The following is a 57,671-nucleotide window of genomic DNA, read 5'->3' on the forward strand; positions in this document are numbered from 1 at the left end:
ACAGGGGAAGAATACGAACCAACTGAACATGACAAACTATTAGTTGTGAAAAATGCAAGTCGAATTATTCCAGACAATTTGACAATTACTGTTGAAAAATTGTGTAAAGCAGCAGCTATAAACGATACGACTTTGATTTTTTTTCTACTTGAGCAATTAGTACCTGGATACAAACCCAAATATTTAGAGACAAGTACAGCTGCATCTACTAGCAAAAATAATTTCGTCGTCACAGTAGCTAATAATATTTAGTGTGCTGCAAAATACGCAGATTAATATAATGAGTCTTGGAAAAGTCAGACTCATAAAAAATTTGGAGCCAATTTAAATGAAAGTTTTTTCAGTACAACATCTTTTGAAACATTGGAGAAATTTATCAGGTGGCTCTACCAATCGCCGAATTTTAGGAGCAGCTATGACGGTTGGCGTAGGGACAGCATTAATCAAAATAGTAGCCGTATTTAAGGAATTAGTTGTTGCTTGGAAATTTGGAATCGGAGATACTTTAGACGCATTTTTTATTGCTATGCTGGTTCCTGATTTCATCATTATTGTCATAGCTGGTTCTTTTCATGCCGCTCTCATTCCTACATATATTCAAGTACGAGAGCAGGAAGGCATAAACGCAGCTCAAAAACTTTTTTCTGGAGTTATGCTCTGGAGTCTAGGGCTGCTTTCAATTACAACCGTACTAATGTTGGCTACTGCACCCCTGTACTTACCACAAATTGCAGCAGGTTTTAGTTCTGAAAAATTAGATCTCACTTTTAAGCTGCTATGGATAATTGCACCTGTGGTAATACTGAATGGAATCCTTCTAATCTGGGGTGCAGTTTTGAATGCCGGCGAGCGTTTTGCGTTAGCAGCTATATGTCCAATCATGACACCAGCTATAACAATAATATTTCTATTGCTAAATCAGTCTTGGGGTGTCTTTGCCTTAGCAGCAGGATTAGTCAGTGGTGCTGTATTGGAAATGATTATTTTGGGAGCAGCAATTCATCGGCAAGGCGTTTTATTACAGCTGAAATGGTATGGATTGAATGATCACTTACATCAGGTAGTTAATCAATTTTTTCCAGTCATGGCAGGATCATTTTTAATTGGTAGTGCTGCTTTTGTCGATCAATCAATGGCAGCAATGTTGTCGCCTGGGAGTGTAGCAGCACTCAACTACGGTCAAAGAGCAATCGCCTTCCCCATAAGCTTAGTTACCACAGCATTGGGTACTGCCGTAATTCCTTATTCATCAAAAATGATTGCTTGCAGAGATTGGAAAGGTGTGCAACATACACTCAAGCATTACTTACAGCTAATATTTTTAGCTACTATACCACTAACGGGAATTTTGATTGTATTCTCTGAGCTTATAGTTCAGATACTTTTTCAAAGAGGTTCTTTTACCGCTTACGACACTAATTTAGTCGCTCAAATTCAAAGTTGTTTTGCCTTACAGATACCCTTTTATATTGGCAATATCTTAGTTGTAAAATTTATTACAGCTATGCAAATGAACCATATACTAATGTGGGCGGCTGGATTCGATTTAATAATTAATATCACTTTAAATTATTTATTTATGCAATGGATAGGCATTAAAGGTATTGCCTTATCTACAAGTTGTGTGTATTTATTCACATTTTTATTTGTCTTCTTGTTCATCACAAAAAAGTTAAGAGAACTTAGTAAATAATTCTAGTTAGCTAAGAAAGTGATTTTTAATAATTTGTAGTTTGGTATCCAAAAATGAGACTAACATTGGTTATTTCTTCCCTTACTTCTGGAGGTGCAGAGCGGGTAATGTCAATTATGGCTAATTACTGGGCTGCAAAGGGATGGACAATTACATTATTGACTTTGCCAGAGAGTTCAGTATCTCCCTTCTACAATTTAGATTCCCGTATTCAATATGTTCCTTTAGGTATAGCTGGAAATTCTTCTAATCTGTTGGCAGCAATCTCAAATAATCTCAAGCGAATTCAGATACTTAGGTCTGTCATTGTTGAGAGTAAACCTGATATTGTGATTAGCTTTTTAGACATCACTAATGTCTTAACTTTACTAGCAACACAGAAATTACGAATTCCTCTAGTCGTAGATGAACAAGTTCATCCAGCTATGTACCCAATTGGTAAAATTTGGGAACTTCTACGGCAATGGACTTACTTGAAGGCAGATCGAGTGGTTGCAGTTACTGCAAGGGCGCTAAACTATTTTTCACCACAAATACAATCCCATGGTTGTGTTATTCCTAATCCAGCTTTATCAGTAAGTAATAGTGACAGTTCATCAACACAATTACTGGTGAAGCCATCCTTAATTGCGATCGGACGTCTTGTTCCGCAAAAAGGATTTGATCTGCTCCTACAAGCCTTTGCCAAACTAAAGGATTATTATCCTGAATGGACATTGACAATTTTGGGAGAAGGAGAGTTACGTCCAGAACTCGAATCTTTGCGCGATCGCTTGGGATTAGTAAATCGCGTTCATCTTTTAGGAACAGTGAAAAATCCCCATGACTATCTCAAACAAGCAGATATTTTCGTCATGTCTTCTCGCTTTGAAGGTTTTCCCAATGCTTTGTGCGAAGCAATGGCTTGTGGACTACCAGTCATTTCTACAGATTGTCCTAGCGGGCCAAAAGAAATCATTCGTGATGGAATAGATGGTATTTTGGTGCCTAATCTAGATGAATCAGCCTTAGCCACAGCAATGGCTCGATTAATGTCTAACGAACAAGAACGCAAACTTTTAGCTATGCGTGCGCCAGAAGTAACTGAACGATTTAGCTTAGAAAAAGTTATGGGAATGTGGGAAGCATTAATTGAAGAAGTCATTAAGGAAAAACGCAAATGATTATTCAAGATCAACAAGCATTAGAAAGTAATAAAAACTATCAATACATTTTTACAGTCTTCACAGCAACCTATAATCGTGCTTATACTCTTCCTAGAGTTTATGAGAGTCTTAAAGCACAAACATATCGTGATTTTGAGTGGCTAATTGTTGATGATGGTTCAACTGACAATACTAAAGAATTGGTAGAGCAGTGGCAAGGAGAAAATCAATTTCTAATTCGTTATATTTATCAACAAAATGGTGGGTTACATATTGCTCTGAATCGAGGCGCAAGGGAAGCTAGAGGAGAGCTATTTCTTCAACTTGATTCTGACGATTCATGTGTACCAGAAGCACTAGAGCGTCTCAAATATTATTGGGATGTAATTCCTCTAGACAAAAGAGAAAATTTTACTGGAGTAACAGGTCTATGTAATGACCAACATGGAAAGCTTGTTGGTAGTTTATTTCCTTGTCATCCTATTGATGCAGATGTTTTAGAAATTCGTTATCGCTTCAAAGTGACAGGTGAAAAATGGGGATTTAATCGTACTGATATACTTAGAAAATTTCCCTACGGTGAAGAAATTAGAGGAGGATATATTTCACAAAACGTGATCTGGAACAAAATTGCCAGACAATATCAAACTAGATTTGTCAATGAAGTTCTCAGAATCTATTGGACAGACCAACCCTCAATTATGCGCAAAGCCTCAAACCCAGGTAAAAATGCTTTAGGCGAGCGATTATCACTTTTAACTATTCTCAATGAAGAAATAGATTGGCTGAAATTTGCTCCTATACACTTTTTGCGCACGGCAATTCACTATAGCCGATTTTCTTTTCATTTAAATATTGCCATTACTGAACAAGTTTCAAATATAAATACAGTAATTGGTAAATTTTTATGGCTTTTAGCTTTGCCATTAGGATATATTTTGTACTTAAAAGATAAGAATTTTACTAAGTAGAAAATGTTAAAAAAGATTGTATTTCTCATTCGAGATCTTAACTATGGCGGTGCTCAAAGACAATTAGTGACACTCGCAAAAATTCTCAATCAACAAAACTTTGATGTAACTATTTTATGCTTTTATCCTCACGGCCCCCTAGAGAAAGATTTGATAAATAGTAATATCAAACTTATCTCTTTGAAGAAGCAGGGACGTTGGGATTTAATTAGTTTCTTTTGGCGTTTGGTTCAATATCTTAAACAAATTCAACCGGATGTGTTGCATGGGTATCTAACTGAACCTAATCTATTCACTATCTGTTTAAAGCCCTTTTTTCCCTCAACTCGGATGATTTGGGGAATACGTGGTTCTAATTATGAGTGCGATCGCCATGATTGGCGGGTGCAATTGTACCAACAGTTAGAAAACTTACTATCACATTTCGCTGACCTGATTATAGTTAATTCTCATGCAGGGCGAGATGATTATCTAACTCGCGGATTTCCAGCTAGCAAGATGATAGTAATTCCCAATGGCATTGATACTGAACGTTTTCAACCTAATCCAGAAGCTGGAGCAAAAGTACGACAAGAGTGGGGAATTTCAGAAAACGCAATTTTAATCGGTTTGGTAGGAAGACTAGATCCAATGAAAGATCACCCAACTTTTCTTAAGTCTGCTGCACTACTATGTGCAGAAAGAAAGGATGTGCATTTTGTTTGTGTAGGAACTGGATCGGAAAATTATGCACGGGAATTACATCAACTTACTGCTAATTTAGGGATTTCTGAAAAGGTAATTTGGGCGGGAGCGCGCTCAGATATGCCTGCCGTACACAATGCCCTGGATGTAGCTATTTCCACTTCTGCTTATGGGGAAGGATTTTCTAATACCCTGGGAGAAGCGATGGCTTGTGGTGTGAGGTGTATAGCAACGGATGTAGCTGATTCAGCCTGGATTATTGGTGACGCAGGTTTAGTTATACCACCCAAAAGCCCAGAAGCATTGACTGCTGCGATTAAGCAATTCATAGATAATGCCCAATTCAATGGCAAGAGTCGAGAAGATATTCGACAGCAAGTGGTGACTCGGTTTTCAGTCCGTCAATTACTACTAAAAACAGAAGCTGCTTTTCTGCAATGATGTCATGAATATAAAGTTACTTAAAACATCAAATTTCCTTTTGTACTATCAATGTGCTTTAGCTGTAGGAGCAGTTTTAATTTTTTTTACAAATTTGGATACATATCTAGAAACTGCCGTGGCAGCGCCCTCTCCTAAGCTTTGGATTATTGTCTTTGCTGTTGCCTCTATTCCCTTATTTTCAACCTTTATTTCTAGAAAAAAATATTTCTCAGTCAGTCTGTTAGCTTGGTTGACTGGATATCTTGTCATATCAGTTATTTATTTGGGTTTAAGCTCTCAGTATGAATCCTCATTTGATGAGTTTAAATCTCGAATTTTAACAATATTTTTTATCTTGTTAATGAGTTTAATTTTTTCTCAGTATTCTGTTGTTCAAACTTGGGCTAGGCGTAGCATCCTGGCTGTTACTTTCATAAATATAATTACCTATTTTTATGGATTAATGAATCCTTCAGCATTTGTTACTATAATTGAACATCAAAGTGCAGAGCTAACAGGTCGTCCGTCGGGATTCTATGTAGATGCAAACAGAGCTGGCTGTGCATTAGTTAGTGGTTTAATTTTAACTATAGGTCTACTACCTAAAAGATATCGTGTACCCTTTGTTGTAATTATTTTTATTGGTATTTTTATAACTTTTTCTCGCAGTGCTCCAATTACATTTTTGATTGTACTAATATTATTAATTAGCAAAAAGGAAATTCCACGTAAATATGTATTTTTAGGAATCACTTTATTAGGAATAATCTTAATAGTTATAAATTTGCTCGGATTAAATTTATTAGATACTCACAACCTTGAATATAGTGGGTTGCTGAAAGATACGACAATCCATCGGATTAACCAGTTTGAATCTCCTTTATCTCGTGATGCTATTTTTGATGCTTCTGGGCAAACACGTTTATTTATAGTAGAGCTATCTTGGCAAAAATTTCTAGAATCACCATTTTTTGGTTGGGGAGTTGGCTACACTTTAGAGCTTGAAAAAATATACAACATCAGACCACACAATATGTATTTATTATTCATGCTTGAACATGGATTTATAGGAGCTTTACTTTTACCGATTTTAGTGATTGCAGTGACACAAAATGCAAGTAAAAAAAATAAAAATATCAATTTGGCTTTTACTGCTCTGATTCTGACATGGGCAGTATTTAGCCATAACATTTTAGAACAGCGTGAATTTCTGCTCATGTTTTCGTTAATGGCTGCAATGAATGTAACCAGCCAATTGGAACAAAATTATCAAAAAATGCAAAAATCATGAAAATTATTTATGTAACTACAGAACTCTCTACAGGTACAGGTGGTGGTGAAAAAATGCTTTACAACCTCCTGTCTAAAATTAACCGTTCTCGGTTTAGTCCTGTTGTGGTTTCTTTAATGGATCGAGGGATATGGGGAGATTCTATTGAAGCATTAGGTATTCCAGTTCATACGCTGGGAATGAAACCGGGAAAGCCTACACCGGAAGCTACATGGCAATTAATTCGTACAGTGCGGCAACATAATCCCAATCTAATTCAAGGCTGGATGTATCACGGTAATTTTGCCGCGCAATTAGCTAGTGCTTTTTTATTCAAGAAAATAGCGATTTTATGGAACATTCAATGTTCACTTGATTCTTTGGCTGATCTTGACAATAAAATGACTGCAACTCTTGTTAAAGGCTGTGCTTATCTTTCTAAGTTGACTACTAAAATTGTGTTTGTTTCTCAAACTAGTAAAGTACAACATGAAGCCTTGGGATATTGTCAACAAAAGAGCTATGTAATTCCAAATTCTTGTGATACTTCACTGTTTAAGCCATCCTTTGAGGCTAAATCAAGCGTTAGGTCAGAACTAGGTTTATCAGAAAATACTTTGCTAATTGGATTGATGGGTCGCTATCATCCAATGAAAGACCATGCAAATTTTCTTCAAGCTGCTGCTATTCTTTTAAAAGAATATTCTCATACCCACTTTCTTTTAGCTGGTTCTGGAGTTAATCCAGAGAATAATACTTTGCAAAATTTAATTCAAGATTTAAGAATTGGCGATCGCATTCACTTATTAGGGCATCGTAGCGATATGCCTCGTCTTAATGCTGCTGTTGATATTGCTACTTCTTCTTCCGCATTTGGAGAAGGATGGTCTTTAGTAATAGGGGAGGCTATGTCTTGCGGTGTGCCTTGTGTTGTTACAAATGTGAGTGATGCAGCGTGGATTGTGGGTAATACAGGACGGGTAGTACCTCCAAAAAACTCAGAGGCATTGGCTCAAGCTTGGAAAGAATTAATTGATATTGGTTCAAAGGGCAGAGAAGCTTTGGGAAAAGCAGCACGAACCAGAATAATCGAACACTTTTCTTTAGACTCAGTTGTTGCTCAGTATGAAGCATTGTATGAAAGTGTGTTGTCACACAATAAATTGTTTGAAAATTTTGTAGTTAATTAAGCGAGATAATATGAAATCTAACCTTGATATGAAAGTAGTCGAAGGATTTGGTGACGAATGGAGCAGATTCGACCAATCTACTCTTTCTCAAGCAGAACATATGGAAATACTCGTAGAACATTTCCATATCTTTCCTTGGCATACCTTACCAAAAGGTGCGGTTGGTTTTGATGTTGGATGTGGCAGTGGTAGATGGGCAAAGTTAGTAGCTCCGAGAGTGGGTAAGTTACATTGTATAGATCCTAGTCGTGCTGCTTTAGATATAGCAAAAAACAATCTCAGTAAAATAGCAAATTGTGAATTCCATTTAGCAGGAGTTGATAATCTACCTTTAGAAAATAATTCTGCCGATTTTGGTTACGCATTAGGCGTGCTACATCATATTCCTGATACTGCTGACGGCATAAAAATTTGTGTTTCAAAACTTAAACAATCAGCTCCATTTTTGCTCTATTTATACTATAAATTTGATAATAGGCCTTTGTGGTTTTACTTAATTTGGTACGTAACTGAGCCTGTTCGATTTTTGATATCTCGTTTACCTTATTCACTCAGGTACTTACTTAGTCAAATCATTGCAATTTTTGTTTACTTTCCCTTTGCGCAGTGTTCATTGCTACTAGAAAAGCTCGGATTTAATGTAGATTCTTTTCCTCTTTCCGCATATAGAAATAGAAGTTTTTATGTCATGCGGACTGATGCTTTGGATCGGTTTGGTACAAAATTAGAAAAGCGATTTACAAAAAAAGAAATTCAAAACATGATGGAAGACGCAGGTTTGGAAAGAATCAGTTTTAGCGATTCTGCTCCTTACTGGTGTGCAATAGGTTACAAAAAATAGGTGGAATAAATGGATGTGTGGCATAACTGGTTTTTTCAATCCTTCTGCACAAACTAGTTCTGAGCAAATGCAGGTAATAGTTCAGGCTATGTCCTCTACATTAGTTCATCGTGGCCCTAATGATGGAGGTTGCTGGATTGATGCAGAGATGGGAATTGCCTTAGGACATAGGCGACTAGCTATTGTAGATCTTTCACCAGAAGGACATCAACCGATGGTGTCTGCTGACGATCGCTATGTGATTGTATTTAATGGTGAGATTTATAACTTTTTAGAATTACGACATGAACTAAAACAACTAGGACACCGTTTTCGCAGTCATTCTGATACTGAGGTAATGCTGGCTAGTTTTAGCCAATGGGGTTTAAAGGCGGCAATTAAACGCTTTAACGGGATGTTTGCCTTTGCTTTATGGGATCGGCAAGCACGAGTTTTGCATTTAGGGCGCGATCGCTTGGGTGAAAAGCCCCTTTATTACGGTTGGATCAATCAGACGCTGCTATTCGCTTCGGAATTAAAAGCTCTGAAAGCTTATCCCCATTTCCAGGCTCAAATCAACCGAGATGCTTTGACTTTGTTTCTCCGGTTTAGCTACGTTCCTGCACCTTATTCAATCTACGAAGACATCTATAAATTGCCACCTGGTTGTGTCCTCACCTGGAATGGTATAGAACCTTATTCTCAACCAATATCTTACTGGTCTGTCAAGGAAACTGCCCACAAGGGCATTGCTGAACCCTTCATAGGTTCAGAACAGGAAGCAGTGGCACAGTTAGAAGCTTTGCTACAAGATGCTGTCAAACTGCGAATGGTTGCAGATGTACCCTTGGGAGCTTTTCTCTCAGGAGGTATTGATTCTTCCACAGTCGTAGCCCTGATGCAGGCTCAAAGTAGCCAACCCGTTAAAACATTTAGCATCGGTTTTAATGAAGATATCTATAACGAAGCCCAGTATGCCAAGGAGGTAGCACGGCATCTAGGCACAGATCACACAGAACTTTACGTAACTCCACAAGAGGCACTTGCTGTTATCCCCAAGCTACCAATGCTTTATGATGAACCATTCTCAGATTCCTCTGGCATACCTACCTTTCTGGTATCTGAGCTGGCTAAACAATATGTAACAGTTAGTCTTTCAGGAGATGGTGGCGATGAACTGTTTGCAGGATACAATCGCTATTTCTGGGGTCGCAGTATTTGGCAGAAAATAGGGTGGATGCCACCAAAATTACGCAAGGATGCAGTTGGTGTTTTAACTCACATCTCACCCCTAGTGAAGAATACTGCTTTTGCTGGCTTTAGCAACTTAGTACCAGCTAAATTCAAACCACTTTTGCTTGGGGATACATTGCACAAGCTGAGTGAAATTTTGGCAGTTGCTAATCCTGAGATGATGTACACTCATCTGGTTTCCCATTGGAAACAACCAGAAGCCTTAGTAATAGGTGGCTCAGAACTATCTACAGCTTTAAGCGATCGCCAACGCTGGGCTAATTTACCCGACTTCACTCAACGGATGATGTATCTCGATACAGTGACTTATTTACCCGATGACATCCTAGTCAAGGTAGATCGAGCCAGTATGGGTGTAAGTTTAGAAGGGCGGATACCACTGTTAGATCACCGTGTGGTGGAATTTGCCTGGCGCGTGCCACTATCTATGAAAATTCGCAACGGGCAGGGTAAGTGGCTACTGCGCCAAGTTTTGTACAAGTATATTCCTCAAAATCTGATTGAGCGTCCAAAGATGGGATTCAACATTCCCATTGATAGCTGGCTACGTGGTACTTTGCGAGACTGGGCAGAAACTCTGCTAGATGAAACTCGGTTGCGGCAAGAAGGATTTTTAAACCCACAGCCGATTCGGCAGAAATGGAAAGAACATCTTTTGGGTGATCGCGACTGGCAATACTATCTATGGGATGTGCTGATGTTTCAAGCGTGGCTAGAAAACAACTAAAGTATTCCTTTTTCATTCCTCTCAAATCATTTTGAGACTAAATTATGGCTCTGTGATTAGATTCATTAACTTAGCTTAGAAGCTATTAATCTTATCACTAATTAAATAACACAACTTTAATTCAGATATGAATACAACAAAGCCAAAAATTAGTGTCATTACTCCCGTTTATAACGGTGAACAATACTTCGACCGAGCCGTTCCCAGTATTCTTAGACAGACTTATACTAACTTTGAGTACATTATTGTAGACGACGGCTCTACAGATAAAACTCCAGATTTCTTAAAAGAACTCGCTCACAGAGACTCACGCGTGCGTGTACTGTCTCCTGGAAGATTAGGTTTTACCAGAGCGCTTAATCACGCTATTGAAACAGCACAAGGTGATTATATTGCCCGCCAAGACTTTGACGATCTTAGTTACCCCCAACGCTTGCGATCGCAGTTAGAGTTTCTAGAAGCAAATCCAAAAATTGGCATGGTAGGTAGCTATTATATTCTCGTCAATGATGGTCGCCAAGAGCGTCATGTAGGTATGCCTCCCACTGAACACCATAAGCTTGTGCGTACAATGGCAACTTGCATTCCTTTTGTTCATTCTCTAGTTACCTTTCGCAAAGAAGCCTGGAGACAAGCTGGAGGATATCCTCATATAAACGATGGTGTGGAAGATTTGCGTCTGTGGCTTACTTTTGTCAAACTCGGTTGGCAGGTTGCTAATATTCCAGAAGTTTTGGGTGAACATTGGGTGCATTCTGACAGTTTCTTTTATCAAAATGTACAGTATCGCCAGCGGCAAAAGATATTAAGTGAATTGCAGTGGCAAGTAGTATGTGAATTAGGCTTACCTCTGTGGATGGGGGTATATCCTCTTGGTCGATATATTTATCCTTACTTACCTACAAGTTTGAAGCGATTTGTGCGACGGCAAGTAGTTGGATATAAAGAACAATACCTTGCATTTAATAGTGAAATTTAGACAATTAGAAAGAGTAAAACGCTAAGGTCGATAGCGTAGAGAATAATTTTCTCAACATAGCTTAATTAGGCACAAATGAATAAAAAATATTCCAAAAAACAAATACAACTTTCTTATTTACTATGGATACTGGGAGCGCTATTCATTTTGCTTGCTTGTGCAAACATCAGCATTTTATTAGCAAAGAATCCATCCTCACTAACTCCCATCGTGTGGGTAGCTTCTGGTATGGAAAGAATTGGACGAGAAGATAAACCAGGAAATACAAATTCCATTGAACTTTACGCGGCTCGTGGAGAGTATGAACCTTTTCAAATCGTCATTCAGGCACCACCAGACGGTCTTAAAAATGTGAATGTTTCGGTTTCAAATTTGTACGGTAAAAATCAACAAATAATTCCCCAGCAAAATATTACACTTTACCGAGAACATTATGTTCATGTTCGTTATTCTAGTCCTAAATGGGGAGGTACTAAAAATCCACCCTTAAGTCCTGGTTGGTATGCTGATGGACTCATTCCTTTTGTAGATCCTGTGACTAGAAAACCTCCTATAAAAGCTGATTTAAAAGCAGTTCCATTTCAAATTGATGCTAAAAAAAACCAACCGATTTGGGGCGATGTTTTTGTACCTCGCAACACTCAACCTGGCCAATATACAGGCAAGTTTACAGTTACCAGTAATCAAGGAAAAGTCGAGGGTAAAATACTCCTAAAAGTTTGGAACTTTGAGCTACCTCTCAAACCATCGCTTAATTCTTCTTTTTCATTCTGGGAAGCTGGTACTAAAAGTGCTAATGAGGAACTCCTCAAACACAAGCTTATGCCTAAGGATGTGAATGTGGAGGATAAACGCGAATTAGTTAATAAGTGGGGGCTTGTTTCTACGAACCTTGGTTTTTGGAGCAAAGCGAATATTAAGAACTGTCAGATGATTCCAGCCCCTTCTGTGAAACAATTGCAGACAACTGCTTCGGGGTATCAGTCTGGCTTGTTGCTATATAACTACACGGCTGATGAAATTGATAATTGTCCCAATCTTTACGCCACGATTAAGCAGTGGGCGCGAAATCTGCACTCTGCTAGGGTTGCTAACCTCATCACTATGAAACCAGTACCTGAGCTTTATGACGACGGTTCAGGAAGCAGGCGCTCTGCTGTAGATATATGGGTTTTGCTGCCGAGAATGTATGATGAGGCACGAGAAAGAGTATTGTATGTACTTAATAAAGGAAATCAAGTTTGGTCTTACAACGCTTTAGTGCAAGATGATTACTCCCCAAAATGGGAGATAGACTTTGAGCCGATAAATTTTCAAATTCAACCAGGTTTTATTAGTCAGAGTCTAAGCCTAACAGGACTATTATACTGGCGGGTTGACCTATGGACTAAAGATCCTTGGAATGACGTTCAAACCTATTCTTCTGATAACCACCATTATCCTGGTGAAGGAATGCTGGTTTATCCTGGCAAACAAGTAGGTATAGAGGGAGTTGTTCCTTCTATGAGACTCAAGTGGCTGAGGGAAGGAGTAGAGGATTACGAATACATCGAGATACTCAAAAAACTCGATCGCAGAGATTGGGCGCTGGCAGTTAGTCGAAGTGCAGCTCGTGACTGGAAAAACTGGACACGCGATCCAAAGGTACTTGAAGCTGCTAGACGCCGATTAGGAGAGGAAATCGAGAGGCTTTCACCTACTAGCAAATAATATGAAGAATCCTAGATCAAAAACTGTTTGGCACGTTGGAGGAGAAGATATACGGCTTCGGATTCCTCTATTGCTGGCGCTCAGGGAGAGAGGTTTCAATGTGGGAGCGGTTGGATCTGAAGATGGAATTGACTTTGCAACCCATGATATACCATATTTTCGATATACCCTGAAACGGGAAATAAACCCAGTTGCAGATTTACATACTCGTTCCCAACTTTTCCATTTATTTACTAAATACAAACCAGATATTGTGCATGGTTTTGATACGAAGCCAGCCATAATCGCACCAGTTGTAGCAATGAAGTCTAAAGTTCCAGGAATAGTACGTACTGTTACTGGGATGGGCTATATCTTTTCTTCTAATTCTCCCTTGGCACTTGCACTCAGACCTATATATTGTTATCTACAAGGAAAAGCTTCTGCTACAGGAATTACAGTATTTCAGAATCCTGATGATCGCCAATATTTTCACGAGCATGGGATGGTGCAAAATGGAGGCGATGATTTAGTTTTGGGTTCGGGCATAGATGTAGAACAGTTCACCAAAAACCGCCCCAAACCCGAAGTGTTGGCAAATCTTCGTCAAGAATTAGGGCTTGAAGGACAGTTGGTAGTTACTATGATTGCGCGTCTAGTTGTTGCTAAAGGGGTGAGGGAATATCTAGATGCTGCTAGCATAGTGCGCGGTTTAGTGAAAAATGTCAAATTTTTGTTGATTGGTTCTTTGTCTTCAGAAGGGCAGCAAGCAGTTCCAATCCAAGAAATTCAGCAAAAAGCTGATGATGTTTGTTATCTTGGTTCTCGCAATGACATTCCGGCGCTACTGTCTTTAAGCGATATCTTTGTACTGCCAAGTTATTACCGTGAAGGTGTACCACGGGTTTTGTTAGAGGCTGGTGCAATGAAGCTCCCTTTGATTACAACGGATATGCCCGGTTGCAAGGAGGTTGTGCGAGATGGTTGGAATGGTTTATTGATTCCTCCTGGGAATGCAAAAGTTTTAGCTACGGCAATTGTGGAGCTTCTCAAGTCGAAGGAGCAAAGAATTTTAATGGGTAATCGCAGTGGTTTGCATATTAAAGAAAACTTCTGTCTAAAAAAGGTAGCAGATTCTTATACAAACATTTACTACCGTGCTTTAGGAGCGAAGTATTTAGAACAAACTTGTTGAAAAAATCCAAAAGCTAAATCAATGATTTTTAGAATTAGAAAGTTCTATGAACACTGAAATTGAGGCTATTCGTCAGCGTTATGCTAGACGTGAGCAACTTCCCAAATTATCTTTATCTGATCCGTTAAATCCATTTAACTACATGAGTTATGAAGAAAAACGACGAGCTTTCATTCACTGGATTAACGAGTCTGGTTTAGCACCTGTTCAAGATAAACGAGTTTTAGAGATTGGCTGTGGTTTTGGAGATAATTTACTTCAGTTTATATCTTTGGGTTTTCAACCAGAAAACTTAGTAGGAAATGAACTTTTGGAAGAACGCGTTCTTAAAGCCCGATGCCTACTGCCCACGGCAATTCAACTTTTGCTTGGGGATGCTTCAGCTTTTGATTTGGAGAAAAGTTCGTTTGATGTTGTTTTACAAGCAACTGTATTTACTTCGATTTTAGATACAAATTTTCAGGAAAAGTTAGCAAATCATATGTGGTCATTGGTTAAGTCAGGAGGTGGAGTACTTTAGTACGATTTCATTTTTAATAATCCTAATAATCCAGATGTTAAAGGTATTTCAATTAAGCAAATTTATAAATTATTTCCTCAAGCTGAAATTAGGATATGGCGATTAATATTAGCACCTCCTCTTAGTCGGTTAGTTGTGAGAATACATCCAAATTTTTACACTTTGCTAAATTTGATGCCATGCTTACGTACTCATGTTTTGTGCTGGATTAAAAAGATTTGATTCAAAAAATATCAAGGAAGTATAGAAAATTTTATAGAATATTATGGAAAACTTTTTACCTTTTGCATTACCAGAGATTGGAGAAGAGGAAATTGCTGAGGTCGTTGATTCCTTAAAATCTAATTGGTTAACGACAGGGCCAAAAACCAAACGTTTTGAACAAGATTTTGCGGAATTTATTGGATATGGAGTTGAAGCGATCGCTGTTAATTCTGCCACTTCAGGATTACATTTAGCTCTAGAAGCATTAGGCATTGGTGATGGTGATGAAGTCATTACTACTATCCATACATTTACCGCGACTGCGGAAGTAATTCGCTATTTAGGGGCAAATCCAGTCTTCGTCGATATTGATATCAATACTCTCAATATCGATCCCACAAAAATTGAAGCAGCCATCACTCCCCGTACCAAAGCTATTGTACCCGTTCATTTGGGGGGACTTGCGTGTGAGATGAAGCCAATTCTCGCGATCGCTAAAAAGTATGGCTTGAAGGTAGTTGAAGATGCTGCCCACGCTATTCCAACAACCTATCAAGGTAAATTGATTGGCAGTCTAGATAGTGATGCTACTGTCTATAGTTTTTATGCCACCAAAACAATTACCACTGGCGAAGGTGGAATGCTCGTTACCCGCAATTTTGAAGTTGCCCAACGCTGCCGTATTATGAGACTGCATGGTATCAGCCGAGACGCTTTTGATCGTTATACCTCAACCAAACCTTCCTGGTACTACGAAGTGGTTGCACCTGGTTTCAAATACAATATGACGGATCTGTCTGCTTCTGTTGGTATTCATCAACTTCAGAAAGCTTGGATGTTCCAAAAAAAACGTGCAGCGATCGCCAAACGATATGATGCAGAGTTGGCTGACTTGCCTTTACATCTGCCAGCAAAACCAGCTGATGGAGATACTCACTCTTGGCATCTATATGTGATTCGTTTAGATGACTCTGCCAAAGTGAGCCGTGATACTTTTATTGAGCAACTAGCTGCTAAAGGAATTGGTTGTAGCGTTCACTATATTCCGCTGCATTTACATCCTTACTGGCGTGACAAATATAATCTGCGCTCCGATGATTTTCCTTGCGCTTCCTATGCTTATAAACACATAGTTAGCCTACCAATATATACAAAAATGACTGAAGCAGATCAAACCCGTGTCATTCAAGCCGTTAACAAAACTTTGAATTAGTTATTATCTCAATTAAATTATCTTCAATAAAAACTGTTAAATAACTATGTCTAAGCGAATTTTTGATTTGTTTTTTTCCTTAGTTGGGATTACGATTTTGCTACCCCTATTTCTAATTGTTGCAATATTTATTAAATTAGATTCTCCGGGAACTGTATTTTTTAGACAAGTTAGAGTTGGAAGATTTGGGCATGAATTTAGAATATATAAGTTCCGCACTATGGTACTTGAAGCCGAGAAGATAGGTCAACAAATTACAATTGATAATGACCAAAGAATTACTAGAATTGGCAAGATTTTGAGAAAGTATAAGATAGATGAATTTCCACAACTACTTAATGTTATTAAAGGAGAAATGAGTCTAGTAGGGCCTCGTCCTGAAGTACCAAAATATGTTGGTATGTATACTCATGAACAGCGTAGAGTTTTAGAAGTACTTCCAGGCATAACCGATTTAGCTTCAATAAAATTTCGGAATGAAAATCAACTACTAAATCACAATCATAATCCAGAGGATTTCTACATTAATGAAATTTTACCTCAAAAATTAAAATTAAATATAGAATACATAGAACAAATGGGTTTGGGTTTTGATTTACTCATTATCTGTAAAACACTACTGCAAGTCATAGCAACATAAGAAATAGATTGTTAAAAAGGTAAACAATTAGAAATCAAGTAGGTTTTAGATATTAAATTGCTGCCTTCACTAACTAAGAAAAACCATGATTTCAAAATTTTATTTAGCAATGTAACTTGATTACAATTAAGGAACTTAATAAACTTATGGACACTGTAGAGACTTCATCAAGAATTGATTATTGGCTGATATTTAAGCGTCGTTTGTTACCTACTTCAATTGTTTTTATCTTTGTTTTTACTCTTTTTGGGGTAGCGGCATTTTTTAAAAAGCCTTCTTATTTATCAGAAGGTAAATTAAGATTTCAAAGAACAAATACTACTTCTTATTTAACAGGTTTATCAACAGAAATAGGAAAATTAGAACCATTAGTACAAGACCAGAAAACTAGTCCTCTGAATACAGAAGCAGAAGTAATACGTTCTCTTCCCGTTGTGAAAAAAACTATCAGCCAACTTAACCTAGTAGATAGTAAAGGTAGACTTATAAAATCAAAGTTATTTATAAAAAATCTTACTGTCAAAGATGTGAAGGGAGCTGATGTTATACAAATTTCTTATCGAGATACAAATCCACAAATTACAGCAGATGTTGTAAACACATTAATGCAAGTTTATCTGAATCAAAATATATCTTACTTGAGATCAGAAGCTTCAGCAGCCCGCAAATTTCTAGAAAAACAACTACCAAATGCTGAATTAGTTGTTCGTCAAGCAGAAGCAGAACTAGCAAAATTTAAAGAGCAATACAAAGTTGTTTCCCTACAAGAAGAAGCAAGTAAGGCAGTAGAAATTATTGGAGAATTACAACAGCAGATAAACTCAACTCAATCTGAAATTGCCGACGTTCAAACCCAATCTCAAGAAATCCGCAAGCAATTAGGCATGAACTCTCAGCGGGCATTAACAGTCACTTCATTTAGCCAAATTTCAGGAGTGCAAGATATTCTCAAAGAAATTCAGCAGTCAGAATCGCAACTTGCAGCTAAACGTACTGTTCTACAAGATACTCATCCACAAATTCAAAACTTAGCAGAAAAATTACAGTCTTTAAATAGGCTACTACAACAACGAATTAAACAGGTTGCAGGAACGAATAAACCACAACTAAACAAAAACTTACAACTTGGAGTTTTGCAACAGCAACTTTCTGCAAAGCTTGTGGAATTAGAAGCAAATCGTGTGGGATTAGCGAGTAAAGCCACTGCTTTATCAAACTTACAAACTGAATACAAACAACGACTGAATAATCTACCTAAATTAGAACAACAACAGCGTCAGTTGGAACGTAAAGTACAAGCAGCCCAGTCTACCTACTCACTTTTACTACAAAAATTGCAAGAAAGTCGGATTGCAGAAAATCAAAATGTAGGGAATGCCAGCATTATCAGTAAAGCTGAAGTACCAGAAGAACCGATTTCTTCTCCGATGCTTTCTTATCTCAGTGCAGGCTTATTAGCTAGCCTGGTTGCATTAGCAGCTGTATATGTTTTGGAAGTAAGAGATAAATCAATCAAAACCGTTGATGAAGCGAAAGAATTACTAGGATTTACCTTACTAGGGATTATTCCTTCTTGGAGCAAATCGAACAAATCTATTCGTAGCGATGAAGAACCAGAGCCATATAGTGAAAGACTTGTTGTTCGTAATACTCCTCGATCGCCTATTAGTGAAGCTTACCGGATGCTGCGGGCTAATCTCATGTTTACGAGTGCTGACAAGGAACTGAAAGTTATTGTTGTCACTAGTTCTGTTCCTAAAGAAGGTAAGTCAACGGTAGCTGCCAATTTAGCGATCGCTATGGCACAGATGGAACGTAAAGTCTTACTAGTAGATGGAGATTTACATCGTCCAGTTCAGCATCGGATCTGGGAACTATCGAATGACCAGGGTCTAAGTAATATAATTGTTGGACAGTCAAATTTGAGGATGGCAGTCAAAACTGTGATGACTAATTTGGATGTTCTGACTGCTGGTGTAGTACCTCCCGCTCCAGCCTCTCTCCTCGACTCCAAAAAAATGGCTGCTTTGATCGAAACTTTTGCCGTTCACAACGACTTTGTAATCATTGATGCTCCTTCACTAACGGTTGCGGCTGATGCTGCGACTTTGGGACAAATGGCTGATGGTGTGTTATTAATTGCTTGTCCGGGGGTTGTTGATACTGCAAGTGGTTTATTTACAAAAGAGTTTTTAGAAAAATCTGGGCAACATGTTTTGGGAATGGTTGTGAATGGAGTTAATTCCAATAACTACAGCCGTTTTTATATTGCTGATGAATTCTACTCTCAAGATAGCGAGATGAATGGAGCTGTGAGAACTAACAATCTGAAGATATAGATTGAAAGCCTCGAAACTCTCGTTACTAGGTTCAACTTGGTAACGAGAACTAGAACCTGTGGTTCTCAATCAAATCGTGCAAGTTATCAACTTCAATTTAAAAAAACTTAGACTATCAGCCTTGGAATTGATTCCAAGGTAATCAATCGCTTTAAAGCAGCACGTAACGCACCCTACTTCACATCAAGACTTTGATAGTTATCGGAGATGTTTACTGAACTCTAAAGCCGATTGGCTCCTGCTTTGCCAAGCGAGTTAGCAGTTCTGCTGTCAAAGATTCTCCGCTACGTCGCGCTTCCCAAGAACCTGAGTAGTGTTTACTGATTCTCCACTCTCCCTGCATATAATTTTCATCTTCGGAGATTGTACCAACATACCTAACTGGATCTGGTGAAGTAGTCAAGTAGCTTTTAGTAAAGCTGATGCGACGCCCTATAACCTCTCCATGCAACTGTGCTTCTCCGAGAAAGTTATCATCCAAAATGTTGCCACTTAAGCTATTGCCACTTTGAATGAGTACTGCTTCAAAACGAGTTGGGATTTCTTCTTGCCAGTAGGTGCCAAGCCAAGTACCACTTAAATCTGCCATGAAATTTTTCCAACACTTTGTTTTATTGTGGCGTTAATTAGGTATGAAGTTCAAATGCCAATCTCGCTACACTAAGGTAATTAGCAAAAGTGCTTTCTAGTCTAGTCAGCAAATTAGCGTATCCGGAGGAAAACTATGAAAGCAGTTGTAATTCATAACTACGGATTGGCAGATGTGTTGCGATATGAAGATGTGGCACCACCAAAAATTAAACCCGATCAATTACTTGTTAAAGTGCATGCTGCTTGCATTAATCCCATTGATTGGAAAATTCGCAAGGGAATGTTGAAAGTAATTACAGGTAACAAATTCCCAATGATTTTAGGGTTGGATTTGGCAGGAGAGGTGGTAGAGGTTGGTACTAAAGTCACGCGCTTTGCAATCGGAGATCAAATTTACGGTTCTGTTAAAGTTCCTGGAGGTGCTTATGCCGAATTTGCCGCCATACAAGAAAACCAGGCTGCTCTCAAACCTAAAAATATGAGTTATGAACAAGCAGCTACTTTGCCTGTTGCAGCACTCACCGCTCTTCAAGCACTGCGCGATCTGGGTAAAATTAGGGCAGGACAAACTGTGTTGGTTAACGGTGCTTCTGGTGGAGTGGGAATTTTTGCAGTGCAGATTGCCAAAGTATTTGGCGCAGAGGTAACAGGAGTTTGCAGCACGAAAAATCTAGATTTGGTTAAGTCTTTGGGAGCCGACAATATCATTGACTATACACGGCAAGATTTTACTCAAGATACTTTTCAATACGACATTGTTTTTGATGTAGTTGCTAAAAAGTCTTTTGCTGACTGTAAAAAAGTTCTTAAGCCTAATGGAATTTACGTTACTACAATACCCACTCCACAAAACATCTTACCAGGAATATTGTCAACGTTGATTCCAGGGAAAAAAGCTAAATTCGTGCTTGCAAAACCTAACCCTCAAGATTTTGCGTACCTAAATGAATTAATTGAAGCAGGCAAAATACGCACTGTTATCGATCGCACCTATCCCCTCCAAGAATTAGCCGCTGCTCATAACTACAGTGAAAGCGAACGTGCCGTAGGAAAGATTGTGATCGCGATCGCCAGTTGATAGTAGAAGCAATACCTTGTGCCTGCCCTTAGGGATTATTATTTATTGGTTAGTAGGGGAGCCAGTGCTTTGCGGAGCCAGTGCGGTGAAGCAGCCCCCGTCTTGGCGGTTTCCGGCGTTCGCGTAGCGTCTCCGAAGGAGTTTGGGGGACTGCTGTACGCCGGAGGCGTTCCCACAGGGTACCCGAAGGGTGGACGGGTTCCCCGGCATAAAGCACCTGGCGTCGGGTTCCCCGCGTTGTAGCACCTGGCGTCAACTGGCGTCGGGTTTCCCGCGTTGTAGCAACTGGCGTGCGGGTTTTATTGATGATATGAACGGTTAAAACCGACAATTTATCTTCTAAACCAGCCCGTACAGTAGATAGTAGGGGCGAGTTTTGCTGATTACCTTTCGGTTGAAACAGACAATTTATCTTTTAAACCCGCCCGTACAGTGGTTAGTGGTTGGTTGTCCCCTTGTCTCCCCCTCCCCGCGTCCCCGCGTCCTCTTCCTATTCCCTAATTCGACTTGTTTTTTCACCGACAAACTAATAAAATAAGGATAGTAACTGGCTATACAGAATTTTTACTGTTCGTATTACAAACCGCATATTTCTGCACGGTTGAGTACACGTTAAGTTATGCAAAAATATTTTGCTCAATCGTTGCAAAATCCTAAAAAAGTGGGCTTGACATTGAGTACCAAAATACCTAAGCCTTCACCCAAAAATACTAGGACCCCCATCCTAAAAATACTAACACCCCTCCCCCCACAAAAATTTTAAATTTCCATTAAATCGGGGTTGGGGCTTGTGAGTACAAGCTTAATCAATCCAATAAATCCAATCAACATCGGATGTACTAACCGATCACAAGGTGCCTGATATAAGCAGAAAATAGCGCACTGCTTTTTATCAGAGCATTACCGATGCCACAGACCTTAGAGCCGATCCGGAAAACCAAAATTGCACAAACACTGGATGGTGCAAATACCGAAAAAAAGCAATCCTTTGTTGCTAGCGTTTTGTTTGAGCCATTATTAAGTGATTTTCGCATAATTTTCGAGCGTGATCCGGCAGCACGTAATTGGTTAGAGGTGTTATTTTGCTATCCGGGATTCCATGCTCTTTGTTTGCATCGTCTTGCCCACTGGTTACATCTTCGTCAGGTGGCTTTTGTGCCTCGCCTAATTTCTCACTTGGGAAGATTTTTGACTGGAATTGAAATTCACCCAGGAGCAGAAATTGGCAAAGGGGTATTTATCGACCACGGTATGGGTGTTGTCATTGGCGAAACTGCGATTGTTGGGGACTACACCTTAATTTATCAAGGTGTCACCCTCGGCGGCACTGGAAAAGAAACAGGTAAGCGCCACCCCACCTTAGGCAAAAACGTCGTTGTGGGTGCCGGTGCGAAAGTTTTGGGCAATATTCATATTGGCGATCGCGTTCGTGTCGGTGCAGGTTCGGTTGTGTTGCGGAATGTCCCCGCTGATTGCACTGTAGTAGGAATTCCTGGACGTAATATTTCCCGCAAGCAGTCTGTTAGTCTCTCTCCTTTGGAACATAACAAGCTTCCGGATGTAGAGGCGAGTGTAATTCGCTCTTTGCTAGAACGCATAGAGCAACTCGAACAACAAGTGCAAACTTTAAAAGAAGGCAGAGGAGCCACTGCGCCCTTGGGGGTTAAACACGTTGTAGCACGTGGCGTGGCAGAAGGTAATTATTTGTAGTTATTTGTTTTCGTTTTTTGTTTCCACCAACCACACATTACCAACAAATGAAGAATGTTACAACACAGTAGTTCTAACGCCTTGGGCGATCATATTTTGCAGATTCCTTTAAGCGATCGCTGGCGAATCTATCACCGCTTGCAAGAGTTAATGGTTCCGTGTTCGTGTCACCCTGATGGTTCTTTGCGAGTACAAGTGAATAGTTGTTTAACAGTAATTCTTGTTCACAGTACTGTCAAGCAATTTGTGGCTTCTCGGCAAGAATTAATCGATTGGTTAGAGCAATGTTGGCAGTTGTGATTATTTAACTAACACAATTCATGACATTTATTACTTCACACTTTTTGTCAAATCTTCTCTTATGGTTAACTGTAACACTGATATAAAATTTATTAATTTTTTGCAAGAAGAACTCGAATTGACAAGAAGGGATATTGCTGTAGCTTTGCGAAAACGTGAGTTGGAAAATGGCCCATTACCAATGCTGCTTTGGCAGTATGGATTTGTAGATATAGAGCAGTTAGAGCGGATTTTTGATTGGCTAGAAGAACAAGTTTAATTAGATAATTTTTGATTCTACATCTAGAAAGTAAATGGAAACAGCCTTTTATCTTATGCCCTCTGCCTTCTACTTAGCACACTAAAAAATTGACATTCACTTTGAGGCTAATACTATGATTTGTACTTTAATTGCTGGACTGAGCTTATTAATTTTCTCAGGAGTTGCCAATACATACATGAGCTATATACTACTCGATGAAATCTCTCATCCTTCTGGAAAAAATAATTCTTAATTTATACTCATTCCTGGTTTGTTGTCATACAGAATGCAAGTTGGTAATCGAGTAAGAATGAAGTTAAAAGCTAAATGATGTAGACGCCCGCTAGGGCGGCTTCTTGAAGGGTAGGATAAAGGATGAAATATTTTATTAATTCATACTTAATACTTCATCCTTCATCGTTTATTAAGTCATTGCTCGTTACCAGTAATTTTTCAGGGCATTAGACCAGAAATGGTACGAAAAACATTGCCTAAGAGGTATTTTTGCAATGAATCAGGTCTTAATTAATGATACGACTTTGCGTGACGGCGAACAAGCAGCAGGTGTTGCTTTTAACTTACAAGAAAAAGTAGCGATCGCAAAATTTCTTGACACTATCGGCGTTCACGAAATAGAAGTCGGTATTCCAGCGATGGGTGAGGAAGAAATGCGAGCGATCGCAGTCATTTCTGACTTAGGTTTGTCTGCAAATTTGCTAGGCTGGAACCGTGCCGTCATCTCAGATATTCAAGCTTCCTTGGCTTGTGGCTTGGAGCGAGTACATATTTCTATTCCTGTCTCTGGAATTCAAATAGCGGCTAAATTTCATGGTCAATGGCGAGTAACGTTACAACAACTCAAAGATAGTATCAGCTTTGCTTTAGATCGCGGTCTTTGGGTTGCAGTAGGAGGAGAAGATTCTTCTAGAGCCGATGACAACTTTTTGTTTGATGTAGCTCATTATGCCCAAGAATGGGGTGCATCGCGGTTTCGTTTCTGCGATACCGTTGGCATTCTCGATCCGTTTACCACATATACAAAAGTGAATCGCTTAGTCGCAGCTTTGATGATTCCTGTGGAGATTCACACCCACAATGATTTTGGTTTGGCAACCGCCAATGCTCTGGCTGGAATTAAAGCCGGAGCCATGTCAGTAAATACAACGGTAAACGGATTGGGTGAAAGAGCAGGCAATGCGGCTTTAGAAGAAGTTGTCATGGCAATCAAGCGCATTTACGGTTTCGATGTCGGTATCGAGACTCGGCGTTTGTTAGAACTATCTCGACTGGTAGCAGCGGCATCAGGTTGCAGTGTACCGCCCTGGAAAGCAATTGTCGGCGAAAACACCTTTGCTCACGAATCTGGTATTCATGCCCATGGCGTCATGCAAAACCCCTCTACCTATGAGCCATTTGCACCTGAAGAGGTGGGTTGGGAGCGGCGTTTAGTTGTAGGTAAGCATTCTGGCAGGCATTTACTATCTAATTTACTACTACAGCATGGCATCACTCTCAGTGTAGAAGAAAGCCAGTATGTTTTAGATGCTGTGCGGAAACGATCAGTTCAGAAAAAACGCAGCTTAAGCGCACAAGAAGTGTTGAATTTAGTCAAAGAAGTGAGATACTCTCATGCCATCGGATGAATTTGAATTAGATGACGCACCAGCTTTTGAAATAGGTGACAAAGTCCGAGTTCGCAAACTCATTAAAAATGATGGTACTTTTCCTGGACAAGAAATTGGAAAAGTATTAGCAAATATCGGAGATATCGGTTATGTAGCTAGTATAGGTACCTTTTTACAAAGGTCTTATATTTATGCAGTGCATTTCTTACATACAGGGTTCATCATCGGTTGTCGTGCAAAAGAACTAGAACTTGTAGAGGCTAAAGATAATGAAGGTAATGCTACGCAAAAATAACACTGGTACTTTAATGGTTTACGTTGCCAAAAAAGATTTGGAAGAGGAAGTTGTTAAAGAAACAGATGGAGCCGATGGCAAGATTTTTACTTTAGCAAATGGTTGGGAACTGTTATTTACTAACTTACCAGATCCGCTAGTATTACCTCAAACTTTTGAAGCAAAACGTCTTGCATAAATAGGGAATAATCAGAAGGCAGAGGGCAGAAGGTAGAAGGCAGTAGACGCGGTAGACGCGTTCGCCGTCAGGCGTTGCGTTAGCTAGCGGCTTCCGTTCAGCGAAGCTGTTCCCGTTCCCCGAAAGGGGTTCCCGCAGGGTAGGGTAGGTACGGCTTCCGTAGGTAGGCAGAAGGTAAGAAAGTTTTGTTATGCGTTCTGGTGTGCGCAGTTTATGACAGCTACTTAGTTAATAGCTATTAGCTATTAGCTATTAGCTATTAATTGTGAATAACCTCAAATCCAAAGTAGAAAATGAGCAATAAGTACCTAACCTTATCGGAGTTTAACCTTGAGGGGCAATTCCTTGGTTTTGTGGGCGATCCATCAGGATCGTGTAAATACTTGCGAGTGGCGATCACATCTGGAGAAGTGCGACTGAAAATTCCCAAGGAGTTGCGTTGTTCTCTCAATCAATATCTAGAAATCGGTGAAATCATTAGCGTCTTTGGTTTGAGTAAGTTAAACTCTCACACAGGCAAAATCAAATTTAAAGTCTATGGGGTAAAGCCACTTGGTATTTGCCCAAGCCAAAAAATGCCCCCGCCACCGAAAGCCAAAATTTTGGTATGTCAAAAGTCTGGCTGTCGCAAACGGGGTGGTCAAGGTTTACTCTCAGAATTAGAGAAGACTTTGTGCGAACGTGGGCTTCAAGATCAAGTCGTTATCGAAACTACTGGTTGTTTAAAGCGTTGTAACAACGCACCCAACTGCATATTACAACTTGGGCATAAAGAATACAAAAAAGTACATCCAGAGGCGATCGCATCGTTATTGGAAAATCATTTATATAAGTTACAACAATAAATTGCAAAGAAATTTTGTAATGAATTTTTGTAATTAATTTTATGGGTAGACGGGATTCAGGCTTTGTCTGCCTGTTTTGCTTGAATAGGCGATCGCTATTAAAAGGGAACAGAACCATTAAACTCATCTGTCTCCTATCCCCTATCACCTATTCCCTATCCCCTATCCTCTGCCACTAACGCAAACGTACAAGTACCGCAGATAACAAAGCCGCGATCGCACTTGTCATAATTACAAGTACTGCACAGGCTGCCAAAACACCCAAAACGATCACCACCCCATCTTGCTCAATTATGCCGAGACTAATGACAACTATTGTGACGGCAGGCGGCAGATTACCAAAAGGGATAGGCAGAGCAATCACAAAAGCAAGAACAAGAAACAATAAGCCCAACAGGCGCTGTGCGAGAGGAGAACTAATAAATCGCCAGCGTGGGCGAATCACTTTTTCGTATTTTTGTAGGTAACGCAGAATTTTGTTGATAACTTTCTCAAAATCTTTGCGTTTAAAGGAGCGATTTGCAATCCATCTCGGTAGCCAAGGCTTGGAAAAACCTAAGACTAACTGTGCCGATACAATCATTAAAGGTATGCCAATAATCGCAGAAACTCCAGCAACAGGTAGTGGCAGCGCTTCTGGTAACGCACAAATAAATATTAGGGGAGCAAAAGCCCGATTATTCAACTCACTTAGTAAATCTCTTAGGTAAATACGCTCTCCTGAATGTTTTTGTAAGAAATCCTGTAGTAATCTTGAAGTTTGTAATTTTGTTGGTAAGCCAGATGATGTAGGCATAGTCTAGGAACAGAGTTTAGCTGGTATTTCTGATCAATAAATTAATTGCTTGCTTTCCGTTCTACGTGCAACACTCAGTGGAAAGAAAAATCACAGCATGACAAGAACGATGTTTAAAGGATACTTTCCCTGTCAAAATGTAAGATAGCTTTCGGCCGAAGGCTTACTGCTTGCACTTCCCAGATAGCGATGTATTCCAATGAACATTAAAACAGTTGCGACTACACCTTTTTTAGACCAGAAACCAGGCACTTCCGGTGTGCGAAAATTAGTTTCTGCGTTTAAGCAACCCCACTATCTTGAAAATTTCATTCAATCGATTTTTAATAGTATCGAAGATTACCAGGGGCAAACCATGATTTTGGGCGGTGATGGTCGCTACTATAATCGGCAAGCGATTCAAACCATCCTGAAAATGGCTGCTGCTAATGGTGTTGGACGGGTTAAGGTTGGTCGTGGAGGTATCTTGTCTACGCCGGCAACTTCCTGCGTAATTCGTAAGTACAACGCTTTTGGCGGTATAGTTTTGTCTGCCAGCCACAACCCCGGCGGCCCAGATGGAGATTTTGGCGTCAAATATAATACTAGTAATGGCGGCCCCGCACCGGAGAAGGTGACAGCAGCAATTTTTGAGAAAACCAAAGTCATAGATAAGTATAAAATTTTGGAAGCTCCTGATGTAAATTTGGATACTTTAGGTGAATCCAAATTAGGAGATATGGTAGTAGAAGTCATTGACTCTGTACAAGACTACGAAAAATTGATGGAGTCCCTATTTGACTTTGACCGAATCCGAGAAATGCTGACTAGTGGCAAGTTTCGGATGTGCGTAGATTCAATGCACGCAGTGACTGGCCCCTATGCCCATGCTTTATTTGAGCAGAGATTAGGCGCACCCGCAGGTACAGTAAAAAATGGTACACCACTAGAGGATTTTGGCGGTGGACACCCCGATCCAAATTTGGTTTATGCTCACGATTTAGTAGAGATACTTTTTGGTGAGAATCCTCCCGACTTTGGTGCTGCTTCCGATGGCGATGGCGATCGCAATATGATTTTGGGACGCAAATTTTTTGTCACACCGAGCGATAGTTTAGCAGTTCTAGCAGCTAATGCCACCCTAGTTCCAGGCTACAAAGATGGTATCGCAGGAGTGGCGCGTTCTATGCCCACCAGTCAAGCCGTTGATCGAGTTGCTGCTAGTTTGGGTATCGATTGTTACGAAACACCAACGGGGTGGAAGTTCTTTGGTAATTTGCTGGATGCAGGTAAAATCACTCTTTGTGGAGAGGAAAGCTTTGGTACTGGTTCTAATCATATCCGTGAAAAGGATGGATTGTGGGCAGTGTTATTTTGGCTGAACATCCTAGCAGTTAAACAACAACCCGTCGAGCAACTGATGCGGGAACATTGGCAAAAATATGGTCGCAATTACTACTCGCGTCATGACTACGAAGCCGTAGATAGCGATCGCGCTAACCAATTGATTACCAAACTGCGCGAGCAAATTCCCAATCTTAAAGGGAAAAAATTTGGCGATCGCGAGGTAGAATACAGCGACGATTTTAGTTACACAGATCCCGTAGATGGTAGTGTAAGTAAAAATCAGGGCATCCGAATTGGATTTACTGATGGTTCTCGCATTGTCTACCGCCTCTCTGGCACTGGCACCCAAGGTGCGACGCTGCGAATTTATTTAGAAAGCTATGAACCCGATCCGAGCAAGCACGATCTCGATCCGCAACAAAGCCTTGCAGATTTAATAGCGATCGCAGATGAAGTTGCCCAGGTACGCGCATTGACAGGCATGGAAAAACCAACTGTGATTACTTGAAGCTTAATTGACTTCTAGCCGGCAATTTTTGTAGGGTGGGCACTGTCTAACTTTCCTCAAACCTTTATTTTTAAGTTGTTGGCAGTGTCCAACTTACAAGTAGTAGTAGTGGTATGGCACAGCTAAAATAGTGCATTAAACCTCTTGCACTCATTCTATATTCAAAGAAATCGACCACAGATGGACACAGATGGACACAGATAAAATCTATGTTTATCGGTGTCTATCTGTGGTTGTAATTAACCTAAATCGTGATTGTTGCAAAAAGTCTATTGTATTAGTAGTCAAGTTCTGCAAGGAAAACGCTACTAGGAGCCTTTTCTCTCCTATTATTTTTTTGTAGGGTGGGCAGTGCCTAACTCTCTCCAAACCCTTATTTTACGTTGTGGGTAGTGCCCACCTTACAAGTAGTAGTAGAAAATCTCAAACGGTGCGGCGCTTGGAGATGGCATAAGCCATTACCCGCTTGCCTTGGCTTTTCTTACTTCTTTGACAACTTCCGACGCTCCTACTTGTGTTTCTGGATTGCGAGTGTACCAGTATGCCCAGGCAATTAATAATGCTTGGAAGGGTAGTCTTACTAAATAAAGCAACTGGCTATGGGGAATTCCCTCAACTTCAATATTGTGCAAAGTCATGTAAATGTTGGCAGGAAACACCGCAATAAACAAAGCGATTAATCCCCATGCTGCTGCCACACTCACAAATGGAATCATTAAACCAACGCCACCTAAAATCTCAAAAACACCACTGATGTACACAGACGCAAATGGCGGAAACGATGGTGGTACAATACGGGCGTATTGCTCTGGTCTAATAAAATGAGTGATACCGACGATGATGATAGAAACGGCAAGAACACCGCGGAGGATTTCTTTGCGGCGAAGATCTAAGTGAGGCACAAAAGACATAGCAAACATAAGCAACACTAGATTAAATAGTAGATATTGCTGTGCTAGCCTACTTCTATCCAAAGTTAGTCCACCGCAAAGGTAGTTTATGTTTTTAATTTGCCCAACACTTCTACTGCTCTAGCAAATTGAGGATCTGCTAAGGTGCCGATTTTCTCTCGTTCCTGAAGCCATAAATTTTGTCGTTGTTTATCGTTCAAATTCACAGCTATATCTGGAAGAATTCCCTGCTTGTTAATATCTCTGCCACTGGGAGTATGGTATTTGGCAATTGTTACTGTTACTCCCGAACCATCGTCAAGGGAACGCACTGATTGTACTAAACCCTTGCCAAATGTTTTACTACCAACTAAAACAGCACGCTTATTGTCTTGTAAAGCACCAGAAACAATTTCGCTGGCACTGGCGCTACCTTGATCCACCAATATAACCAGGGGTTTATTTGTCAAAGCGCGTCCGTTTGCCACTTCTCGTTCTACTTCACCCTGCCTGTCAATCATGGAGACGATCGCGCCTTTATTAAGCCACATTCTAGTAATTTCCACACTAGAGGAGAATAATCCACCAGGATTATTTCGCAAATCCAGAATATAGCCAGTTACTTGTTTACTTTCTAAGTTTTGAATTGCGTCTTGCACTTCTTTAGCAGCATTTGCACTAAACTGCTTGAGACGAATATAGCCGATATTGCCTACCGGAGATTGCTTTTGGGAAAACTCTACAGGATGAATTTCAATCCGCGCTCGTGTAATTGTAAATTTTTTTTGTTGCCCGTTGCGCAAGATTGTCAGGTTAACTTTAGTCCCCGGTTCACCTCGAATTAAGGATACAGCTTGATCGGTATCCATCCCTTGTGTGCTTTTACCGTTAATGTTGAGAATAATGTCTTTTGCTAGAATCCCAACTTTAAAAGCGGGTGTATCCTCAATAGGAGCAATCACAATTAGTTGTTTGGTTTTATCGTCTAAACCTATTTGAATACCAATACCTGTCAATTCACCAGAAGTTTCCGTTTGCAGATTCTTGAACTCCTGTGGATCCATAAACCGGGTGTATGGATCGTTTAGCTTTTTGAGCATCTCCCGGATGGACTTATAAGCTTCCTGTTTGCTGTTGTAAGATTTGCTTAAGTATTCACGACGAACAGCTTGCCAATTAACTCGATTAAAACTACTGTCTACGTACTGACGGTAAATAATTTGCCAAACTTCATCTATTAATTCTTTAGGCGATCGCTTCAATAACCTGGAATTAGAAATGGTTTGTATAGGTTTGAATTGTTGAAAAGGGATTGGCTGTGCTAGTTGTGCTGATTGTACTGAAGCACGTGGTTGAGAAGTGTTAGTAAAAATACTGTACCTATTGCCTTGGCAATCTATTTTTACCTTGTTATCTGGCGTTGCTTGTGAAGCGATCGCCATTTCAATTTGTAGCAATGGTAGCGTCAAAGTACCTATAAGGCCAACAATTGCATGAAAGCGGGATGAAAGAGTCATAAATACAACAGCTTTACCAAGGTTGTCAAAAAGTATCTGTAAACATCTAGCTAATTTAGGAAGATGTGTAACAGTTACTGTTTTTCTTTTCTAGATATTGTAGGAATTTTTTTAATATTTGCAACTAAGCGATCACGTTGGCGTACACATCTCTACCTCAATAGCCTGTTAAGACAAAATTCTTTTGCTCCACAATCCACCTAAATACATCCATCACAAGTGGTGATAAAGTCTTGTGGGATTTTACATCCAGATTATATATAATATGCAATCACCCATGATGTTGAACTTTTCTTAGCATCTGTACGCTATATAAATATTTATTTTTTAATTTGATAACGGATGAGATTCCTAACTTCTTCTATAGATAAATTCAGTACTTGAGCAGTCCTTATTTCTACTAGGTTGATATCAGTAAATGGAAGCAGAAATTCTAACGTTGTTAAAGGGTCATTAGCAGTTTTAACTTCTACAGAACTAAATCCCTGAGCGTGGTTAATTTCAGCTTTAATAACTTTTAAAGTCACTGGTATTTCTATTTTTAATTGGCTTGGAGATTTAAGATTTCTGATGTTAGAATCAAATCCCAATTTTTGAGCGATCGCTAATTCATAAGAATTGAGGTTAGAGTTAAAAAATTCAAACTCTAATTTTTTAATTATGGAATTTTCTGTTTTAATTTCAATTTGAGTAAATTTTTCTTCTTTCTCAATTTCGACAGCAACAATTTTAAAACTTAATTTGAGTTGTGCCTGTGGAAGTTGGTCAGCTTGTAACTTATCGAAGGTTCTGTAAGGGAGACTCAATAGTTGTTTTGTCACTAAATCACTAGTTACCCAAAAAATAATTCCTACTAAAAGCAGAGGTAATAAAAATAATAAAAATGGTAAGCGTTGAGAAGACATAATCTGTGACATTTAAATTATTTAACAATAACAATTTGGCTTTTACCTATAAATTTAGCAGCCTTTCAAACTGTCTAGGGATAGAGGATACCCGCGACATTAATCCATCGGAGATATAAAATAAAGTCTTTCTTGTGGAAGACATTAATGATATTTTGACTTTTATATTATGAAATAAAAGACAATCAATTTTACTGCAAAGGCTTAACCTCTAATGTTTTATGCGGATATTACTGGTAGAAGATGACTTAGAACAATTGGAGCCATTACAGGGTATCCTGTCTGAAGCTGGATATATTGTAGATGCAGCAGAAGATGGAGAAATTGCCCAGTGGCTGATTTCTCAAAAAGAATATGACCTGTTAATTTTAGACTGGATGTTACCCACAATTAGCGGGTTGAGTCTTTGCCGTCAATATCGTCTCTCTGGTAAAACCGCACCAGTGTTGATGCTAACAGCTAAAGATACCACGCCGGATAAAGTCATGGGTTTAGACGCGGGAGCAGATGACTATGTGGTTAAACCCGCTGACTTGATCGAATTATTGGCGAGGGTGCGTGCTCTAGGGCGTAGATCTCCCAACTGGCAGGGAGATACTCTTTGTGTAGCCGATCTACAATTACGGCTGGCGAACTTGAGCGTGGAACGCAATCAAATAAAAGTAGAATTATCTCCTCGTGAAGCGCAACTGCTAGAATATCTAATGCGTCACCCCAATCAAGTTTTAACTCGCAACCAAATGGAAGAAGCGTTGTGGGAATGGGGTATGGAACCAGAAAGTAATGCCCTAACTGTGTTAGTACGCAAGTTGCGGCACCGCTTGCATTTACTGGGTGCAGCAGATTGGATTCAAACGGTGTATGGTATGGGTTATCGCTTCCGCCCACCAGAATGTTAAGAAGGTTACAGGGGATAAAGTACAGGGTACAGGGGAGCAGAGGGGGAGAATAGCTACTAATCACTAACCACTGTACTGATGGTTTTAGAAGAGAAATTATCGGTTTGAGCCGAAAAACAATCCAAAAACCCGCCCTTACTATCCTCTAAGCCAATGACGAATGAAAAATGACAAATGACTAACTATGTTTAATCGTAGCCGTCGTAATCTTGCAAGTTGGTTTACTCTCGCAATGGGGAGTATCCTAATTATATTTGCGGCGGTAGTTTATTACCTAGAAGTTATAGATCAGCTGGAGGAACTGGATCGATTACTCTACAAAAAAACCATCGTGATGGCAGCGAATGTGAAGTCAGAACTGTACAAAGGTGAGCAACAGGTAGACTTAGAACATGTACCATTATTGGGAAGTAGAGTACAACCATTGCCAGATAGCCAGCTGGTATATGCACGTTGGTACGATGAAAAAAAGCAACTGGTGCAATTTTTCGGTGTGGCTCCTCATGATCGCCTATCAGTGCCAGGTGGGTTTGATACTATCAAGACTGCTGACAAGCAAATATGGTTGCGTCAGGTAACATTACCTGTTTATCAAGATAATTTATTAATTGGTTATTTGCAGGTGGCAATGCCAATGACTTCTACAGAAAATGCTTTGGCAAGCTTCCGTCTAATACTGGCAATATCTGTCCCCATCACTTTAAGTGTAATTGCGTTAACTGGTTGGTGGTTGGGAGGTGTGGCAATGCAACCAATTCGCCACAGTTACGAGCATTTACAACGGTTTACGGCTGATGCTTCTCATGAATTGCGATCGCCTCTGTCAGCTATGATCAGTAATGCCCAGTACGGTTTACTGTCTAGATCTGACGATCCCGTGGCACAGCGTCAGCGCTTTCAAAAGATTTTTGAGATTGCCAAGTCGATGAGTAGTTTGGTAAATAATCTGCTGTTTCTTGCCCGTTATCAAGGCAGATTACCTAACGAATCTTTGCAAGAAGTCGATCTAACTGGCTTACTTAAGCAAATAACTGATGAATATGGCACACAACCAGAAGCACAACATATCAGTTTAATTTCTAAGTTACCTACTAGTAGTGTAGATGTGCTTGGTGATAAATTATTACTACACCAAGCTGTAGTTAATCTACTTAGCAATGCTTGCAAATATACACCCTGCGGTGGTCAAGTTCAATTGCAGTTACATACCCAATCACGGTGGGCTGTAATTCAAGTTACAGATAATGGTATTGGTATTCCTAAAGCTGATTTGCCATACATTTTTGAGCGGTTTTATCGAGTAGATAAAAAGCGTTCTCGCAAAACAGGAGGATTTGGTTTGGGGTTAGCGATTACTCAACAAATTATCCAATCTCACAGTGGTGAAATTAGCGTCAAAAGTTCAGTCGGGAAAGGTTCTACATTTCAAATTATTTTACCTCTGGCTGCAAAAAGATTAGGCATGAAATGCTAGTAGCCCTGATTGCGAAAGAGTCATTTTGTAATCATATTTAGAAAGTAGCCTAGACAAGGCTAAATACTAAACCTCACACAAACTAAAACTCTAAAAAATAGACAAAATGAAACTTGGACAATGGCTGGGATTTTTAGCACTGGTAATCTCGCTTTACATCCTTTGGCAAATTCGGCAGCTATTGTTGCTATTATTCACTGCTGTAGTGCTAGCAGTATCTATTAATCAGCTTGTGCAGCGATTTCAGCAGTCTGGTATCAAACGGATTTGGGCTGTGTGGCTAAGTTTGGGTATTGTCATAACGCTACTAGTTGGCGTTTTCTTTTTGATTGTGCCACCATTTATCGAGCAGCTTAGGCAGTTAGCAACGCTTTTACCAACCGGAATCAATCAAATACAAAGAGGTATTAATTGGTTAGAGGAGCGCTTTTTACAGACTTATTTGCCAGATATTCCTGATTTTAATCGGCTGATTGAACAACTCCAGCCTTTAGCTACTAATTTTCTGCAACAGGCGATCGCTATTTTCTCTACCTCTGTCACTGCAATCTTAGAATTCCTCTTAGTTATTGTTTTAACATTAATGCTACTTGTTAATCCTCAGCCTTACCGCAGAGTTTTTGTACGCTTCTTTCCTGCTTTTTATCGTCCTAGAGTCGAAGAAATTCTCTCTCGTTGTGTGCAAGGTTTAGGTAATTGGACAATTGGTGCTTTGATTGAAATGGTATTTATTGGCGTTCTTAGCGGAGTGGGGTTATGGATTTTAGGAGTACCACTGGTGCTAGCTCATGCAGTTTTAGCAGGTTTACTTAATTTTATTCCTAATATAGGCCCAACTTTAAGTGCAGTGCTACCAATGGCAATAGCTTTTGTTGATACCCCTTGGAAAGCTGTGGCAGTCTTAATTTTATACATCATAATTCAGAACGTTGAAAGTTACTGGCTCACCCCCACAGTCATGGCAAAACAGGTGGCATTATTACCTGCTGTCACTTTAACAGCGCAAATAGTTTTCGTCACTTTTTTTGGAGCTTTGGGATTACTGATGGCAATACCACTGGCGGTAGTTGCCAAAACCTGGCTAGAAGAAGTGCTATTTAAGGATATTTTAGATCAATGGCGGCAAGCTCCTTCCTCTGAATATTAAGTAGTTAGGCAAAATAAAAGTTATAGGTGAACGCAGGGAACAGGGAACATGACAAAGTCAGTCTGTAGAAAATCATCATCATAGCTAAACAAATTAGAGATTAATGAGGTAAAAAACCTTGTGCTCGGAAAATTGCAAAACCGCTTCCAAAATTTTAGAAGGAAAGTAGTTGAGCCGATCCAAATTCAACAGCTAGAAATAGAATTGCTAGCAGAATCAATATTAGATATACCTTATCTAGTTTTGATTGTTGGCTCCTGTGCGATCGCTACCTTTGGATTATTAACTAACAGTAGTGCGGTAATTATTGGAGCTATGATTGTTGCACCTTTGATGTTGCCAATTCGAGCTTTGGCTTACGGGGCTTTGCAAGGAAATATAATTTTATTTCGCAAAGGAGTCATAGCAGTCGCAGTGGGAACAATCATTGCAATTGCGATCGCCTATAGTTTGGGGTTATTTGTCAGTCTTCCTAGATTTGGCAGCGAGGTGCTGGCACGTTCGGAACCAACTCTATTAGATCTAGGGATTGCAGTCGCGGCTGGCGGTATCAGTGGCTATGCTAAAGTTGAGCCAAAAATTTCTGGAAGTTTAGCAGGAACAGCTATTGCCGTTGCCTTAATGCCTCCAATTTGCGTGATTGGCTTAGGATTATCACAGGCAAACTTTTCGCTCAGTATTGGAGCAACCTTACTTTACCTGACGAACCTACTAGGCATAACTCTTTCGTGTATGCTGACGTTTTTACTCGCAGGTTACGCATCTTTGCATCGGGCGCGAAAACCCCTGCTTTGGACTATAGCTTTGACGGTTATTCTTGTCATTCCCTTAGGCGTCAGCTTTTATCGGTTGCTTCGCCAAGCACAGCTAGAAACTAGCGTGCGACGAGCACTCTTAAACAAAACTGTCACTTTTCAAAGATTACAGTTACTTACACTAGAAACTAACTGGTTAACTAATCCACCACAAATTCGTCTCAACGTGCGGGCAAGGGAACCCGTAACTCCTCGGCAAGTAAAGTTCTTGGAAGAATTTATTGAGCGAGAAATGGGGCAATCTTTTACTTTAATTTTTGAAGTTGGTGAGGTACAAGAAGTACAGCGAGAAAATTAAAAAAGGAGACAAGAGATAAGAGGAGGTGGGGAGATGAGGAGGCTGGGGAAGCTGGGGAGCACCAGGGGCAGAGGAGAACAACCAACTACTAACCACTGTACGGGCGGGTTTAGAAGATAAATTCTCGATTTGAACGGTAAGATGATCAGCAAAACCCGCACGCCAGTTGACGCCAGTCGCTTCAACGGGGGGAACCCTCCGAAGTCGCCTCAACGGGGGGAACCCCCGCACGGCGCTTCTCTCCGCAACGCGCTGGCTCCTTTATGCCGGGAGACCCGTCCACCCTTCGGGTACCCTGTGGGAACGCCTCCGGCGTACAGCAGTCCCCCAAACTCCTTCTGAGACGCTACGCGAACGCCGGAAACCGCCAAGACGGGGGCTGCTTCACCGCACTGGCTCCCCTACTAACTAATGACTACATAACCAATCGTTAACCTTAATGGCTTGATTAACCAGAAGCACAATGCCAAAAGCAAAATCTCTAAGTATCGATTTTTCTCAGGAAAAGGAGGCAGGATATCAACGCGTTTACTCGCGATCGCCACTTTTAACTAACCTGCCAACACTGTGGAACGGATTTTATTTTGCATATGACTGTCAACCTCCTCATGAAACTCCTGAAGTATTTGCTCCACAACATGGAGTTGCTATTTTTACACAAGTACCAAAAATAATCAACTACGAGCAATCAATTGACGGGCAATTTTACAGAAAACAAATTTTTCCAGGTGATATTGTTATTACACCAGCAAATATCGCTACTCGTGCTCAGTGGAATACAGCATTCAGTATAATTCTTCTCGGTTTTGAACAAGTAGTTTTTAGGCGTGCAATTTGCGAGTCACTTGAGCCTGAGCAGGTAGAGCTAGCACCACACTTTGCTATTTCCGATCCACTAGTCTACCAAATTGGGCTAGCACTTAAGACAATGCTAGAAAATGACGGGGCAGGAAGCCGTCTGTATGCGGAAACGATGGCTAACGCTTTGGCTGTTCATCTTTTGCAAAACTACTCAACGCAAAAACCGAGTTGGCGTGATTATCAAGATGGTTTACCTCGACACAAGTTACAAATAGTAATTGATTATATTCACGCCCATCTTAACGAAGATATAGGATTAGCAGAACTAGCAGCGTTAGTACAAATGAGTCCGCGTTATTTTCTGAAACTTTTTAAAACATCAACAGGTTTTACCCCCCATAAATTTGTTATTCACACCAGAATTGCCCGTGCTAAGGAATTGCTGTTGTTAAAACAAACAAGTATTGCTGAAATTGCCCTCAAGGTTGGTTTTGCTAATCAAAGTCATCTGAATATGCACTTCAAACGCTTGCTTGGTGTAACACCCAAACAATTTCAAAACAAATAGCAATAACTTACAAAAATCGGAATAACTTGCAAGACATGAGAGTGCCAATTTTGCTTATTTAGAAGAAACATTATTGTGTCTTTTTGTTAAATTCAACAAATTCAAGGGTTGATAGCAGCAGACACAAAAGTTTCGTTAAAAGTTCAAGCAATTTGGAATTGGCAAATATGAGTACAGGAATTGACTTGCAAGAAAGTTTTATCCAATCTCTTTTGGATATAGGAGTACCACTGGGAATAGCAAAAGCAATTTGGATGCCGCTACCAATGGTGCTGATGATAGTTGGTGCCACAGTGGGAGTGTTAATTTGTATATGGCAAGAAAGAAAGATTTCTGCTGCCGTACAACAAAGGATTGGCCCAGAGTATATAGGGCCATTCGGTTTATTGGCAAGCGTTGCAGATGGTTTAAAGTTAGTCTTTAAAGAAGACGTAGTGCCAGCAAAATCAGATGTGTTGTTATTTACCCTTGCCCCAGTGATTGTAATACTTCCAGTATTTCTCTCTTACCTAATTGTGCCATTTGGACAGAATTTGATCATCAGCAACGTAGGTATGGGAGTATTTTTGTGGATAGCTTTATCAAGTATTCAACCCATTGGCTTGCTGATGTCTGGCTACGCATCGAATAATAAGTACTCCCTCTTAGGAGGTTTGCGAGCCGCAGCGCAGTCAATCAGTTACGAAATACCTTTAGCTTTGAGTGTGCTGGCAATAGTAATGATGTCTAATAGTCTTAGCACCGTTGATATTGTAAATCAGCAATCTGGATACGGTATCCTGGGTTGGAACATTTGGCGACAACCAATCGGTTTTATCATATTTTGGATCGCAGCCCTTGCCGAATGCGAACGATTGCCCTTTGATTTACCCGAAGCCGAAGAGGAACTAGTAGCAGGTTATCAAACAGAATACTCTGGCATGAGATTTGCTCTGTTTTACATTTCTTCCTATGTTAATTTAGTGCTTTCTGCGTTGTTAATAGCCGTTTTGTATTTGGGAGGTTGGGATTTTCCCATTCCGATGAGTCTGATAGCTAGCTGGTTAGGAGTCAGCGCCAACAACCCTGTGTTGCAGATTGTCGCGGCGTCATTGGGCATCATCATGACTTTGCTAAGAGCCTATTTCCTGGTATTTCTTGCCATTTTACTACGCTGGACGGTGCCTCGCGTTCGTATCGATCAATTACTAAATTTGGGGTGGAAGTTTTTGCTACCGATTGCTTTGGTTAATCTACTAGTAACAGCCGCTTTAAAGTTAGTTTTTCCTTTTGCTTTCGGTGGTTAGCATACTTGTGCCAGACTTGATATTAACTATTACTGCAAGTTTCCGGTCAATTCCAGAATTTCATCAAAGCAGAAACGACGAACCAAATCAGTAATTCCCTCTGCCAAAGCAGAATGAGTTTGGGGGATCTGCTCAAGCAGTTGTATGATGCGATCGCTATCAACCTCCAAAGCTGCTTGATGTAATTGTGCTAACCATTGTGCAGACATGGTTGTGATTAACTCAGAAAATTGTATCACTGGGCTTGTTTGTGGATTGTTTTCCTGTGCTAGTATCGCTTCTGGTTGTGCATAAAGGTAACTTACTCCCAAATGTTGGGCAATTTTTTCAAACAGTACTTGTTCTCGAAAAGGCTTGCGAATCAAATCATCACAACCTGCCGCCAAAATTGTTGTCTTTTGCTCTTCAAAAGCACTCGCTGTCAAAGCAATAATTACAGTACGTATTTTAGACGCGGGGAATTTTTCTGTGTGTGTGTCACTGCTTCTGGTTGTCACCGCGTCTTTTGCCTCCCTCGCTCGAATCTCCCTAGTTGCCTCATAACCATCCATCACAGGCATCCGCATATCCATGAACACAAGCTGCGGTTGCCATGTTTGCCATAGTGCTATTGCTTGTTGTCCGTCTGTTGCAGCTTCAACTTCAAAACCAACGCTGCTTAACAATTGTAAAATTGGTTCGCGGTTCTCTTGACGGTCATCTACAACTAAAATACGATAATGAGGCTGTTGTGGTGCCAATTGCAGGACACGGCTTTTAGTTAGTTGGGTGTTAGTTTGTAATGGTTGTATGGTTTTGACTTGCACATTAAAACTAAAAGTTGAACCTTGCCCAAGTTTGCTGTGAGCGCGAATTTCTCCACCCATAATTCGGATAAATTGATGGCTGATAGTAAGTCCCAATCCGGTACCTTCTCGAATTTGGATGCCACTGCTTGTTTGCACAAAGGGTTTAAACAGATTTTCGATTTCTTCTGGTGCAATCCCACATCCAGTGTCTTCTACCTCAAAGTGTAGGGATTGGGTACATGAAGAAGACGCGGAGACATTATCAAAAACATTCCCCATCTCCCCGTGTCCCCACCTCCCCGTGTCTTCTTGATTTCCCACCTCCATGTGTCCTTTTCTTGCACGCAGCGTTACTCCTCCTTGTTGGGTGAATTTGACTGCGTTACCCAAGAGGTTGATTAGAACTTGGCGCAGTTTTCCTTCATCAGTATTAATGTATTGTGGTAAGTCTGGGGCGATTTCAAATTTGAGGAATAACTGCTTGGCTTGTGCACGGATTTGGAACATTTGTTGTAGTGTTTGCAATAGTCCAAATAAGTCAAAGGATTCGGGATTAAAAACTACTCGCCCTGCTTCGATTTTGGACATTTCCAAAACGTCGTCTATTAAGTTGAGTAAGTGTTCTCCACTACGGTTAATAGTTGCTAATGATTCACGTTGTCTGCTATTTAAGGCTGGATCTCTCTCCATGAGTTGGGCAAATCCAAGGATGGCATTAAGCGGTGTGCGTAATTCGTGGCTCATGTTGGCTAAGAACGCACTTTTGGCTCGGTTCGCTGCTTCTGCTGCTTCTTTTGCTACTCGCAGTGCTTCTTCTGCTTGATGTCTTGCCCTACCAATTGCGATTAATTCACCTACCAGTTTTAGAAAGTTAATTTCTTCTTGACTCCAAATTTTACAGTTGTGAATTACATCCGCACCAACAAACCCAACTACTCGATCAGAATGAATCATTGGCACTCCAACCATCGATTGGATCGACTGACTTTCAAACATGATTCTCTCTGGCGCATCGGATGGTAAGTTAGCGACACAGGGAATTTGACAAACTTTACCGTGAGCTATTTCAGTTAGTCGAGGGAATATAGTCACAGCGCCTTCTCTAGCCATATCGGTTAATGGTTTAATATGAGTAGCACACCATTCATAGCTGAGATGCACGTGGCTGCGATCCTGGGAGTACTCAAAAATACAACAGCGATCAGCACCAATAAATTGAGCGATCGCCTGGAGCGTAAAATTAATGGCAGTATCTAAATCTTGATCGATGAAGTGGCGAGAAATGCTGCTGAGTAAACTTTCTGCTTGAGCACGACGCTCTAAGGCTTCTTCTGCTATTTTACGCTCTGTAATATCACGAGCACAAGTAATTATAAATTCATCACCACTCAATGTAACTACTTTTGAAACGTTGCTACCTAACCATCGCCAACTACCGTTTTTGTGCCTTGCTCGCACTTCTGTCGATTGATTTCCACCAAATTCTACAATTTTTTGTAGTGTAGTGAAAATAACAGTTACATCGTCAGGATGAATAAAGGGCGCAAAATATTTTTCTTCTAACTCTGCAACGTCATATCCCATTATTCCTGTCATGTTTGGTGATACATACGTTATCTTGCCCTCTAATGTCATCAAGGAAATAATATCACTGGCATTTTCAACCATAGTGCGAAACTTTAATTCACTCTGTTGCAGAGCTTCTTGTGCTTGTTTGCGTTCTAGTTCAGCACCGGCACGAGCGGCGAAAATTCTTAATATCAATTCTCTGCCTGGATCGTCTACCATTGGCTTGTTGTCTATAACTGCCAAGTGACCCAAGATTTTACCAGAGGCATTAATTAAGGGAACTCCCAAATAACTTTCAGCACCGACAGTAACTAAATCTGTATCACCGGGGAAAAGAGTTTGAATTTTTTGAGGATAGTAGCATAAATTGCCTTGTAAGACTTGTTCACAAGGAGTGCCATAAACCTCATATTCAAAGTTTTCTTCACTTTGTTTATCTAACCAAACTGCTAAAGTGCGCGCTCTAGTTTTGGTTTCATCAATGCATTCTGTGACAATAGCATGGTGAACTTGTAGTACTTGAGCCAGATAACGGACGCAGGAGCTAAAAAATTCATCACCTGTTTTTGCTGCTGTGCCTTCAACAATTAAACTTAAAGCTACCTCTCGCTGTTTGCGATCGCTAATATCTGTAGACATGAAAGTAGCAATCCAGCAATCTGCGGCTGTATCTCGCACAGAAGTTAATTTAAAAGAAATCCAGCGTAAATTTCCATCTGGGTGTAAGTAACGATATTCTCCTTCACTAGTTCGCTCGGCAAAAATTTCATCAAACACTTTTCTGTATATAGCTTCCAAGTCTTCAGGTACAATTCGTGAAACAAAAGGATTTTTGTCAGCTATTAATTCTTCGGGAGAATATCCCCACATTTCGATACTTCCAGCAGAGCAGTATTCAAAATGCCATTCTCGATTTGCATCAACTCGGAAACGACTGATAGCAGCAAGTGCACTATTAAGAATAGTATTTAGTCTAGCTTCTGACGCTTTTAAAGCTTCTTCTGCTTGCTTACGACTGGTAATATCACGGAATGTCCAAACTCTGCCAAGAATATTTTCTCCTAACTTTTGCGGACATGAATATCGCTCAAAAACTCTACCATCTTTCAGTTCTAATAAATCGTTAATATATGCTTCTGGAGTAGCATATAATGCTTTGACTTTTTGTAGAAATACATCCGATTCTTTAACTTGATTGGCAAGATAAAGTAACCGTTTTTCTAGTTCTGGTTCTACAATAATTTCAGATGGAATCGACCAAATTTCCAAAAATTTTTGATTGTAACTAATGATATTTCCAGCTTGGTCAATTGCTAAAATTCCGTCTTGAATAGATTCAAAAGTAGCTTGTAAAAGTGACAAAGAAGTTTCTAATTCCTCACGGGCTTGTTCACGTTCCGTTGCATCCGTTCCCACCGAGAGAATTTCTATTAAATTTCCCTGCTCATCTAAAATTGGTTTATTAGCCCAGACAATCCATGCTCGTTTGCCATTTTTGCAAATATTTTCATGCTCGTGAAGCAGGTAATTTTCGGGTTGTCGGCAAATATCACTAATTAAAACGTGTAAGTTGCGCCCAGAAGACTCTATTTCAGGCACAATTGTTTCGATCACATTACGTCCGATAATTTCGTCTAAAGCAAAGCCAAAAAATCTTTGTCCATAGTCATTCAAAAATTTAACATGACCATTACCATCCCAACGTAGAATAATACAATTGGCTGTTTGTACTAAATCACGATATTGAGCTTCGCTAACTCGTAGTGCTTCTTCTGCAAATTTGCGATCGCTTATATCTGTAGAAATAACCGTTGCAATCCAGTAGTCTGCAACTTCATCTCGTACAGAGGTAATAGTGAGAGAAATCCAACGCAGGTTGCCATCGGGATGGTGATACCGATACTCTTCCTCGTAAGTTCGCCCTGCAAAAATGTCGTCGTAGGCTTTTGCATAAATATTTGCCAAATCTTCAGGCAAGATCCGCGACACAAATGAAGTTTTATCTGCTAATAACTCTTCAGGAGAATATCCCCAAAGCTGTACGCTTTTTGGAGAGCAATATTCAAAATCCCAATCGCGATGGGCATACACTCGAATTCGATAAATGGCAGCTAGGGCGCTATCAAGAATTGTGTTGAGTCTTGCTTCCGAGGCTTTGCTGGCTTCCTCTGCTAATTTGCGATCGCTAATATCAACAATCATGAAATCTAGACAAGATTCTTCTTTGTTGGCACGAGCGGACATTAATCCCCAACGAATACCTCCATCGCGGTGACGTAATTGGATCTCAAAATTACGCACTTCACCATACTGTTCTATTTGAGTTAATAGCCAAGAGCGATCGCTCGGATTGACATGAAATTCTGGTGCGTAATGCTTACCAATCAGATCAGCAACGCAACTATAGCCAATAATTTCTGCACAAGGTTGATTTATTTCTAAAAATAACCCATCTTCAAGACGAGTGCGACCAATGCCCACTAGTGAATTCTCAAAAATATTTCGATATTTTTGTTCGCTACGGCGTAAAGCTTCTTCTGCTCGTTTACTATCGCTAATATCTCGCCCTAATGTCAACAATCCCTTGCGTCTGCCATCATGCTGAAACAAGGGGATTTTAATCATATCAAAAATGCTCACTGTGCCATCTGGTCGGGGAATAACTTCCTCTACTCGATAAAGAGAGCCTTTTTGCCAAGCTTGTTCATCCGTTTGGATGCAATTGAGTAAAGCATCACGATAAAAACTACTAAATTGTGCTAGTTCTAAATCTGTTTTACCTTTATATTCAACACCCTGGAGTCCTAAAAATTCCAAGTTAGCCTGATTCGACTCCAACCATCGTCCGGCGCTGTCTTTAAAGCAAATAATATCTGGTGAAGCATTAATCAGTGTCTGCAAATGCTCATCACTTTCTTGTGGTGATTGTTCTACTTGTGGAACGCGAGTGTGATCTTGCCTTACCAAAGTGATATCTCTAATCACTATCACCGCAGATTTGTCGCTTAATCCTGCACAATTTCCAGAGATTTGTAACAGTAACGAATTATCTTTTTGTCTAAATTCATAATTTGTCGTTACGTAATTCCCTTTGTGCATTTGTACATCAGGATACGCCTCAATAGCTACAGGTTGCCCTAACTGAAAAAGAGGCAATATCTCACTAAACCTAGAGCCGATAATTTGACTGTGGGGCTGGTTAATTAGACGCTCAAAGCTAGAATTGCACCATTGTATCTGTTGCTCTTCCCCTACCCAAATTACAGCATCAGCGATTACCTCTAGTGCTAATTGCATTTTGCTGAGGCTTGCCTGTAAATGCTCTATTTGCTCTAGCTGTTGGGCGCTCACCACCGACTCCTGATTCAATCCAAGATGTAAATGTCAACTTGGTATAGAGATTGTAACGCCATTTTCTTGCCAACGCATTTATCTATAGCAATTCTACAGATAATCTATATGGCAATCCGATTTGATGACTGAATCTCTCGTAGAAACAGCAGACGAGGATCTCCCCGCTTCATCTGAGACATTTTTTCTAACCAGGCGATTTTCTCCCCTAGTTCTCCCCGATTTATCTCTAATTTAAAAACAAAAAAGTCGTCTCCCAACACCTCCTGCACGCAATGTCTGGTTAAGTTTGACACTAGGCGCAAAGTTTCGTTGCAGGAGTTTTTCTACAAGGAAAATACTTATTGTTAACTAAAAATAAAATTAAATGAGAGATTGTCGATAAATAGCGATCGCCTCCCCTACTTTTACCCGATTGATCTGTAAATTAACAGAAATTCAACATAAAACGCTAAGATAGATAGAAATTTAAAGACCTCCCTTTTGTGTTGTGGGAGTAAGTGTGTTGTTAATTCTCGTTAAAGACACTGGGAAAGACTTGTGGTTCTTTGACGAGAATTTTTTCATGATTAGCAACTCCAGACACTGATACCAAGTTGCGTTCAAACATATTAGTTCTGGCAGGCAGGGGAGCAGAGAGAGAAATACTATCTCGGAATTGCAACTTAGTGTGAGAACACCGAGAAATAGGGAATACAGAAGCTTAAGTAGGTGGACAGTAAAATGGCAACTTCACTGAAAGCAGATGGAAACAGCCTTCTGCCCTCTGCCTTCTACTTATTGCGTTAGGTTCTTGAGCTTAAGTCTTTCAACGCAGATGAAATAACTGTTGCTTCTCTCTTGTGTATGGGCTAGAAGTGCTTTTTAATTACCAATGAAAAAGCGTAAAGTCCTTATACCATTTCACGGCTACTTTCGCTTATCCATCCACTTGTCTATCGGCGTTAGCGCCAGTTCCTCCTACAGAGGCTTAAAACATTGTCAGACAGAACAAAGAACAAACAACGAAAATCACCGTGAACTGACTATAGAAAGGAGAAGAACGAAAAACCATGCAGATCAAACAAAATAAAATCTTCCGTCAAGAAGCCCTTGATCGCCTGTCTTCTCCTGAACAACTTGATCAGGCAATCCAAATTGTCAAGCCCCAAGCTTGGCTAACCCTAACTGCTATGGGCTGTTTAGTTGCTATGGCTGGAGTCTGGAGTGTAGTTGGGCGAATTCCCCTAACTGTGACAGGACAAGGAATTCTCATTCGTCCCCGGCATATGGTGCAATTTCAATCTCCTAGTTCCGGTCAATTGCTAAGTTTAAAAGTCAAGCCAGGAGATATTGTTAAAAAAGGGGACGTGCTTGGTGTAATTGACCAATCTACCTTAAAGCAGCAATTGCAGCAAGAGAAAGCAAAGTTACAGCAATTACAAATTCAGAATCAAGAAATTGATAAGTTAAAAAAGCAGCTAATCGCCCAGCAAATCCAAATCCTCAAACAGCAACGGATGGACATGGAAGGCAGCCTCCAGCGAGAGCAAGTGACGCCGAAGTTACGAGATCAAACCATGAGCGCGATCGCCCAAAAACGTCACAGTTTGAGGCAAAGAAAGAAACAAATTAGCTATTTACTAAAAATCTTGCAACAACGAGTTGAAAACAGACGTCAGCTCTTTAAAGAACGCGCAATTAGCCAAGATTTATTTGTCCAAACCCAGCAAGAATACTTTAATACTCAAACACAATTTTTAGAGATTGAAACGCAATTAAAAGAGCTTGATATTCAAACAACTAATGCTCAAAGAGATTACTTACAAAATCTTAACAAAATTGACGAAATTAATACTAGAATTAAAGACTTAAAAACTCAAGAAACAAAATTGCAGACGCAAGAACTTCAACAGTCTATCGAAAAAACTAATCAAATTCGAGAAGTTAAACGTCGCATTGCCCAATTAGAATTACAATTAGCAAAAGAAAGTAAAATCATTAGTAAATACAACGGTCAAATATTAGAAATAAGTATTGTTCCAGGTCAAATTGTTAATTCGGGTATTCGCCTTGGCTCAATCGAAGCGGAAGATCCGAAAACAAAAATGGTGAGCCTTGTTTACTTTGCTAACAAAGATGGTAAACAAATTAAACCTGGAATGTCCGTACAGGTTACTCCCAGCTTTGCCAAGCGGGAGCGAGAAGGCGGCATCTTAGGAGTGATCACAAATATTTCTTCCTTTCCTGTAACAACACAAGATATTGCTGCACTGGTTGGCAATCAAGAAATTGCAGCAAGCCTTGCAGGCAAAGGAGAAGGTAAAGTTCAAGCTTTTGTGCAGCTACAAGAAGATCCAGCTACACCAAGTGGCTACAAATGGTCATCTTCACAGGGGCCACTACTAAAACTATCATCTGGTACTACTACCTCAGTTAAAGTCAAGGTGGGAGAAACAGCACCTATTTCTTATATTATTCCGCTACTTCGCTCTTGGACTGGCATCTATTAAAGAAAAAGTAACAGGGAAAGGGAAAAGATAAAAGGAACTATTTCTATTAGATCCCCGACATTCTAAGAAGTCGAGGGTCTGTATTTTTAATACTTATCTTAATATATACTTATCCAAAAAGAAAAATACTGAAAAATATGTTTGAGCAATTTTTAATTTGTAAATTTAAGTATAGATATATTGAAGCTAAAAGTAGCTTTCTTCATAAATGGAGAAGATTTACTGTCAATAGGGATACTTATTAACTTCAGTGCTGAGTATTCTTAAAAGTTCTTTGATTTATCCTCCTTAAAGTAGAGGAAATATACTCAAAAATTTGCTTTGTTTTTCCATTCTTTAGTCAGATTCTTTACCTTGACATCAAAAAACTAAACAAAAAATTTAAACAAATTACTAGTATATAAAATTCTCAGCTTAATGCCAAAGTGGCAACCCTCAGTTGTGAAATTTGTTATTCATTGATTTACCAGGAATTTTTATTTATGTCTACTGACTACGCCAGAGAATCCTTAGTCATAGGATGCCAGAAGAAAGACAATGCAATAAACTTTTAATTACCCCATCCTTTACAATAAATTTACATTATATTTGAACAAAATTGGGAGGAATAAAACATACTAGATAACTAAATGGGGAAGCAAAATTGCCGTAAATTTTTTACAATCACCGTCACAATATGATTGGTCAGTTACTAGCAGGACATTATAAAGTTCTTGAAGTATTGGGTGAGGGGGGCTTTGGTCAAACTTACATTGTTGAGGATATACACCTCCCAGGAAAACCCAATTGTGTCCTCAAGCATCTTAAAACCACTAGTACAGACCCGGAATCTTTGGAAACTGCCAGAAGGCTATTTCAAAAAGAAGCCGACACCCTACAACAGTTGGGGAATCACAGCCAGATACCGAGACTTTTAGCTTACTTTGAAGAAAAGCAACAATTTTATTTAGTACAAGAATTTATTGAAGGGCATCCGCTCAGTAGAGAACTACCTCTAGGAAAAAGATGGACGGAAGATCAGACTATCGAAATGCTGATTGAAGTGTTGAGCATCTTGGAATTTGTTCATACTCAGGGTGTAATTCATCGAGACATTAAACCTGATAATTTAATTAGGCGTGTATCAGACAACAAATTAGTTCTAATTGATTTTGGGGCTATTAAACAACTGCGAAGCCAAACCGCCATTGGAGCAGGGCAGCAAAACATCACTATTATTGTTGGCACTCGCGGCTATATGCCCTCCGAGCAAATTCGGCGATTACCACGTCCTAGCAGTGATATTTACGCTTTGGGGATGATGGGTATTCAAGCATTAACGGGAGTATATCCCCACGAACTGCAAGATGATCCAAATACGGGAGAAATTCTTTGGCAGGATTTAGCTTCTATCACTCCGGAATTAACTGCTATTCTCGCGAAGATGACGCGTTATCATTTCAAAGAACGCTATCAAACAGCAAGCGAAGTATTAGCGGCGTTACGAGGGTTAGGTAATTCGATTAATAGTGCGATTAATAGTGCGATCGCAAGCGTTGAGTCTTCTGCAACCAGCCTACATCAGTTAACTTTAGAGTGGGTAGAAGATGGTCAGGTAAAATATCGCACGATTTTGGAGAAGCAACAAAGTAAAAATTCTGGCAAAATCCGTATTGGTCGTGACCCTGAACAATGCGATATTGTTTTACCAGATCCGACAATATCTGGACTACACGTAGAAATCTTTTTTCATTCACCAAAACAGAGATTTTATTTACGGAACTTACGTCAGCAGAATCCTCCTATTATTGACGGACAATTGCTCTTGGCTGGAGAGATGCCTTTAGCATCTGGCAGCACTCTGCGTTTGGGGCAACAGAATTTCAGAGTTAGGGAAATTAGCTGCAAGCAATATCCTAGTGGCTATACCCCGATGGATTATGCCAGGTGCTTTGCGATTACACTTGCATCAGCACAACCTGCACCTAAGACTATGCGGGTATCACAAATTAAAAAGTCTGAAAACGGTGGCAGAAAAGTAACATCAGTGAGTCCGATTATAGTTCCAGCTTCGATTGCGCCGAAGAGAATACAACCTAAATTAAAGGTAGGTACAGCAGTTGCAGTTAGTGCGATCGCCGGTATATTTTTATTGAATACTGGTAATTTAAACAAAAATCAAGCACAACAGAATTTGATATTACAACAACCTCAATTATGTCGTGTTGTTTCTCCTTCTGGCGGCAAGTTATTGGCAAAATTACGCTCTGAACCCCAAACAGAGATTGGCGCAATGAAGCAATTAAATCTTGGTGAAAAAGTTTTATTTATGAAAGTACGAGGAGATTTTGTCCAAGTAAAACTTGCTGATGGAACACAAGGTTGGGTTTTCGGAGATGATATTCAGCGTTGCCAAAAAACTATAGGTAACTCTGGTAGTTTTTACTCAGACTCAAATTTACAGCCTAATTAGGGATTGGGGATTGGTGACTGGGGATGAGGAATGAGGAAGAGGAGTGGGAGAGTGGGAGAAATATCCTCTCGTTGTCCCCGTGTCCTCTTTCTCCAACCCCTAAAACCTTGAACCAGGCTGCTTCAAAAACTCCTTTTCTTCGGATGTAGAGTTTCTTCCTAAAATTGCATTCCGATGAGGAAAGCGCCCAAAACGCTCAATAATTCCCATATGACGAATAGCGTAGTCAATACAACTAGTACTATCAGGATCGCTACTAAGTTGTTGAAATAGCTTTACTGCTTGACGTTGATGCTCAAGATTTTCACTGTGTTCAAATGGGAAGTAAATAAACCAGCGTTGTACCGATAGTAATTTTCGGTCATAACCTTGGGCAACAGCGTGCTGTGCGGTTGAAAGTGCTTCCCAATCTGTGGCAAAGGCATCTGGAGTATTGCGAAACATATTGCGGGGAAATTGATCTAGCAGCAAAATTAGTGCTAAACAACTATCGGGAAATTCCATCCAGTCGTCTAAGTATCCTCCGGCTGCCTTTTGGTAATATTTAAAAAACTGGGTTCGCACTTGTTCATCAAACTCTGGCTTTTTAGTAAACCAAATATTTATTGGTTTTCCATAATCTGGCTGTTCGGGTTTGCCAAACCAAAAGTCTAATATTTCTTGTGCCTGTGTCATTGCTTTTACTGAACACTACAAAGAACTTGTCGCATTTTACGCATATTAGCTGGTAATTCAAAATTGATTGCTTGTTGAATTAAAATTGACGGGATGGGAATATTCGGGGTTGCTTGTACAGCATAACTAAGCAAAGTCCCACTACCGTAATCCAAGAGTTTCAATTCCGCACTGAAATCGTGGAAAGTACCTTGTTCTAGCCGAAATTGGATTTTCTGCCCCAGTTCTTCCACAACGTTTAAGTAAATTTCTACATGGGCAGTAAAAAAGAAGAAAGCTTTTTGTGCTGCTTGATACAGACGCTTGACTTCTCCTCGTCTGTGCAACACTTCGCTTTTGGTAATGTCAGGGAAATACTGTACCCAACGAGGGTAATCTGTGAGTTGTTGCCAGACTTGCGATCGCACCAGTGGTACATACATCCAAGCAGTTACCGCACCACCCCAAGCTGTATGCGATCGCGTTTCTAATAAAATTTCACCTTGTTGTATGACTTTATTTTGCTCATCTTGACTCCAAGCCATTTGCAAACCTGGGGTATATGAGCCTGAGATATTGGATGCAAATATCATGTTTTCTGTCACTCCTAAACTCCTCACATTCCAGAGATTCAAACTCGGAACTACTTAATTATTGATTAAGTGTATTCCATCAATTACAATTCCAGTCCAATAAACAAAATTCCCGAAAATAAATATTTATAGTTAATTATGTTCTAATTTTTACTAATATTAAATAATATCTGCCAGGTTTTTCAGTAAAATTACCTTAAAGCTTGCAACAATTATCATATTGCCAGATTAATCGATACTACTATTACTCGTACCAACCTCAAATCCGAGCAAGGTTTGAAGAAGAATTCAGAATCAATTCGTGGGGGATACCTACTTCTATCTGCTCTGCGTCTTGTCACCCACCACTAATTGTAGAAGGCGCTCATTGAAAATTTAGCGGAGCCTTAAACCCATCTATTTGTCCACCAGCCACATAGAACTCATGCTGTAGACACCCATCCGGGCGATTTCTAATTTTAGATACAGCGGCAAGTAGAGTTGGAATGATGCTGGAAAGTGGATACGAAGGTTGATTGGAAAATCGAGAATTTTGCTTTTTAATCCCGCAAAATGGGACAAATGCTCAATTATACTAATTTCATGCAGATTGCATTTTCAACAACGCTCCCATTCACTCTTAGCCGATCTAAGATGGCTATATCTCAAATCGAAGGGCTGTTAAGTTAAGAGGCAAGCTACGTGAGTCAATCTTCTTCCAAACTTAATCGTGCATTAACCCAAGCTTTTGGTCTTTTTCTCGGTATTGCCATCGCTGTTTGGGTATTGAGAGGTTTTGGCATACTGACTTTTATTCCTGGAGGAATTATTTTACTACTGTTTGTTTTGGCGATCGCGATAGCTATACTTAGCTACGTGCAAAGAACTTGGTGGCGTTTCTAAGCGCTAGACATTTATGAAAGTAAGCTGAATTGTGTTTGAGTTAAGTGGAGAGCATCCGTGCTTTTAAGTCTCCCTGTCTTTGTGTATTTCTACTTGAAAAGAAAAACAAAGCAAACAAGGATGTAATTATATTCTACTATCATTAGTAATTAAACTACATCTAACTATCAAATATATCTATTGATTGCTCAAAAAATAGATACTAGACTGTGATAGTTTTATTTATAAATTTTTATTTAGCAAACAAAATAAATAGTTTCTGCTTTCGGATTCTTTATATAAAAAATTATTGATTTCTAATTTCCTATGATAATGGATGCTCAACAGTTCACAATATTGTTAGTTAATGATAATTCAAATAACATACAACTTTTATCTGATATCATCATTAAACAAGGATATAAAATTCAAATAGAAAAATCTACAAAAATGGCGGTTAATACCGCACTAACCTGTATTCCTGATTTAATTTTGCTAGATATTATCAAGTTGAGGATAGATAGTTACGAAATTTGTAAGCAACTAAAATCTCATGTAATAACTCAGAACATTCCAATAATTTTTTTCAATGTTTTAAACACAGAAACAGAAAAAGTAAAAGTTTTTCAATCCGGTGGCGTTGATTATTTCACAGAACCATTACAGGCTGAAGAAGTTATAGCGCGTATAGAAAATCAGCTCAAACTTAAAACATTGCAAAAGCAAGTAAAAGAGTATAAAAAACGAGAGTTGGCATGGCAAGAAGCTTACCTTAATACCTTTTTTTGTGGCGCTCCTCTTGGCATGAATATTTTAGATCACCAATTGCGGTTTGTACAAATCAACGAACTTCTAGCAGAGATTCACGGTTGTTCTCAAGCAGAGCATCTGGGCAAGACTCTGTATGAGGTGATACCAGAGACAGCACCTTCGATCGTGCCATTCTACGAGCAAGTACTCCAGACAGGCAAACCCATTCTGAATGTGGAAGTAAGCTATCCATCAACTCATCAGCCAGATGGTTTGCGTTACTTTCTTGCTTCTTACTTTCCCATTTCAGAACAGATTAATAACCTTTCTGGCGTAGGAGCAGTGTTGGTAGAAATCAGTCATGACGCTACACGTTTACGCAAACAAACTGAAATAGCATTGCAAGAAAGTCAACAACGGTATCAAACTTTAGCAGAAGCTTCACCTGTAGGAATTTTTCACACAGACTCTGTAGGCAATTGCTTATATGTGAATCAGCGTTGGAGCGAAATTACTGGACTTTCTCCAACAGTTGCCTTAGGTAATGGTTGGACATGTGCTTTACATATAAATGATCGCGATCGCATCTTTGCCGAATGGAACAGCAAATTAGCAGCGAAAGAACCTTTTAAATCGGAGTGTCGCTTTACACACACAGATGGCAGAATTGTTTGGGTAATCAGTCAAACTTTTCCAGAAATAGCCAAAGATGGGAAATTAAAAGGTTGCATCGGCACAATTACAGATATTACCGATCGCAAACTAGCTGAAGATGCCTTACGAGAGAGTGCAGAAAGGGAACAAGCCATCACCCAAGTTATTCAAAGGATGCGCCAGACATTGGATTTAGAAACCATATTTACTGCTACCACCCAAGAATTACGGCAAGTTCTAAACTGCGATCGCGTCGTTGTGTTTCGTTTTCATCCCGATGGGAGTGGCGAGTTTGTAGCCGAATCAGTCGAGCATGGTTGGGTTTCGCTGATTGAGAAAAATAATCATCATCCTGATCGAACAGAAAGTACCCTTCAAAACGAAAGCTGCTTTCTACAAACTGCTAAGAGTGTAAAGAATCCGATACTAGATACTTATTTGCAAGCAATTAAAAGTAGAATTTCCACACGTAGTCAAGATTTTCTTTGTATACCAGACATTTACAAAGCCGGATTAGATTCTTGTCATATTAACCTCTTAGAAGAGTTTCAAGCCAAAGCTCATATTACGGTTCCGATCTTTTGTGGCAATCAACTTTGGGGATTACTGGCAAGTTATCAAAACTCTACTCCTCGCCAATGGAAAAAAGAAGAAATCAACATTGCCATACAAATAGGTAATCACTTAGGAGTCGCTCTGCAACAAGCAGAATTACTAGCACAGACTCAAAGACAATCACAAGCACTCCAAAAAGCTGTGACATCTGCTGATGCTGCTAATCGCGCCAAAAGTGAATTTCTGACAAATATGAGCCATGAGTTGCGTACTCCCCTTAATGTCATCCTTGGCTTTACACAAGTTATGAACCGTGACAGTAGTCTATCTAGCGAACATCAGCAAAACTTAGCAATCATTAATCGTGCTGGTGAACATCTGCTCAACTTAATCAACGACATATTGGAAATGTCCAAAATCGAAGCTGGTAGAACCACCTTAAATTTTAATAGCTTTGATTTAATTCTCCTGTTGGATAGTCTCCAACAGATGTTACATATTCGTGCCGCTGCCAAAGACTTAAAACTTGTATTTGAATATGCATCCGAAGTTCCCAGGCACATAATTACCGACTCTAGTAAACTGCGACAAGTTTTACTTAATCTTTTGGGAAATGCCATTAAATTCACAGACAGTGGTAGTGTGAAGTTGAAAGTGAGCATTAGTAATAAAAAGGAGGGTACAGGTAATTTACTCTCCACCTCTTCGTGTCTTGATGTCAGTCACCACTTCACACAAAGCCATCTACTCTCACAGAAGCCGTGCTACGCGACTCTAAAAGTCAAAGAACAAGCCGCACCTACGGAAGCTACTGCACATCTACATCAATTTAGAACTTCGGTTCACAGCGAGACTGGCTTATTGGTAGAAACCCCAAAATCTTCTGTTCAAGAAACAGTGGCTTCCCTGTTTGCTTCTTCTTCTAATTCAGTCTGTCTGCACTTCCAAGTCATTGACACTGGGCATGGTATTTCCCCAGAAGAACTTGAGCTACTTTTTGAAGCTTTTGGGCAAACTGAAATTGGTAGAAAATCTCAACAGGGAACTGGGCTGGGTTTAGCTATTAGCCGCAAGTATGTACAATTAATGGGCGGTGAAATTAGTGTCAGCAGTACCGTTGGTGTAGGTAGTACATTTGCTTTTGATATTCAAGTTACTCTTCCTTCCCCTAGCGAAATTCAGACTACTGCTACCCCACACTGCCGAGTTAAAAGTTTAGCACCTGGTCAATCCGAATATCGCATTCTAGTAGTTGATGATGCCAAAGATAGCCGCATTTTATTAGTAAAATTACTGGAAAATATTGGTTATGCTGTTATGGAAGCAGCAAATGGTACTGAAGCCGTATACATTTGGGAATCTTGGCAACCACATGTAATTCTTATGGATATGCGGATGCCCGTTATGGATGGCTATGAAGCAACAAGAGAAATTAGAGCGAGGGAGAGGAAGATCAGGGCAGATGGAGAAAATCTTTTGGCGTCTAGAACCGATACTGTCATTATTGCTCTGTCAGCAAATGTATTTGAAGAACAAAGACAAGCAATGATATTGGCTGGTTGTACTGATTCTATTCATAAGCCTTTTCATGAACAAATCATCCTTGAAAAATTGAGCCAATATTTAGGAGTGAGGTATCTTTACCAAACAGACAATCGTCAAAAACTACAAGAAAAGAATATTAGTACAGAACAAATATTGAACTCTGGTGATTTAGTAGCTTTATTATCTACAATGCCGCCAGAATGGTTAATAAAAGTGCATCATGCCGCAGCTCAATGTAGTGATGATTTAATTTTAGAATTGCTTAAGCAAATACCTACAGAAAAATCTCTATTAGGAAATTGGCTCAAAGATTTAGCTCAAAATTTTCAGTTTCAGGAAATCATGGAATTGACAACTATAGATATTAAACCCGGATTTATTACAAGTGAGAAATCCGGATACAAACATTCTTTTGTTCAAAAATCCACTTCATCTAAAAAATAGTTGCATACTGGTAATTGTTCACTAAGAGCGTTACTTTTAATTTGTCCAAACTCCAGATATAAACTCTCTATCTATTTGATTATTCTCTCCCTTATGTGTATTTTTAAATAGCATTGTAAATGCACCTGCACCTAAGCCATCTTGAGGAAACATTCGGTAACAAGGAATTTTTATCAAATGAGATTGATAGCTTTTTAAGTGCTGAACTTCTACTGCTTGAAAATGAGGAAATTTTTTTAATAACCATTCACCAACTTCCTCGTTTTCCTCTGGTGAATAGGTACAAGTCATATAGGCAAGATAGCCTTGTGGTGACACAATTTGAGCCGAGTTTGCTATGATACGTTTTTGCCGATTTGCACTTTTATTAATAGCATTTGGGTGAAAGCATCCTGGTACTTTTTCACCTTTAGCAAGCAATGACTGTCCAGTACAAGGAGCATCGACTATAACTACATCAATAGACGATAGCATCTTTTCTGCAAAAAAACTAGAATCTCTACTAACAACAATAGAAGGACTAATATGGCAACGTTTTAAATTAGAAATTAACATTCCAAGACGTTTACCAATCACCTCATTACTAATAAGTAACTCTGGTTGAAAAAGTTTCCAAGCAAATATACTTTTACCTCCTGGTGCTGCACACATATCAAAAACTAACTTCACTGATTGATTAATTTCTAATAATGTTGAAGCGGCAAATACAGAAGAAAAATCTAAACAATAGAAATATCCTTGCTGATGCAGTATAGTTTGACCAGGTTTTTCTCCTAGTAATAAACGGTTTACAAAATTTGGTTGCCAAGGCTCTGGTTTTTCCACGCTAAAACCAGAAATTTCTAGTTGTTCTTGACACCAAAGTATACAAGGGTGAAAAGGTTTGGGATTAATTAAAGCTTCAACAAAGCTTTCTTGTTCATCTATGTTATCAAATAAACGTTTAGTGAGTCTTAGTAATAATTTTGAAGGTGCATCCATAAAATTTATGATTTGTATATCTGTATCTATAAAAATAGAAAAATTTAGAGGCGATTTATAAAGTTAATATTAAGTAGGGGAGCCAGTGCGCCCTTGCGGGTTAAGCGCGTTGTAGACGCCCGAAGGGCTCCCCGCAGGGTAGTACCTGGCGTCATGTGGCGTCCAAGACTGCGCTCCCCTCACCGCTACGCGTCTAAATGTGCTCTTTGTGGTTTGTTAAAAAACCTCCTAGTTCGATTAAGTATTCTTCAAGAGGCAAATGAGTAATCTGGAAAGTCACACAAGAGGGATAATTCCCTCCTGAAAAAGATGAGTAGAGGATATCAGGAGAAATATTTAATACTTCTCAAACATCCTCTAAAAAACTTCACTTTCTTTGGGCGCAACCTTCTAAAACTCTATCACCCAAGACTAAAGTTGCTGAGTAAGGATAATTATTATCAGACATCCCATCACTACAGCTATCAACTTTTTTAATCATAAGTATATTGTTGTCTTTGCCCTTCAATCTGTATACTCTGACTAAATCTGTAGGACGACCTGTTGCTGTTAATGGTGCAACATATGGAAATGTGAGCTTGCGAGTGTCTAGTGAAGAGTAAACAATTCCGCTTTTACTGACAGTCACACTCCAAAATGGTTCGGTTCCTCGACTAATAAATTCTTCAACATTAGTATTATTGCCAGCTATGGCAGCATTTATATTGAGAAATCCTAATTCTTGGTTAGTACTGATACGAGTAACAACTGCTAATAAAGTTGTACAAAGTCCCAAAGTTAAGATGCGGGATGCGAGAGCTTTCTTCATAAATATAGAACTACTTTAAATTCCAATTTTATGACGCCAAAGACCTCTTAATCGTTTCCACTAAAAATTTAAATTATCTCTAATAGTGTTAACTGCTCAGATGCTACGGCATAGGCTATACAGTT

The 57,671-nt window shown here is 39.7% G+C and carries 45 protein-coding genes and 1 pseudogene; 35 read left to right on the plus strand and 11 right to left on the minus strand.

Going from position 1 to position 57,671, the window contains the following annotated elements; genetic code table 11:
* The 16 genes and pseudogenes from U2718_RS24900 to U2718_RS24975 all read left to right on the plus strand — a co-directional run.
* Nucleotides 1-252, plus strand: a pseudogene (locus U2718_RS24900) (polysaccharide biosynthesis protein); the annotation flags it as partial.
* Between the two features lie 76 nt (nt 253-328).
* Complete coding sequence (gene murJ / locus U2718_RS24905; protein ID WP_341996030.1) at nt 329-1,693, plus strand: murein biosynthesis integral membrane protein MurJ; 1,365 nt, start codon at nt 329-331, stop codon at nt 1,691-1,693.
* Between the two features lie 53 nt (nt 1,694-1,746).
* Entirely contained in the window at nt 1,747-2,856 is a 1,110-nt protein-coding gene (locus tag U2718_RS24910) for a glycosyltransferase family 4 protein (protein ID WP_341996029.1), read from the plus strand.
* Complete coding sequence (locus tag U2718_RS24915; protein WP_341996025.1) at nt 2,853-3,809, plus strand: glycosyltransferase family 2 protein; 957 nt, start codon at nt 2,853-2,855, stop codon at nt 3,807-3,809. The genes U2718_RS24910 and U2718_RS24915 overlap by 4 nt, the downstream gene beginning before the upstream one ends.
* A 3-nt stretch (nt 3,810-3,812) precedes the next feature.
* Nucleotides 3,813-4,934: a glycosyltransferase gene (locus U2718_RS24920; RefSeq protein WP_341996023.1), complete on the plus strand. Its 1,122-nt coding sequence runs from the start codon at nt 3,813-3,815 to the stop codon at nt 4,932-4,934.
* 4 nt (nt 4,935-4,938) lie between these two features.
* Nucleotides 4,939-6,207 (plus strand): O-antigen ligase family protein, encoded by a 1,269-nt coding sequence (locus U2718_RS24925; protein ID WP_341996021.1) that lies wholly within the window; start codon nt 4,939-4,941, stop codon nt 6,205-6,207.
* Complete coding sequence (locus U2718_RS24930; protein ID WP_341996019.1) at nt 6,204-7,376, plus strand: glycosyltransferase family 4 protein; 1,173 nt, start codon at nt 6,204-6,206, stop codon at nt 7,374-7,376. Before U2718_RS24925 ends, U2718_RS24930 begins: the two co-directional genes overlap by 4 nt.
* A 10-nt stretch (nt 7,377-7,386) precedes the next feature.
* On the plus strand, nt 7,387-8,217 hold the full coding sequence (locus U2718_RS24935; protein ID WP_341996018.1) for a class I SAM-dependent methyltransferase: 831 nt from the start codon (nt 7,387-7,389) through the stop codon (nt 8,215-8,217).
* Nucleotides 8,218-8,230: 13 nt separating this feature from the next.
* On the plus strand, nt 8,231-10,177 hold the full coding sequence (gene asnB / locus U2718_RS24940) for an asparagine synthase (glutamine-hydrolyzing) (RefSeq protein WP_341996016.1): 1,947 nt from the start codon (nt 8,231-8,233) through the stop codon (nt 10,175-10,177).
* 127 nt (nt 10,178-10,304) lie between these two features.
* Complete coding sequence (locus U2718_RS24945) at nt 10,305-11,156, plus strand: glycosyltransferase family 2 protein (protein WP_341996014.1); 852 nt, start codon at nt 10,305-10,307, stop codon at nt 11,154-11,156.
* 75 nt (nt 11,157-11,231) lie between these two features.
* Nucleotides 11,232-12,866 carry a DUF4091 domain-containing protein gene (locus U2718_RS24950; protein WP_341996012.1) on the plus strand — a complete coding sequence of 545 codons (1,635 nt, stop codon included), beginning with the start codon at nt 11,232-11,234 and terminating at the stop codon, nt 12,864-12,866.
* Nucleotide 12,867: 1 nt separating this feature from the next.
* A complete protein-coding gene (locus tag U2718_RS24955; protein ID WP_341996010.1) occupies nt 12,868-14,040 on the plus strand; it encodes a glycosyltransferase family 4 protein in 1,173 nt (390 codons plus the stop codon).
* 46 nt (nt 14,041-14,086) lie between these two features.
* Nucleotides 14,087-14,560, plus strand: coding sequence for a class I SAM-dependent methyltransferase (locus tag U2718_RS24960; RefSeq protein WP_341996008.1), 474 nt, complete (start codon nt 14,087-14,089; stop codon nt 14,558-14,560).
* Nucleotides 14,561-14,825: 265 nt separating this feature from the next.
* Nucleotides 14,826-15,977 carry a DegT/DnrJ/EryC1/StrS family aminotransferase gene (locus U2718_RS24965; protein ID WP_341996006.1) on the plus strand — a complete coding sequence of 384 codons (1,152 nt, stop codon included), beginning with the start codon at nt 14,826-14,828 and terminating at the stop codon, nt 15,975-15,977.
* 46 nt (nt 15,978-16,023) lie between these two features.
* The gene (locus U2718_RS24970; RefSeq protein ID WP_341996004.1) at nt 16,024-16,617 is read left to right on the plus strand and encodes a sugar transferase; all 594 of its coding nucleotides are present in this window, start codon (nt 16,024-16,026) and stop codon (nt 16,615-16,617) included.
* Between the two features lie 146 nt (nt 16,618-16,763).
* The gene (locus U2718_RS24975) at nt 16,764-18,956 is read left to right on the plus strand and encodes a polysaccharide biosynthesis tyrosine autokinase (protein WP_341996002.1); all 2,193 of its coding nucleotides are present in this window, start codon (nt 16,764-16,766) and stop codon (nt 18,954-18,956) included.
* A 211-nt stretch (nt 18,957-19,167) separates the two neighbouring features.
* Here the strand turns inward: U2718_RS24975 and U2718_RS24980 are convergent, their stop codons facing one another.
* Nucleotides 19,168-19,545, minus strand: coding sequence for a hypothetical protein (locus U2718_RS24980; RefSeq protein WP_341996001.1), 378 nt, complete (start codon nt 19,543-19,545; stop codon nt 19,168-19,170).
* A 135-nt stretch (nt 19,546-19,680) separates the two neighbouring features.
* On the opposite strand from U2718_RS24980, the gene U2718_RS24985 reads away from it, so the two are divergent.
* From U2718_RS24985 to U2718_RS25020, 8 genes are all read left to right on the plus strand, one after another.
* On the plus strand, nt 19,681-20,625 hold the full coding sequence (locus tag U2718_RS24985; protein WP_341995999.1) for an NAD(P)-dependent alcohol dehydrogenase: 945 nt from the start codon (nt 19,681-19,683) through the stop codon (nt 20,623-20,625).
* A gap of 906 nt (nt 20,626-21,531) precedes the next feature.
* Nucleotides 21,532-22,335 carry a serine O-acetyltransferase gene (gene cysE, locus U2718_RS24990; protein ID WP_341995997.1) on the plus strand — a complete coding sequence of 268 codons (804 nt, stop codon included), beginning with the start codon at nt 21,532-21,534 and terminating at the stop codon, nt 22,333-22,335.
* A gap of 54 nt (nt 22,336-22,389) precedes the next feature.
* Nucleotides 22,390-22,635, plus strand: coding sequence for an Asr1405/Asl0597 family protein (locus tag U2718_RS24995; protein WP_341995995.1), 246 nt, complete (start codon nt 22,390-22,392; stop codon nt 22,633-22,635).
* A 61-nt stretch (nt 22,636-22,696) separates the two neighbouring features.
* Nucleotides 22,697-22,894, plus strand: a complete 198-nt coding sequence (locus tag U2718_RS25000; protein WP_289789605.1) for a DUF2949 domain-containing protein — start codon at nt 22,697-22,699, stop codon at nt 22,892-22,894.
* A gap of 491 nt (nt 22,895-23,385) precedes the next feature.
* On the plus strand, nt 23,386-24,519 hold the full coding sequence (gene nifV, locus U2718_RS25005; RefSeq protein ID WP_341995993.1) for a homocitrate synthase: 1,134 nt from the start codon (nt 23,386-23,388) through the stop codon (nt 24,517-24,519).
* The gene (locus U2718_RS25010) at nt 24,506-24,796 is read left to right on the plus strand and encodes a nitrogen fixation protein NifZ (RefSeq protein ID WP_016878473.1); all 291 of its coding nucleotides are present in this window, start codon (nt 24,506-24,508) and stop codon (nt 24,794-24,796) included. Before nifV ends, U2718_RS25010 begins: the two co-directional genes overlap by 14 nt.
* Nucleotides 24,771-24,974 carry a putative nitrogen fixation protein NifT gene (gene nifT, locus U2718_RS25015; protein ID WP_341995989.1) on the plus strand — a complete coding sequence of 68 codons (204 nt, stop codon included), beginning with the start codon at nt 24,771-24,773 and terminating at the stop codon, nt 24,972-24,974. The genes U2718_RS25010 and nifT overlap by 26 nt, the downstream gene beginning before the upstream one ends.
* A 293-nt stretch (nt 24,975-25,267) precedes the next feature.
* On the plus strand, nt 25,268-25,819 hold the full coding sequence (locus tag U2718_RS25020; RefSeq protein WP_341995987.1) for a (2Fe-2S) ferredoxin domain-containing protein: 552 nt from the start codon (nt 25,268-25,270) through the stop codon (nt 25,817-25,819).
* Nucleotides 25,820-25,994: 175 nt separating this feature from the next.
* Here the strand turns inward: U2718_RS25020 and U2718_RS25025 are convergent, their stop codons facing one another.
* Nucleotides 25,995-26,615: an exopolysaccharide biosynthesis protein gene (locus U2718_RS25025; protein ID WP_341995985.1), complete on the minus strand. Its 621-nt coding sequence runs from the start codon at nt 26,613-26,615 to the stop codon at nt 25,995-25,997.
* A 199-nt stretch (nt 26,616-26,814) separates the two neighbouring features.
* Between U2718_RS25025 and U2718_RS25030 the strand changes: the two genes are divergently transcribed.
* Nucleotides 26,815-28,449: an alpha-D-glucose phosphate-specific phosphoglucomutase gene (locus U2718_RS25030; protein WP_341995983.1), complete on the plus strand. Its 1,635-nt coding sequence runs from the start codon at nt 26,815-26,817 to the stop codon at nt 28,447-28,449.
* Between the two features lie 458 nt (nt 28,450-28,907).
* Here the strand turns inward: U2718_RS25030 and U2718_RS25035 are convergent, their stop codons facing one another.
* The 3 genes from U2718_RS25035 to U2718_RS25045 form a co-directional block, all read right to left on the minus strand.
* Nucleotides 28,908-29,360 (minus strand): DoxX family protein, encoded by a 453-nt coding sequence (locus U2718_RS25035; RefSeq protein WP_341996300.1) that lies wholly within the window; start codon nt 29,358-29,360, stop codon nt 28,908-28,910.
* A gap of 86 nt (nt 29,361-29,446) precedes the next feature.
* On the minus strand, nt 29,447-30,856 hold the full coding sequence (gene ctpC, locus U2718_RS25040; protein ID WP_341995981.1) for a carboxyl-terminal processing protease CtpC: 1,410 nt from the start codon (nt 30,854-30,856) through the stop codon (nt 29,447-29,449).
* Nucleotides 30,857-31,176: 320 nt separating this feature from the next.
* A complete protein-coding gene (locus U2718_RS25045) occupies nt 31,177-31,761 on the minus strand; it encodes a hypothetical protein (protein ID WP_341995980.1) in 585 nt (194 codons plus the stop codon).
* A gap of 221 nt (nt 31,762-31,982) precedes the next feature.
* Here U2718_RS25045 and U2718_RS25050 point away from each other — a divergent pair, with 221 nt between their 5' ends.
* The 6 genes from U2718_RS25050 (at nt 31,983) to nuoH (ending at nt 39,049) form a co-directional block, all read left to right on the plus strand.
* Nucleotides 31,983-32,660 carry a response regulator transcription factor gene (locus tag U2718_RS25050; protein ID WP_341995978.1) on the plus strand — a complete coding sequence of 226 codons (678 nt, stop codon included), beginning with the start codon at nt 31,983-31,985 and terminating at the stop codon, nt 32,658-32,660.
* Between the two features lie 184 nt (nt 32,661-32,844).
* Nucleotides 32,845-34,134: a sensor histidine kinase gene (locus U2718_RS25055; RefSeq protein WP_341995976.1), complete on the plus strand. Its 1,290-nt coding sequence runs from the start codon at nt 32,845-32,847 to the stop codon at nt 34,132-34,134.
* A 106-nt stretch (nt 34,135-34,240) separates the two neighbouring features.
* Nucleotides 34,241-35,281 carry an AI-2E family transporter gene (locus U2718_RS25060; RefSeq protein ID WP_341995974.1) on the plus strand — a complete coding sequence of 347 codons (1,041 nt, stop codon included), beginning with the start codon at nt 34,241-34,243 and terminating at the stop codon, nt 35,279-35,281.
* A gap of 120 nt (nt 35,282-35,401) precedes the next feature.
* Entirely contained in the window at nt 35,402-36,394 is a 993-nt protein-coding gene (locus U2718_RS25065) for a DUF389 domain-containing protein (RefSeq protein ID WP_341995972.1), read from the plus strand.
* A gap of 463 nt (nt 36,395-36,857) precedes the next feature.
* Nucleotides 36,858-37,763: an AraC family transcriptional regulator gene (locus U2718_RS25070; protein ID WP_341995970.1), complete on the plus strand. Its 906-nt coding sequence runs from the start codon at nt 36,858-36,860 to the stop codon at nt 37,761-37,763.
* 167 nt (nt 37,764-37,930) lie between these two features.
* The gene (gene nuoH, locus U2718_RS25075; protein ID WP_341995968.1) at nt 37,931-39,049 is read left to right on the plus strand and encodes an NADH-quinone oxidoreductase subunit NuoH; all 1,119 of its coding nucleotides are present in this window, start codon (nt 37,931-37,933) and stop codon (nt 39,047-39,049) included.
* 29 nt (nt 39,050-39,078) lie between these two features.
* On the opposite strand, the gene U2718_RS25080 is transcribed toward nuoH, so the two are convergent.
* On the minus strand, nt 39,079-44,760 hold the full coding sequence (locus U2718_RS25080; RefSeq protein WP_411813363.1) for a PAS domain S-box protein: 5,682 nt from the start codon (nt 44,758-44,760) through the stop codon (nt 39,079-39,081).
* A gap of 101 nt (nt 44,761-44,861) precedes the next feature.
* A complete protein-coding gene (locus U2718_RS25085; protein ID WP_341995964.1) occupies nt 44,862-45,053 on the minus strand; it encodes a hypothetical protein in 192 nt (63 codons plus the stop codon).
* A 756-nt stretch (nt 45,054-45,809) separates the two neighbouring features.
* On the opposite strand from U2718_RS25085, the gene U2718_RS25090 reads away from it, so the two are divergent.
* Together U2718_RS25090 and U2718_RS25095 are read left to right on the plus strand one after the other, a co-directional pair.
* Entirely contained in the window at nt 45,810-47,249 is a 1,440-nt protein-coding gene (locus tag U2718_RS25090) for an NHLP bacteriocin system secretion protein (protein ID WP_341995962.1), read from the plus strand.
* Nucleotides 47,250-47,925: 676 nt separating this feature from the next.
* Nucleotides 47,926-49,701 carry a protein kinase domain-containing protein gene (locus U2718_RS25095; protein ID WP_341995960.1) on the plus strand — a complete coding sequence of 592 codons (1,776 nt, stop codon included), beginning with the start codon at nt 47,926-47,928 and terminating at the stop codon, nt 49,699-49,701.
* Nucleotides 49,702-49,800: 99 nt separating this feature from the next.
* On the opposite strand, the gene U2718_RS25100 is transcribed toward U2718_RS25095, so the two are convergent.
* Together U2718_RS25100 and U2718_RS25105 are read right to left on the minus strand one after the other, a co-directional pair.
* Nucleotides 49,801-50,376 (minus strand): DUF924 family protein, encoded by a 576-nt coding sequence (locus U2718_RS25100; protein WP_341995957.1) that lies wholly within the window; start codon nt 50,374-50,376, stop codon nt 49,801-49,803.
* A gap of 5 nt (nt 50,377-50,381) precedes the next feature.
* On the minus strand, nt 50,382-50,945 hold the full coding sequence (locus U2718_RS25105) for an SRPBCC family protein (protein ID WP_341996298.1): 564 nt from the start codon (nt 50,943-50,945) through the stop codon (nt 50,382-50,384).
* Between the two features lie 684 nt (nt 50,946-51,629).
* On the opposite strand from U2718_RS25105, the gene U2718_RS25110 reads away from it, so the two are divergent.
* Together U2718_RS25110 and U2718_RS25115 are read left to right on the plus strand one after the other, a co-directional pair.
* The gene (locus U2718_RS25110; protein WP_341995955.1) at nt 51,630-51,830 is read left to right on the plus strand and encodes a hypothetical protein; all 201 of its coding nucleotides are present in this window, start codon (nt 51,630-51,632) and stop codon (nt 51,828-51,830) included.
* A 306-nt stretch (nt 51,831-52,136) separates the two neighbouring features.
* Nucleotides 52,137-55,757, plus strand: coding sequence for a response regulator (locus U2718_RS25115; RefSeq protein ID WP_341995953.1), 3,621 nt, complete (start codon nt 52,137-52,139; stop codon nt 55,755-55,757).
* Nucleotides 55,758-55,793: 36 nt separating this feature from the next.
* On the opposite strand, the gene U2718_RS25120 is transcribed toward U2718_RS25115, so the two are convergent.
* On the minus strand, nt 55,794-56,738 hold the full coding sequence (locus tag U2718_RS25120; RefSeq protein WP_341995951.1) for an RsmB/NOP family class I SAM-dependent RNA methyltransferase: 945 nt from the start codon (nt 56,736-56,738) through the stop codon (nt 55,794-55,796).
* A 367-nt stretch (nt 56,739-57,105) separates the two neighbouring features.
* Nucleotides 57,106-57,546, minus strand: a complete 441-nt coding sequence (locus tag U2718_RS25125) for a hypothetical protein (protein ID WP_341995949.1) — start codon at nt 57,544-57,546, stop codon at nt 57,106-57,108.
* Nucleotides 57,547-57,671 lie beyond the last annotated feature (125 nt).

Source organism: Chlorogloeopsis sp. ULAP02, assembly GCF_038404745.2.
GTDB lineage: Bacteria > Cyanobacteriota > Cyanobacteriia > Cyanobacteriales > Nostocaceae > Chlorogloeopsis.

Coding starts and splice junctions, on each gene's coding strand:
- U2718_RS24945 (WP_341996014.1), top strand. CDS start 10,305: ATGAATACAACAAAGCCAAAAATTAGTGTCATTACTCCCGTTTATAAC.
- U2718_RS25115 (WP_341995953.1), top strand. CDS start 52,137: ATGATAATGGATGCTCAACAGTTCACAATATTGTTAGTTAATGATAAT.
- U2718_RS25035 (WP_341996300.1), bottom strand. CDS start 29,360: ATGTCTTTTGTGCCTCACTTAGATCTTCGCCGCAAAGAAATCCTCCGC.
- U2718_RS25045 (WP_341995980.1), bottom strand. CDS start 31,761: ATGTCTTCTCAACGCTTACCATTTTTATTATTTTTATTACCTCTGCTT.
- U2718_RS25120 (WP_341995951.1), bottom strand. CDS start 56,738: ATGGATGCACCTTCAAAATTATTACTAAGACTCACTAAACGTTTATTT.
- U2718_RS24965 (WP_341996006.1), top strand. CDS start 14,826: ATGGAAAACTTTTTACCTTTTGCATTACCAGAGATTGGAGAAGAGGAA.
- U2718_RS24980 (WP_341996001.1), bottom strand. CDS start 19,545: ATGGCAGATTTAAGTGGTACTTGGCTTGGCACCTACTGGCAAGAAGAA.
- U2718_RS25010 (WP_016878473.1), top strand. CDS start 24,506: ATGCCATCGGATGAATTTGAATTAGATGACGCACCAGCTTTTGAAATA.
- U2718_RS24925 (WP_341996021.1), top strand. CDS start 4,939: ATGAATATAAAGTTACTTAAAACATCAAATTTCCTTTTGTACTATCAA.
- U2718_RS24920 (WP_341996023.1), top strand. CDS start 3,813: ATGTTAAAAAAGATTGTATTTCTCATTCGAGATCTTAACTATGGCGGT.
- murJ (WP_341996030.1), top strand. CDS start 329: ATGAAAGTTTTTTCAGTACAACATCTTTTGAAACATTGGAGAAATTTA.
- U2718_RS25020 (WP_341995987.1), top strand. CDS start 25,268: ATGAGCAATAAGTACCTAACCTTATCGGAGTTTAACCTTGAGGGGCAA.
- U2718_RS25060 (WP_341995974.1), top strand. CDS start 34,241: ATGAAACTTGGACAATGGCTGGGATTTTTAGCACTGGTAATCTCGCTT.
- U2718_RS24955 (WP_341996010.1), top strand. CDS start 12,868: ATGAAGAATCCTAGATCAAAAACTGTTTGGCACGTTGGAGGAGAAGAT.
- asnB (WP_341996016.1), top strand. CDS start 8,231: ATGTGTGGCATAACTGGTTTTTTCAATCCTTCTGCACAAACTAGTTCT.
- nuoH (WP_341995968.1), top strand. CDS start 37,931: ATGAGTACAGGAATTGACTTGCAAGAAAGTTTTATCCAATCTCTTTTG.
- U2718_RS25055 (WP_341995976.1), top strand. CDS start 32,845: ATGTTTAATCGTAGCCGTCGTAATCTTGCAAGTTGGTTTACTCTCGCA.
- U2718_RS24930 (WP_341996019.1), top strand. CDS start 6,204: ATGAAAATTATTTATGTAACTACAGAACTCTCTACAGGTACAGGTGGT.
- U2718_RS25070 (WP_341995970.1), top strand. CDS start 36,858: ATGCCAAAAGCAAAATCTCTAAGTATCGATTTTTCTCAGGAAAAGGAG.
- U2718_RS25050 (WP_341995978.1), top strand. CDS start 31,983: ATGCGGATATTACTGGTAGAAGATGACTTAGAACAATTGGAGCCATTA.
- U2718_RS24950 (WP_341996012.1), top strand. CDS start 11,232: ATGAATAAAAAATATTCCAAAAAACAAATACAACTTTCTTATTTACTA.
- nifV (WP_341995993.1), top strand. CDS start 23,386: ATGAATCAGGTCTTAATTAATGATACGACTTTGCGTGACGGCGAACAA.
- U2718_RS25095 (WP_341995960.1), top strand. CDS start 47,926: ATGATTGGTCAGTTACTAGCAGGACATTATAAAGTTCTTGAAGTATTG.
- U2718_RS24985 (WP_341995999.1), top strand. CDS start 19,681: ATGAAAGCAGTTGTAATTCATAACTACGGATTGGCAGATGTGTTGCGA.
- U2718_RS24975 (WP_341996002.1), top strand. CDS start 16,764: ATGGACACTGTAGAGACTTCATCAAGAATTGATTATTGGCTGATATTT.
- U2718_RS24960 (WP_341996008.1), top strand. CDS start 14,087: ATGAACACTGAAATTGAGGCTATTCGTCAGCGTTATGCTAGACGTGAG.
- ctpC (WP_341995981.1), bottom strand. CDS start 30,856: ATGACTCTTTCATCCCGCTTTCATGCAATTGTTGGCCTTATAGGTACT.
- U2718_RS25030 (WP_341995983.1), top strand. CDS start 26,815: ATGAACATTAAAACAGTTGCGACTACACCTTTTTTAGACCAGAAACCA.
- U2718_RS24935 (WP_341996018.1), top strand. CDS start 7,387: ATGAAATCTAACCTTGATATGAAAGTAGTCGAAGGATTTGGTGACGAA.
- U2718_RS24970 (WP_341996004.1), top strand. CDS start 16,024: ATGTCTAAGCGAATTTTTGATTTGTTTTTTTCCTTAGTTGGGATTACG.
- cysE (WP_341995997.1), top strand. CDS start 21,532: ATGCCACAGACCTTAGAGCCGATCCGGAAAACCAAAATTGCACAAACA.
- U2718_RS25100 (WP_341995957.1), bottom strand. CDS start 50,376: ATGACACAGGCACAAGAAATATTAGACTTTTGGTTTGGCAAACCCGAA.
- U2718_RS24915 (WP_341996025.1), top strand. CDS start 2,853: ATGATTATTCAAGATCAACAAGCATTAGAAAGTAATAAAAACTATCAA.
- nifT (WP_341995989.1), top strand. CDS start 24,771: ATGAAGGTAATGCTACGCAAAAATAACACTGGTACTTTAATGGTTTAC.
- U2718_RS24995 (WP_341995995.1), top strand. CDS start 22,390: ATGTTACAACACAGTAGTTCTAACGCCTTGGGCGATCATATTTTGCAG.
- U2718_RS25090 (WP_341995962.1), top strand. CDS start 45,810: ATGCAGATCAAACAAAATAAAATCTTCCGTCAAGAAGCCCTTGATCGC.
- U2718_RS25025 (WP_341995985.1), bottom strand. CDS start 26,615: ATGCCTACATCATCTGGCTTACCAACAAAATTACAAACTTCAAGATTA.
- U2718_RS25125 (WP_341995949.1), bottom strand. CDS start 57,546: ATGAAGAAAGCTCTCGCATCCCGCATCTTAACTTTGGGACTTTGTACA.
- U2718_RS25000 (WP_289789605.1), top strand. CDS start 22,697: ATGGTTAACTGTAACACTGATATAAAATTTATTAATTTTTTGCAAGAA.
- U2718_RS24910 (WP_341996029.1), top strand. CDS start 1,747: ATGAGACTAACATTGGTTATTTCTTCCCTTACTTCTGGAGGTGCAGAG.